The organism is Phytopseudomonas straminea (genome assembly GCF_900112645.1).
GTDB classification, from domain to species: domain Bacteria; phylum Pseudomonadota; class Gammaproteobacteria; order Pseudomonadales; family Pseudomonadaceae; genus Aquipseudomonas; species Aquipseudomonas straminea.
Genome location: NZ_FOMO01000008.1, coordinates 57,672 through 113,624, shown reverse-complemented (window position 1 = coordinate 113,624; position 55,953 = coordinate 57,672). Strand labels below are relative to the sequence as shown.

At 64.1% G+C, this 55,953-nt stretch carries 55 protein-coding genes and 1 pseudogene (2 of these 56 running past the window's edge); 41 read left to right on the top strand and 15 right to left on the bottom strand.

The features are described from left to right. The 3 genes from BM279_RS18360 to BM279_RS18350 form a co-directional block, all read left to right on the top strand. On the top strand, positions 1-181 hold the 3' portion of the coding sequence (locus BM279_RS18360; RefSeq protein WP_093506086.1) for a hypothetical protein. 137 nt of this gene lie to the left of the window's left edge; only the last 181 of its 318 coding nucleotides appear in the window; its start codon lies beyond the left edge, outside the window; its stop codon occupies positions 179-181. Between the two features lie 88 nt (positions 182-269). Then, on the top strand, positions 270-1,055 hold the full coding sequence (locus BM279_RS18355; RefSeq protein ID WP_093506084.1) for an oxygen-binding di-iron domain-containing protein: 786 nt from the start codon (positions 270-272) through the stop codon (positions 1,053-1,055). Between the two features lie 115 nt (positions 1,056-1,170). Continuing rightward, the gene (locus BM279_RS18350) at positions 1,171-2,328 is read left to right on the top strand and encodes a phospholipase D-like domain-containing protein (protein ID WP_093506082.1); all 1,158 of its coding nucleotides are present in this window, start codon (positions 1,171-1,173) and stop codon (positions 2,326-2,328) included. Here the strand turns inward: BM279_RS18350 and BM279_RS18345 are convergent. After that, positions 2,303-3,616, bottom strand: coding sequence for a sensor histidine kinase (locus BM279_RS18345; RefSeq protein ID WP_093506245.1), 1,314 nt, complete (start codon positions 3,614-3,616; stop codon positions 2,303-2,305). The genes BM279_RS18350 and BM279_RS18345 overlap by 26 nt on opposite strands. 213 nt (positions 3,617-3,829) lie before the next feature. Here BM279_RS18345 and BM279_RS18340 point away from each other — a divergent pair, with 213 nt between their 5' ends. Then, positions 3,830-4,267, top strand: coding sequence for a hemerythrin domain-containing protein (locus BM279_RS18340; protein ID WP_093506080.1), 438 nt, complete (start codon positions 3,830-3,832; stop codon positions 4,265-4,267). 10 nt (positions 4,268-4,277) lie between these two features. Here the strand turns inward: BM279_RS18340 and BM279_RS18335 are convergent, their stop codons facing one another. Beyond that, entirely contained in the window at positions 4,278-7,049 is a 2,772-nt protein-coding gene (locus BM279_RS18335; protein ID WP_093506078.1) for a hybrid sensor histidine kinase/response regulator, read from the bottom strand. A 238-nt stretch (positions 7,050-7,287) separates the two neighbouring features. On the opposite strand from BM279_RS18335, the gene BM279_RS18330 reads away from it, so the two are divergent. The 3 genes from BM279_RS18330 to BM279_RS18320 all read left to right on the top strand — a co-directional run bounded on the left by BM279_RS18330 (position 7,288) and on the right by BM279_RS18320 (position 9,933). Further along, on the top strand, positions 7,288-8,892 hold the full coding sequence (locus BM279_RS18330; protein WP_093506076.1) for a histidine kinase famiy protein: 1,605 nt from the start codon (positions 7,288-7,290) through the stop codon (positions 8,890-8,892). Between the two features lie 134 nt (positions 8,893-9,026). After that, positions 9,027-9,278: a hypothetical protein gene (locus BM279_RS18325; protein ID WP_143103615.1), complete on the top strand. Its 252-nt coding sequence runs from the start codon at positions 9,027-9,029 to the stop codon at positions 9,276-9,278. A gap of 115 nt (positions 9,279-9,393) precedes the next feature. Next, positions 9,394-9,933 (top strand): thioesterase family protein, encoded by a 540-nt coding sequence (locus tag BM279_RS18320; RefSeq protein ID WP_093506072.1) that lies wholly within the window; start codon positions 9,394-9,396, stop codon positions 9,931-9,933. 76 nt (positions 9,934-10,009) lie between these two features. On the opposite strand, the gene BM279_RS18315 is transcribed toward BM279_RS18320, so the two are convergent. From BM279_RS18315 to BM279_RS18305, 3 genes are all read right to left on the bottom strand, one after another. After that, positions 10,010-11,113: an NADH:flavin oxidoreductase gene (locus BM279_RS18315; protein WP_093506070.1), complete on the bottom strand. Its 1,104-nt coding sequence runs from the start codon at positions 11,111-11,113 to the stop codon at positions 10,010-10,012. Positions 11,114-11,218: 105 nt separating this feature from the next. Further along, on the bottom strand, positions 11,219-12,007 hold the full coding sequence (locus BM279_RS18310; RefSeq protein WP_093506068.1) for an SDR family NAD(P)-dependent oxidoreductase: 789 nt from the start codon (positions 12,005-12,007) through the stop codon (positions 11,219-11,221). A gap of 4 nt (positions 12,008-12,011) precedes the next feature. Continuing rightward, entirely contained in the window at positions 12,012-12,812 is an 801-nt protein-coding gene (locus tag BM279_RS18305) for an SDR family NAD(P)-dependent oxidoreductase (protein ID WP_093506066.1), read from the bottom strand. A 170-nt stretch (positions 12,813-12,982) separates the two neighbouring features. Between BM279_RS18305 and BM279_RS18300 the strand changes: the two genes are divergently transcribed. The 5 genes and pseudogenes from BM279_RS18300 to BM279_RS18280 all read left to right on the top strand — a co-directional run bounded on the left by BM279_RS18300 (position 12,983) and on the right by BM279_RS18280 (position 17,280). After that, complete coding sequence (locus BM279_RS18300) at positions 12,983-13,549, top strand: TetR/AcrR family transcriptional regulator (RefSeq protein WP_093506064.1); 567 nt, start codon at positions 12,983-12,985, stop codon at positions 13,547-13,549. Between the two features lie 49 nt (positions 13,550-13,598). Further along, positions 13,599-14,054, top strand: a complete 456-nt coding sequence (locus BM279_RS18295) for a MaoC family dehydratase (protein ID WP_093506062.1) — start codon at positions 13,599-13,601, stop codon at positions 14,052-14,054. A gap of 49 nt (positions 14,055-14,103) precedes the next feature. Further along, positions 14,104-15,134: pseudogene (locus BM279_RS18290) on the top strand (aldo/keto reductase). Positions 15,135-15,202: 68 nt separating this feature from the next. Continuing rightward, entirely contained in the window at positions 15,203-16,189 is a 987-nt protein-coding gene (locus tag BM279_RS18285; protein WP_093506058.1) for a hypothetical protein, read from the top strand. Next, positions 16,186-17,280 (top strand): hypothetical protein, encoded by a 1,095-nt coding sequence (locus tag BM279_RS18280; protein WP_093506056.1) that lies wholly within the window; start codon positions 16,186-16,188, stop codon positions 17,278-17,280. Before BM279_RS18285 ends, BM279_RS18280 begins: the two co-directional genes overlap by 4 nt. 386 nt (positions 17,281-17,666) lie before the next feature. Here the strand turns inward: BM279_RS18280 and BM279_RS18275 are convergent, their stop codons facing one another. Then, complete coding sequence (locus tag BM279_RS18275) at positions 17,667-17,885, bottom strand: hypothetical protein (protein ID WP_013790309.1); 219 nt, start codon at positions 17,883-17,885, stop codon at positions 17,667-17,669. Positions 17,886-18,200: 315 nt separating this feature from the next. On the opposite strand from BM279_RS18275, the gene BM279_RS18270 reads away from it, so the two are divergent. After that, complete coding sequence (locus BM279_RS18270; RefSeq protein WP_093506054.1) at positions 18,201-19,757, top strand: YdgA family protein; 1,557 nt, start codon at positions 18,201-18,203, stop codon at positions 19,755-19,757. A 63-nt stretch (positions 19,758-19,820) separates the two neighbouring features. On the opposite strand, the gene BM279_RS18265 is transcribed toward BM279_RS18270, so the two are convergent. Further along, positions 19,821-22,001: a TonB-dependent siderophore receptor gene (locus BM279_RS18265; protein WP_093506052.1), complete on the bottom strand. Its 2,181-nt coding sequence runs from the start codon at positions 21,999-22,001 to the stop codon at positions 19,821-19,823. 178 nt (positions 22,002-22,179) lie between these two features. Here BM279_RS18265 and BM279_RS18260 point away from each other — a divergent pair, with 178 nt between their 5' ends. After that, a complete protein-coding gene (locus BM279_RS18260) occupies positions 22,180-22,701 on the top strand; it encodes a GNAT family N-acetyltransferase (protein WP_093506050.1) in 522 nt (173 codons plus the stop codon). Here BM279_RS18260 and BM279_RS18255 read toward each other — a convergent pair. Further along, positions 22,661-23,908 carry an MFS transporter gene (locus tag BM279_RS18255; protein ID WP_093506048.1) on the bottom strand — a complete coding sequence of 416 codons (1,248 nt, stop codon included), beginning with the start codon at positions 23,906-23,908 and terminating at the stop codon, positions 22,661-22,663. The genes BM279_RS18260 and BM279_RS18255 overlap by 41 nt on opposite strands. A gap of 225 nt (positions 23,909-24,133) precedes the next feature. Between BM279_RS18255 and BM279_RS18250 the strand changes: the two genes are divergently transcribed. After that, a complete protein-coding gene (locus tag BM279_RS18250; protein ID WP_093506046.1) occupies positions 24,134-24,499 on the top strand; it encodes a hypothetical protein in 366 nt (121 codons plus the stop codon). Positions 24,500-24,640: 141 nt separating this feature from the next. After that, positions 24,641-26,188: a GGDEF domain-containing protein gene (locus tag BM279_RS18245; RefSeq protein ID WP_093506044.1), complete on the top strand. Its 1,548-nt coding sequence runs from the start codon at positions 24,641-24,643 to the stop codon at positions 26,186-26,188. A gap of 26 nt (positions 26,189-26,214) precedes the next feature. Here BM279_RS18245 and BM279_RS18240 read toward each other — a convergent pair whose 3' ends face one another. Then, a complete protein-coding gene (locus tag BM279_RS18240; protein WP_013790316.1) occupies positions 26,215-27,117 on the bottom strand; it encodes a LysR family transcriptional regulator in 903 nt (300 codons plus the stop codon). A gap of 91 nt (positions 27,118-27,208) precedes the next feature. Between BM279_RS18240 and BM279_RS18235 the strand changes: the two genes are divergently transcribed. The 6 genes from BM279_RS18235 to BM279_RS18210 all read left to right on the top strand — a co-directional run bounded on the left by BM279_RS18235 (position 27,209) and on the right by BM279_RS18210 (position 34,228). Continuing rightward, positions 27,209-27,985 (top strand): SDR family NAD(P)-dependent oxidoreductase, encoded by a 777-nt coding sequence (locus BM279_RS18235; RefSeq protein ID WP_093506042.1) that lies wholly within the window; start codon positions 27,209-27,211, stop codon positions 27,983-27,985. Between the two features lie 54 nt (positions 27,986-28,039). Continuing rightward, complete coding sequence (locus BM279_RS18230) at positions 28,040-28,795, top strand: SDR family NAD(P)-dependent oxidoreductase (protein WP_093506040.1); 756 nt, start codon at positions 28,040-28,042, stop codon at positions 28,793-28,795. A 40-nt stretch (positions 28,796-28,835) separates the two neighbouring features. Further along, positions 28,836-30,227: an aspartate aminotransferase family protein gene (locus BM279_RS18225; RefSeq protein WP_093506038.1), complete on the top strand. Its 1,392-nt coding sequence runs from the start codon at positions 28,836-28,838 to the stop codon at positions 30,225-30,227. 66 nt (positions 30,228-30,293) lie between these two features. Next, positions 30,294-31,661, top strand: coding sequence for a glutamine synthetase family protein (locus tag BM279_RS18220; protein ID WP_093506036.1), 1,368 nt, complete (start codon positions 30,294-30,296; stop codon positions 31,659-31,661). Between the two features lie 17 nt (positions 31,662-31,678). Then, positions 31,679-33,385: an amidase gene (locus BM279_RS18215; protein WP_093506034.1), complete on the top strand. Its 1,707-nt coding sequence runs from the start codon at positions 31,679-31,681 to the stop codon at positions 33,383-33,385. Positions 33,386-33,571: 186 nt separating this feature from the next. Beyond that, a complete protein-coding gene (locus BM279_RS18210) occupies positions 33,572-34,228 on the top strand; it encodes a hypothetical protein (RefSeq protein WP_093506032.1) in 657 nt (218 codons plus the stop codon). Between the two features lie 244 nt (positions 34,229-34,472). On the opposite strand, the gene BM279_RS18205 is transcribed toward BM279_RS18210, so the two are convergent. Continuing rightward, the gene (locus BM279_RS18205; RefSeq protein ID WP_027905836.1) at positions 34,473-35,438 is read right to left on the bottom strand and encodes a LysR family transcriptional regulator; all 966 of its coding nucleotides are present in this window, start codon (positions 35,436-35,438) and stop codon (positions 34,473-34,475) included. A gap of 165 nt (positions 35,439-35,603) precedes the next feature. On the opposite strand from BM279_RS18205, the gene BM279_RS18200 reads away from it, so the two are divergent. From BM279_RS18200 to BM279_RS18170, 7 genes are all read left to right on the top strand, one after another. Further along, positions 35,604-36,917: an MFS transporter gene (locus tag BM279_RS18200; protein ID WP_093506030.1), complete on the top strand. Its 1,314-nt coding sequence runs from the start codon at positions 35,604-35,606 to the stop codon at positions 36,915-36,917. After that, on the top strand, positions 36,914-37,669 hold the full coding sequence (locus BM279_RS18195) for a class II aldolase/adducin family protein (RefSeq protein WP_093506028.1): 756 nt from the start codon (positions 36,914-36,916) through the stop codon (positions 37,667-37,669). The genes BM279_RS18200 and BM279_RS18195 overlap by 4 nt, the downstream gene beginning before the upstream one ends. Continuing rightward, positions 37,653-38,606 carry a 2-hydroxyacid dehydrogenase gene (locus BM279_RS18190; RefSeq protein ID WP_093506026.1) on the top strand — a complete coding sequence of 318 codons (954 nt, stop codon included), beginning with the start codon at positions 37,653-37,655 and terminating at the stop codon, positions 38,604-38,606. The genes BM279_RS18195 and BM279_RS18190 overlap by 17 nt, the downstream gene beginning before the upstream one ends. Before the next feature lie 61 nt (positions 38,607-38,667). Continuing rightward, entirely contained in the window at positions 38,668-39,684 is a 1,017-nt protein-coding gene (locus BM279_RS18185; protein ID WP_027909273.1) for a histone deacetylase family protein, read from the top strand. A 241-nt stretch (positions 39,685-39,925) separates the two neighbouring features. Next, the gene (locus tag BM279_RS18180) at positions 39,926-40,354 is read left to right on the top strand and encodes a DUF2231 domain-containing protein (RefSeq protein WP_093506024.1); all 429 of its coding nucleotides are present in this window, start codon (positions 39,926-39,928) and stop codon (positions 40,352-40,354) included. Next, complete coding sequence (locus tag BM279_RS18175; RefSeq protein ID WP_093506022.1) at positions 40,351-41,643, top strand: PQQ-dependent sugar dehydrogenase; 1,293 nt, start codon at positions 40,351-40,353, stop codon at positions 41,641-41,643. The genes BM279_RS18180 and BM279_RS18175 overlap by 4 nt, the downstream gene beginning before the upstream one ends. 196 nt (positions 41,644-41,839) lie before the next feature. Further along, positions 41,840-42,322, top strand: a complete 483-nt coding sequence (locus BM279_RS18170) for an OsmC family protein (RefSeq protein ID WP_093506020.1) — start codon at positions 41,840-41,842, stop codon at positions 42,320-42,322. A 37-nt stretch (positions 42,323-42,359) separates the two neighbouring features. Here BM279_RS18170 and BM279_RS18165 read toward each other — a convergent pair whose 3' ends face one another. Then, on the bottom strand, positions 42,360-42,599 hold the full coding sequence (locus tag BM279_RS18165) for an Atu4866 domain-containing protein (RefSeq protein WP_093506018.1): 240 nt from the start codon (positions 42,597-42,599) through the stop codon (positions 42,360-42,362). A 125-nt stretch (positions 42,600-42,724) separates the two neighbouring features. Continuing rightward, positions 42,725-43,240 carry a nuclear transport factor 2 family protein gene (locus tag BM279_RS18160; protein WP_093506016.1) on the bottom strand — a complete coding sequence of 172 codons (516 nt, stop codon included), beginning with the start codon at positions 43,238-43,240 and terminating at the stop codon, positions 42,725-42,727. A 297-nt stretch (positions 43,241-43,537) separates the two neighbouring features. Between BM279_RS18160 and BM279_RS18155 the strand changes: the two genes are divergently transcribed. The 4 genes from BM279_RS18155 to BM279_RS18140 all read left to right on the top strand — a co-directional run bounded on the left by BM279_RS18155 (position 43,538) and on the right by BM279_RS18140 (position 46,656). Beyond that, positions 43,538-44,461, top strand: a complete 924-nt coding sequence (locus BM279_RS18155) for an AraC family transcriptional regulator (RefSeq protein WP_093506014.1) — start codon at positions 43,538-43,540, stop codon at positions 44,459-44,461. A 207-nt stretch (positions 44,462-44,668) separates the two neighbouring features. Next, entirely contained in the window at positions 44,669-45,673 is a 1,005-nt protein-coding gene (locus tag BM279_RS18150) for a TerC family protein (protein WP_093506012.1), read from the top strand. 46 nt (positions 45,674-45,719) lie between these two features. Next, positions 45,720-46,031, top strand: a complete 312-nt coding sequence (locus BM279_RS18145) for a hypothetical protein (RefSeq protein ID WP_070885691.1) — start codon at positions 45,720-45,722, stop codon at positions 46,029-46,031. A 142-nt stretch (positions 46,032-46,173) separates the two neighbouring features. Continuing rightward, positions 46,174-46,656, top strand: a complete 483-nt coding sequence (locus BM279_RS18140) for a GNAT family N-acetyltransferase (RefSeq protein WP_167363169.1) — start codon at positions 46,174-46,176, stop codon at positions 46,654-46,656. Here the strand turns inward: BM279_RS18140 and BM279_RS18135 are convergent. Next, the gene (locus tag BM279_RS18135; protein ID WP_093506008.1) at positions 46,634-47,494 is read right to left on the bottom strand and encodes an NUDIX hydrolase; all 861 of its coding nucleotides are present in this window, start codon (positions 47,492-47,494) and stop codon (positions 46,634-46,636) included. The genes BM279_RS18140 and BM279_RS18135 overlap by 23 nt on opposite strands. 122 nt (positions 47,495-47,616) lie before the next feature. Between BM279_RS18135 and BM279_RS18130 the strand changes: the two genes are divergently transcribed. Then, positions 47,617-48,639 carry a GlxA family transcriptional regulator gene (locus BM279_RS18130; protein WP_093506006.1) on the top strand — a complete coding sequence of 341 codons (1,023 nt, stop codon included), beginning with the start codon at positions 47,617-47,619 and terminating at the stop codon, positions 48,637-48,639. A gap of 9 nt (positions 48,640-48,648) precedes the next feature. Here the strand turns inward: BM279_RS18130 and BM279_RS18125 are convergent, their stop codons facing one another. After that, positions 48,649-49,554, bottom strand: a complete 906-nt coding sequence (locus BM279_RS18125; RefSeq protein ID WP_093506004.1) for a LysR family transcriptional regulator — start codon at positions 49,552-49,554, stop codon at positions 48,649-48,651. A 92-nt stretch (positions 49,555-49,646) separates the two neighbouring features. Here BM279_RS18125 and BM279_RS18120 point away from each other — a divergent pair, with 92 nt between their 5' ends. Genes BM279_RS18120 through aroQ form a run of 6 tightly spaced genes read left to right on the top strand, consistent with a single transcriptional unit; the run spans position 49,647 to position 53,946 of the window. Next, on the top strand, positions 49,647-50,597 hold the full coding sequence (locus BM279_RS18120; RefSeq protein ID WP_093506002.1) for a ketopantoate reductase family protein: 951 nt from the start codon (positions 49,647-49,649) through the stop codon (positions 50,595-50,597). Further along, positions 50,594-50,995, top strand: a complete 402-nt coding sequence (locus BM279_RS18115) for a VOC family protein (RefSeq protein ID WP_093506000.1) — start codon at positions 50,594-50,596, stop codon at positions 50,993-50,995. Before BM279_RS18120 ends, BM279_RS18115 begins: the two co-directional genes overlap by 4 nt. Continuing rightward, on the top strand, positions 50,992-51,450 hold the full coding sequence (locus tag BM279_RS18110; RefSeq protein ID WP_093505998.1) for a MaoC family dehydratase: 459 nt from the start codon (positions 50,992-50,994) through the stop codon (positions 51,448-51,450). The genes BM279_RS18115 and BM279_RS18110 overlap by 4 nt, the downstream gene beginning before the upstream one ends. Next, complete coding sequence (locus BM279_RS18105; protein ID WP_093505996.1) at positions 51,447-52,679, top strand: CaiB/BaiF CoA transferase family protein; 1,233 nt, start codon at positions 51,447-51,449, stop codon at positions 52,677-52,679. The genes BM279_RS18110 and BM279_RS18105 overlap by 4 nt, the downstream gene beginning before the upstream one ends. Then, positions 52,676-53,494: a shikimate dehydrogenase gene (aroE, locus tag BM279_RS18100; protein WP_093505994.1), complete on the top strand. Its 819-nt coding sequence runs from the start codon at positions 52,676-52,678 to the stop codon at positions 53,492-53,494. Before BM279_RS18105 ends, aroE begins: the two co-directional genes overlap by 4 nt. Before the next feature lie 11 nt (positions 53,495-53,505). Further along, positions 53,506-53,946 carry a type II 3-dehydroquinate dehydratase gene (aroQ, locus tag BM279_RS18095; protein WP_093505992.1) on the top strand — a complete coding sequence of 147 codons (441 nt, stop codon included), beginning with the start codon at positions 53,506-53,508 and terminating at the stop codon, positions 53,944-53,946. A 244-nt stretch (positions 53,947-54,190) separates the two neighbouring features. On the opposite strand, the gene BM279_RS18090 is transcribed toward aroQ, so the two are convergent. Continuing rightward, positions 54,191-55,114 (bottom strand): LysR family transcriptional regulator, encoded by a 924-nt coding sequence (locus tag BM279_RS18090; RefSeq protein ID WP_093505990.1) that lies wholly within the window; start codon positions 55,112-55,114, stop codon positions 54,191-54,193. Between the two features lie 104 nt (positions 55,115-55,218). Between BM279_RS18090 and BM279_RS18085 the strand changes: the two genes are divergently transcribed. Then, positions 55,219-55,953, top strand: the 5' portion of a protein-coding gene (locus BM279_RS18085) for an aspartate aminotransferase family protein (protein ID WP_093505988.1). The gene runs 456 nt beyond the window's last position; 735 of the gene's 1,191 nt are visible here — the first part of the coding sequence; it begins with the start codon at positions 55,219-55,221; the stop codon falls past the right edge of the window.

Below are 55,953 nucleotides of genomic sequence, written 5' to 3'. Positions count from 1 at the left end.
AGCGGACTGGGCGCGGGCGATGTTCCCGTGGCTGGGCGTGTTGCCGGCTTTGGGCGCGGTCTGGGCGGCGCGGCGGCTGGTGCAGATCTGGCAATGGCAGCGCGGCACCTTGAACGGCGGCTGCCCGAGCTGCACGGGCGTGATGACCGGTGGGCGCTGCCGCATGTGTGGGCAACGCTGAAATATCGGCGGCTTTTGCTGATCCAGGTCATCACGTACGCAGAGGCCACTGCCTAAGCTCAGCGCCTTTGCCTGACAGGTGTGTCGGTATGCGCCGCGACCCCATCGTGCTGTTCGATAACGGCATCCACCGCTGCATGATGTTCGACGACCTGGTCAGTGGCGAGGGCGTGCAGTCCAACCAGTTCCTGATCATCGATAACGACCAGTACCTGCTGCTCGACCCGGGCGGGGACCTGACCTACGTGCCGCTGAGCATGGAGCTGTCCAAGCACATTCCGGTGCAGGAGCTGACCTACATCTTCGCCTCGCACCAAGACCCGGACATCATCGCCTCCCTCGATAAATGGCTGCTGCATACCAAAGCCCAGGTCATCTGTTCCAAGTTGTGGGCGCGCTTTCTGCCGCACCTGACGGCCAACTACCTGGCGTTGAGCCGCGGCATCAACACCTATGACCGCATCACCGCGCTGCCGGACCGCGGTCAGTCTTTCGCACTCGGGCGTTGCACCCTCAAGGCGGTGCCCGCACATTTTCTGCATTCGGTGGGCAACTTCCAGCTCTATGACCCGCTGAGCAAGATCCTGTTTTCCGGCGACATGGGCGCCTCGATGCTCGATGACAGCGGCCCGGTTACCGACTTTGCCGCCCATGTGCCGAGCATGCTCGGCTTTCACCGTCGCTACATGGCCAGCAACAAGGCCTGCCGCCTGTGGGCCGCAATGGTGCGCGACATGGACGTGGAAATGATCGTGCCGCAGCATGGCCGGCCGTTCGTGGGCGGCGAGATGATCAGCGCCTTTCTGTACTGGATCGAGAACCTGGAGTGTGGGCTCGACCTGCTCGGCCCCGAGGACTATCAGCTGCCGCGCTGACAGCTTATAGGCGCCGCCCTTTGCAAGGCGCACGGCGCCGGCTATCTTGGCGCATCCTCCGTTGTTGCCGAGATGTCATGCGCCGTTTTTCCCCTCTTTTTTGTGTGTGCGACTGATGCCCGGTCAGGTCTATCCCTGGCGTCAGGGCAATCAGTTCACCTTGCTCAACGACGGCCCGGCATTCTTCCCGCGGATGATCGCCTGCATTGATGCCGCCTGTGAAACGGTGGAACTCGAACAGTACCTGGTGTGTAGCAGTGCCTGCACCGACGCGCTGCTACGGGCCCTGTGCGAGGCAGCCGCGCGAGGGGTGGCGGTGCGCTGCCTGTTCGACGCCTTCGGCTGTCAGGCACTGAATGCCGCCGACCGCCAGCGCATGCTCGATGCCGGCATCCAGCTGCGCTGGTACAACCCGCTGCGCTGGCGTCGCGGCGTGCGTAACCTGTACCGCGACCACCGCAAACTGCTGGTGGTCGATAGCCGCGTGGCCTTCGTCGGCGGTACCGGCTCAACGAATGATTTCTGGACGCCCGGCGAGCCCGAGAGCGCCTGGCACGAAGTGATGGTGGAGATCGACGGGCCGCTGGTGGCTGACTGGCTGCAGCTGTTCGACCGCCAATGGCAGGCAAACAACTCGCGCTTCGCCTGGCGCCCGTACCTCACCCCGCACCGTCAGCCGTTGCCGCACTTGCCAAAAGAGGGGCCAGGCTGGGGGCGGGTGGCCTATGCCGACGCCCGCCAGCACCGCGACATATTGCAATCGCTGGTTCGCGCGCTCAACGGCGCCCAGCACCGGGTGTGGCTGGCCACGCCGTATTTCCTGCCCACCTGGCGTGTGCGCCGGGCGCTGCGCAAGGCCGCTGGCCGCGGCGTCGACGTGCGCCTGCTGCTCAGCGGCCGGCACACCGACAACCCGCCGGTGCGCTTTGCCGGGCAGCGTTATTACCCGCGGTTGCTGCGTGCCGGCGTGCGCATCTTCGAATTCCGCCCGCGTTTTCTGCACCTTAAGATGGTGCTGGTCGATGACTGGACCAGCGTCGGCTCCTGCAACTTCGATCACTGGAACCTGCGCTTCAACCTCGACGCCAACGTCGAGACGCTGGACGCCGGCTTCACTGCAGCGGTGCAGCAGAGCTTCGAGACCGATTTCCCGCAGAGCCGCGAAGTGGACCTTGAGATGTGGCAGGCACGGCCGTTCTGGACCCGTGTGCGTCAGCGCGTCTGGGGCTGGGCGGACCGGTTGATCGTCAACCTGCTCGATCGACGCCGCTGATTCGCCCCAGAATCCGCAGGTACAGCTGCATGGTGGTGCCCGCGCCGGGAGTCGTCAGCACGCGCACGTCGCCGCCGGTGGTGTTGGCGAATTCGCGAGCCTGGGCCAGGCCCAGCCCGGTGCCTTTGCCAGCCTGCTTGGTGGTGAAGAAGGGGTCGAATACCTTGGCCGCCAGCTCGGCAGACATGCCAGGACCGTCGTCCTGCACGCTCAGCACCAGATAATTGCCGTCGCTCAGCTGTTTGTCGCCGAGTAGTTGTTCCTGGTGCGTGGTGATCAACACCCTGCCGCGGCCCTGCATGGCGTCGCGGGCATTGCTGAGCAGGTTGAGCATCACCGCCTGCAGCTGCACCTCGTCGCACATCACGCCGACATCGCGAGCACTCAGATCGAAGCTCAGCGTGACGGTGTCGCCCAGGGTGCCGGCCAGCAGCTCACGGGCGGCCTCAAGACGCTCGCTGATATCCACACAGGCCAGCTCCGGGCCGTCCTGGCGTACATTGGCGAGCAGCTGGCGGATCAGTTTGCCGCCTTGCTCCACCGCCTGCAGACCAGTCTGGGTCAAGCGCTCGACGTCCGCGGGCCGTCGTGCGCGTAGCTGTGCCATCTGCAGGCTGGTGCTGAGCACCTGCAGCAGGTTATTGACATCGTGGGCGATGCTGGCGGTGAGCATGCCGAGTGACGACACGCGGCGTGCATGGCGCAGCGACTCCTCGGCCTTGCGATGCCGCGCCTTGGCCTGTTCCAGCTTATCAAGCAGCTTGCTGGCGCGGCGTTCGCGTTGCTGCTCCAGCAGGCGCAGCTGCAGCAGAGCGGCAGTCTGCCGGGCCAATGCCTGCAGTGCCTGACGCTGGTGGGCAGGGAGGGTGCGTGGTTTGGTGTCGATCACGCACACAGTCCCTAGCGGATGGCCGGCATCGGTACGAATCGGCGCACCGGCATAGAATCGAATGTGCGGTTCGCCGAGCACCAGAGCGCTGTGCTGGAAGCGCGGATCCTCGGTGGCATCCTCGACCACCAGCACGTCATCGGGTTCAAGGATCGCATGGGCGCAGAACGCCAGGTCACGGTGCGTCTCGCGCACGTCCAGACCCACACAGGCCTTGAACCACTGGCGCTCGCGGTCGACCAGGGAAACCAATGCAATCGGGGTGTCGCACAGGGTGGTGGCCAGCAGCACCACGTCATCGAAATTCTGCTCGGGTACCGAGTCGAGGATGTCGAGATGCTCGAGCGACAGAACGCGATCTTCTTCGTCATGCGGTGCAGGGGCGGGGCGATGGGACATCGGCGGGTACCGCAGAAAGAGTGACGGCATGATGCGCTGTAGGTTGTACAAGAGGCAAGCAACTTGTCGGATGCGTCAGCTTGTAGACGTCGTGCATAAGCACCGTGCCAGGTTTGGAGTAGCGAAGTGTTGAACCCGCTTTTCGCCGCTTCGGTCACAACCTGCAGATGGCCTTTAAAGGCCGCGCACAGCCGTTAGCCGATGAGGTGATCCATGCAGATATTCGAAGCGTTGCGCGAGAGTCATGACCGGCAGCGGGCGATGGCCGAGGCGTTGCTCGCTACCACCGGTGATTCGCCCGAGCGGGCCGAGCGTTACAGCGAGCTGAAGGACGAGTTGCTGGCCCATGCCCGGGCCGAGGAGCGGTTCTTCTATTCACCGCTGATGAAGCACGATGCCGGGGTTGATCTGTCCCGCCATGGGGTGGCCGAGCACCACGAGATGGACGAGCTGCTGGAAACCCTGGAGGAAACCGACCCCTCCAGCCCGTCGTGGATCGCCACGGCGCGCAAGCTCAAGGACAAGATCTTCCATCATCTGGAAGACGAGGAGCACACCTTCTTCCAGCAGGCCGGCAAAATGCTCGCCGACCAGCAGAAGACCAGTCTGGCCAGTCAGTACGTCAAGGATTACCAGGACGCTCTGGACTGAGCGCCGCTCGCTATTCGGCGAGCAGTTCTCGCACCCGTGAGGCCAGAGCGTCGAGAGTGAAGGGTTTGGTCAGCACGGTGATGCCAGGCGCCAACTGACCATCGGTGAGTAGCGTATTTTCCGCGTAGCCGGTGATCAGCAACACTGGCATGCCCGGCCGTTGCTGCCTGCCGGCATCGGCCATCTGCCGGCCGTTCATGCCGCCAGGCAGGCCGACGTCGCTGATCAACAGGTCGATGGCGGCGTCCGAATGCAGAAGGCCGATGCCCGCTGCGCTGTCGCCGGCTTCGATCACCGTCAGCCCCAGTTCTTCGAGCACATCGGTGACCAGCAGGCGAATGGTCGGCTCGTCGTCGACCACCAACACCGTCTTGCCTTGGCGTTCTTGCGCAGGTTCGAGTGCGGGAATGCTACCCGGCTCGGTTTCGCTCTGCGGGTTACCGTTGTGTCGCGGCAGGTAAAGCGTTACTACCGTGCCTTCATCTTCAACCGACGTGATGCGCATTTGCCCGCCGGATTGCTTGGCGAAGCCGTAGGCCATGGAAAGTCCCAGGCCGGTGCCTTCGCCGATCGGTTTGGTGGTGAAAAACGGCTCCACCGCGCGGGCAACGATGTGGGCGGGCATGCCCACGCCATCGTCGTTGACCGCCAGGCTCAGGTAAGAGCCCGGCGTCAGGTTCAGTGCGGTGGCCTGGGTTGCGTCGATATGCAGGTTGCGGGTGCTGACCTTGATCACGCCGCCACCTGGCATGGCGTCGCGGGCGTTGATGCACAGGTTGAGCAGGGTATTTTCCAGCTGCGAGGCGTCGACCAGAGCCGTCCAAAGGTCGGCCTGCAGATCGCTCTCCAGGCGAATGGCCGGGCCGACGGTGCGCTGGATCATTTCCAGCATGCCGGCGATCAACTGGTTGGTGTCTGTGGGGCTGGGCAGCAGCGTCTGCCTGCGCGAGAAGGCCAGCAGGCGATGGGTCAGGGCGGCGGCGCGGCGAGTGGCGGTTTCCGCGGCGCTCATGTAACGGGCCAGCTCATGGAAACGGCCCTGTTCGATGCGCAAGTGCATCAGCTCCAGCGCACCGGAGATACCGGCCAGCAGGTTGTTGAAATCGTGGGCCAGACCGCCGGTCAGCTGGCCGATGGCCTCCATCTTCTGCGCCTGGCGCAGGGATTCCTCTGCCATATGCTGGGCTGTGACGTCGCGACCAACGAAATGGAAGATCCGCCCGGAGGGATCCGGGCCGGCCGTCCACATGAAGGTGCGCGTTTCGCCATCCTTGCTGCGCAAGCGGCTGGTGAAGTCGCTGACCTTTTCACCCTGGCGCAGACGTTCCATGAGATTGAGCACATCGGCCCAGTCGTCCTCGACCACCACGTCGAGAAAGGGCGCGCTGAGCAGTGTGTCTGCCTCCCAGCCGAGCAGTTGCGTCCAGGCCGGGTTGATGGTCTTGAGGTAGCCGTCCAGCCCCGCCGATCCCATCAGATCGTTGGTGGTTTCCCACAGACGGTCGCGTTCGGCGGTGCGCTTGCGCAGTTCGGCGCGGTTGAGTTTCTCTCGTGTGATGTCGCGGGCCGAGCAGTAGGTCTTGCGGCCGTCGGGCACCGCCACCCAGGACAGCCAGCGCCAGTCGCCGTTGCGGCAGCGGAAGCGGTGCTCCAGTCCCAGCGCCGGCTCTCCGGCGCTCTTGAAGTTCATCCACACCTGTTTTGTGGCAGCCTGGTCCTTGGGGTGGACGAATTCGAGGAAGTGAACGCTGGCCAGTTCCTCCTCGCTCCAGCCCAGGGTGGCCTGCCAGGCCGGGTTGGTGGTCTCGAAGTAGCCATCGTGGTTGAGCACGCCGAGCAGATCCGGGGTGATCTGCCAGGTACGGCCACGCTCGAAGGTCTGGGCAATGACCTTCTGTTCGAGCTCGGCATTGAGCGCCATGACCCGGGCGATGGCACGGTCACGTTCCCCTTCGATGGCGCGGCGCTCTTCGACGTTGATCAGCACGCCGGGAAAACTCAGGCCCGTACCATCGGCTGCCAACTCGACACGGCCGTTGGCTTCCAGCCAGTAATAACGGCCATCGGCGCGGCGCACGCGGTACTGGTGGGCGTAGGGGCCGCCGCGGGCAATCGCTTCGTTGATGGCAGCGAGCAGGCTGTCGATGTCGTCCGGGTGAACCGTCTCAACTACCTGCTGCAGGCTCAGGCCGCGGCGGCCAAGTGCCGGATCCAGACCGAAGCTGCGGGCGAAGGCTTCGTCGACCGTGAACTGGTTGCTAGGTAGGTCCCAGAACCAGGTACCGATGATCGCACCGGCAGCCAGCGCCAATTGCACCCGCTCGGCGTTGGCGACGGCCGGCTGCTCGATGGTGACCACCCGAGTGGTCTCGATGGCGACATTCAGGAAACCGGCGACCTGGCCTGAATCGTCGCGCAGCGGGCTGTAGGAGAAGGTCCAGTAGGTGTCTTCGGGCTGGCCGCTGCGGTGCAGCAGAAGATGCATGTTTTCATCATGCACCGGCTCACCGCGTAGCACCTGCTGCACCAGCGGGCCTAGGGTCGGCCACACATCGGCCCACGCAATTTCAATGGGCTGGCCGAGGGCATCAGGGTGATGCTTGCCGAGAATGGCCGCGTAGGGCTCGTTGTACAGCAAGGTGCGCCGAGGACCCCAGACAGCGCACATGGCGAAGCTGCTGGTGGCCATGATCGCGCAGGTGGTGCGCAGCGCGGCGGGCCAGCTGTGCTGGGGGCCGAGCGGCGTGGCGGCCCAGTCGAAATCGTCAAGGATGGATGGCACGGGACACCTTGCTGCGGTGCGGGTCGGCGCCCAGTGTGCCTGAGCGGGAGCGGCAAACCCAGCAGCATTTGCCACGATTGTTCATGGAATTTGCGAGCTTTCTACCGTAATCCTTCGGCATCCTTGCTTCAGGCTTGTACAGCTCGCATTGCTTGTAGAACTTCTCAAGGCGCTGTTGCTCGAATCACCTACAGGGGCTTGTTCAATCGGCCCCGCCAGCAACGCTATAGGTAAGCCGATGCCAACAGGTGGCAAGCACGATTTCCGGGTCGACAACGCCTCGTCGGGCGACATTTCCGGCTCGGGGAAGAACATCTTCTTCGCAGCGGTGGAAACCACCCGCATGCCGATGATCGTGACCGATCCCAACCGTCCCGATAACCCGATCATCTTCGCCAATAACGCCTTTCTGGAAATGACCGGCTATGAGGTCGAGGAAATCGTCGGCCAGAACTGCCGCTTTCTGCAGGGCGCGGAAACCGACCGCTCGGTGGTCGCCCAGGTGCGGGAGGCCATTACCAAACGCCAGGAGATCTCGGTTGAGCTGATCAACTACCGCAAGGATGGCTCGACCTTCTGGAACGCGCTGTTTATCTCCCCGGTATACAACGATGCCGGCGAGCTGATCTATTTCTTCGCCTCGCAGTTGGACATCAGCCGCCGCCGCGACGCCGAGGAAGGGTTGCGCCAGGCGCAGAAGATGGAGGCCCTGGGCCAGCTGACCGGTGGCATCGCCCACGACTTCAACAACCTGCTGCAGGTGATGATCGGCTACCTGGAAGTGCTCGAACGAACTGCCAGCAAGCCTCAATACGACGTCGATCGCATCCTGCGCTGCGTGAACAACGCGCGCAACGCCGCGGACCGCGCAGCCACGCTGACCCAGCAGCTGCTGGCGTTCTCGCGCAAGCAGAAGCTCGAAGGCCGGGTACTGAACCTCAACGGGATGATCAGCGGCTTTAAAGAGTTGGGCGAACGCACGCTGGGCAATGCGAATCTGCGTCTGACCCTGGACAAGAGCCTATGGAATTGCCGCATCGACCCCACTCAGGCCGAGGTCGCGTTTCTCAACATCCTGATCAACGCCCGCGACGCGCTTGAAGGTCGCGACCAGCCCGTGGTGCATATCGAAACCAAGAACGTCAGGGTCGAAGAACTGGGCAGCATGTCCTATGACGGGTTGATGCCGGGCCGATATGTCAGCGTGGCGATCACCGATAACGGCATGGGCATGTCCGAAGGCGTGAGCAGCCGGGTGATGGATCCATTCTTTACCACCAAGGATGAAGGCAAGGGTTCCGGGCTTGGCTTGTCGATGGTCTACGGTTTCGTCAAGCAATCTGGCGGCGCCGTGCGCATCTATTCGGAGGAGGGCGTGGGTACTACGTTGCGCCTGTACTTCCCGGCCGACGACAGCCAGGTGATCCACAGCCCGGCGAAGGAGCGCACTAATGAGCGAAACGGAACCGAGCGCGTTTTGGTGGTCGAGGACCGCCCGGATGTGGCGGACCTCGCGCGCATGGTGCTCGAGGATTATGGCTATGTCACCGACATCGCCCTGAATGCTCGCGAAGCGCTGCTGCGTCTGGATGTGGCCGAGTACGACCTGCTATTCACCGACCTGATCATGCCCGGCGGCATGAATGGCGTGATGCTGGCGCGTGAAGCACGCCGCCGCAAACCGGGCCTCAAGGTGCTGCTGACCACAGGCTACGCGGAGAACTCGCTGGAGCGCACCGATGCCGGTGGCAGCGAGTTTGATGTGATCTCCAAGCCCTACGTGCCCAACGAGTTGGCGCGCAAGGTGCGTCAGGTCATCGACGGGCCTACCGGTGTGAGCTGAGACGAGTGGCCGTGCGCGTCTAATTGGCGCTTCGCGGCCATTCTTGATGCCCCGGACGAGTGGTCGCAAGACTATACGAACTGTTCTGCATGTATCCGCCTCACAGAGGTATGGACAATTACATCAGCAGATTCATGACGGAAACCGGCTGCCAGCTCGAACTCGAGCATTGTCCCACCGGCATCTGCTTCAAGGCGATATCCAACGACGGACAATGCCTGGGGCAACGGCACCTGAGTACGTCACAACTGGGCAACGGTGCCCTCGTGCAAGCGGTGATGCTGGACTTCATCGCCCAGCTCAAGCGGCTGCTCGAGCGGGACGGGCAGACCGTATTCACGCCAACCGATCCATTCGTCGAGAACGCTGATAACGCATCTAAGTAGCTGAACCGCTGCCAGCGAGGCACAAACCCCGTGCGAAACGGCCGCTTCGCAGCTACCTCGCCCGCTCACCCGCCGTATACAGTGAAAGCCTTTCGCTGCTACCGGCCGTACCTGTATGAATCTCTGGTTTCGCCTCTTCCTGATGCTCTTGCGCCGCCCCTGGCGCAAACCAGTTTCGGCGTTCGACACCACCGTGGTGCGCATGCGCGTGTGGCCGCTGGATCTGGACTTCAATCGTCATGTCACCAACGGCCGCTACTTCACCCTCGCCGATGTCGGGCGCATGGATTACGTATTGCGCAGTGGTGCATTCCGGGTGGCGCTGCGCCATCGTGCGTTGCCCATCGTCGGTGACGTGTGGGGCAAGTTTCGCCGTGAGCTGAAGCTGTTCGAAGCCTTCGAAGTTCACTCCCGCATGCTGGGTTGGGATGACAAGTGGAGCTTCATGGAGCATCGCTTCATCAAGGGCGGGCGTGTGGTTGGCGTGGTGATCATGCGTGGGCTGCTTCGTGGGCCTAAAGGCAACGTGTTGCCGGGCGAATTCGCCGCCGAACTGCGCTTGCCCGAGCAATCGCCGCCATTGCCGCAGTGGCTGAGCGACTGGTCCGCCAGTTGCGACCAGTTGAGCGCACAGCTGCGTGATGAGGAGCAGTAGAGGCGGGCGATAGCCCGCCAGAATAAAAAAACGCGAGCTCTGTGCTCGCGTTTTCTTGAGCAATGCAGCCTGGTCGTCAGGCCAGCTTGGCCAGATCGGCCGCGTCGAAGCCCGGCAGCGGCTCGCCCTTGCGGACCTTGTTGGCCCACCCGGCATCGGAGATCAGCACGCGGCCGACGGCGATCAGGTCGAACTCCTCACGCTCCATGCGCAAGTGCAGGTTATCCAGCACCGCGGCGCCGGAACCCTTGCCGCCGAACGCGCCGAAGAAGTCGCCATCCAGGCCGACCGAGCCGACGCTGATGGTTGCCGCGCCAGTGAGTTTCTTCGCCCAGCCAGCGAAGTTGAGCCCTTCGGTACCGTCGATTTCCGGGAATTCCGGTTCCCAGAAACGTCGCTGCGAGCAATGCAGGATGTCCGCGCCGGCATCCACCAGCGGCGCCAGCCATTCGCTCATCTGTTCGGGCGAGGTGGCCAGACGCGCGGCATAGTCCTGTTGCTTCCACTGGCTGACGCGCAGGATCAGCGGGAAGTCCGCACCTACGGCCGCGCGCACGGCGCGTACCGCTTCGGCCGCGAAGCGCGAGCGCTCGGCGATGGTCGCACCGCCGAATGCATCGGTGCGGGTGTTGGTGCCGGGCCAGAAGAACTGATCGATCAGGTAGCCGTGAGCGCCATGCAGTTCCACGGTATCGAAGCCCAGGCGCTTGGCATCGGCAGCGGCCTTGGCGAAGGCGGCCACGGTGTCGGCGATATCTTCCAGACTCATCGCCGTGCCGCGCGGATCATCTGGCGCTACCAGCCCGGATGGGCTCTCGACCGGTGCTTCAGGCTCCCAGCCGCCCTGGCCACGGGTCGAACCGGTGTGCCAGATCTGCGGCCCGATACGCCCGCCTGCGGCATGCACGGCCTTTGCCACTTCAGCCCAGCCGGCCAGCGCCGCATCGCCGTGGAAGAAGGGGATGCCCGGCATGTTGCGCGAGGCCGGGCGGTCGATCACCGTGCCCTCGGTAAGAATCAGGCCGACACCGCCAGCCGCGCGGCGGCGGTAGTACTCGGCATGTTGCGGGCCGGGGATGCCTTCCGGAGCCATGGCGCGGGTCATCGGCGCCATGACGATGCGGTTGGCAAGCTCCAGGCCCTTTAGCGTGAAGGGGCTGAACAGAACGTCGTCGGACATAAAAACTCCATCAGAGGGTCGCTGGCCGCTGGATTGTCAGCGGCTCTGCAAATTGGGAAATACCGGGGCGGCATCTGGCTATCGAACAGGCAATCAGTCTCTCGATCAGGCGGTCATTATTCGGGCCAGGACGGCCTGATGAAGCCAGCGCGGGGTTACCCACATGAACACGACGTTCAGCTTGTTGGCAACACTAGGCACGATGCTGATACGGCCGTTATTCATGGCGCGAATACCGGCGCGCACCACTGGCGGAGTTTTCATCATCAGCCCCTTGAGGGTGGGCGTGATGCGCTGGCGTGCGGCACTGGCGAAGCCGGTGTCGGTCAGGCCCGGGCATAGTGCGGTGACGGTCACGCCGTCGTGTTTGAATTCCCGGTGCAGTGCTTCGCTGAAGCGCAGCACGTAGGCCTTGGCCGCCGAGTAGACCGCAAAACTCTCGACGCCCTGGTAGGCGAGAATGCTGGAAACCTGCAGGATTTTGCCGCGCTTGCGGCGGCGCATGTCCTGGCCGAAGAGGTGGGTCATGACGGTGAGGCTGGCAATGTCCAACTGGATCATCGACAGGGCCGCCTCAGGTTGGCTGCCCAGAAATGGCCCCTGCAAACCATGGCCTGCGTTGTTGATCAGCACATCGACCTCGATGCCCCGTTCTTCAGTCAACCGTTGATGCAAGCGGTTCACGGCTGCGATGTCGGCGAGGTCTACCTGCTCGACCAGCACGTCGATGCGATGTTGCTGGCGCAGGGAGTCTGCCAGTTCTTCGAGCCGTTCCAATCGCCGGGCCACGAGTATCAGGTTATGGCCAGCTGCCGCGTATTGCCTGGCGAACTCCTCGCCGAGGCCACTCGAGGCGCCGCTGATAAGCACCCAGGTGCCTTGATTCGATGGCATGGTCTTAGCCTCGCTGCGCGTCGGCCGGGCGATAGCGCTCAGCCGCCTGGGATTGCTTGATGCCGCTGAGCAGGGCCTGGCGGGCGCTGTTGAGTTTGTCCCAGGCAGCGTCGTCATGCAGGGGAGGAATGGTCACCGCCTCGCGTTTGTCGAAGCCCACCAGTGCGGCATCCACCAACTCGTTGACGTCCATCAGTTCCGCGATGGCGTTGATGTCCATGCCGGCACGTTCCCAGATTTCGGTGCGGGTGGCCGCCGGCAGCACCGCCTGTACATAGACGCCCTTGGGGTTCAGCTCCAGGCTCAGCCCCTGGGACAGGAACAGCACGAAGGCCTTGCTGGCGCCGTAGACAGTCATGCCCAGTTCCGGCGCCAGGCCGACCACCGAGCCGATATTGACGATGCTGCCACCACCGGCCTGCGCCAGGCGCGGCGCAATGGCGTTGGCCAGGCGGGCCAGGGCAGTGGTGTTGAGGGTGATCAGCCGCTCGATTGCGTCTCCTGCCTGCTCCACGAAGCTGCCCGATTGCGCGATGCCTGCGTTGTTGATCAGCACGCCGATGCGCGCATCCTCACGCAGCCGTTTTTCGACGAGCCGGGTGTCATCGGCCTGGCTCAGGTCGGCGCGCAGAATATCCACGGCTACGCCATGTTCGGCGCGCAGCCGGCTGGCCAGCGATTCCAGGCGCGCCTGATCGCGAGCGACCAGCACCAGGTCATGACCACGCTGTGCGAAGCGTTGCGCGTAAACGGCGCCGATACCGGACGAAGCGCCGGTGATAAGTACGGTAGAGAGTTGGCTCATGGTGACCTGCTCGATAGCGGAGTGGGGCGTCGATGCCAGTTAACGACGATGGCGTCGGCACGCTTTAAGATGATGCTCATAATCTTTTATGTCAATGTTTTTTGATTATGGTCGACATCTATGTATAGTAGCTCTCAGCTAATCGACAGGACTTCAGGAGGCATCACCTCATGCGAGTGAGCAAAGCCCAGGCCCAGGCGAACCGTGCGCTGATCGTGGATACGGCATCGCACCTGTTCCGTGAGCGCGGCTATGACGGCGTCGGCGTGGCCGATCTGATGGCTGCGGCCGGCTTCACCCATGGCGGCTTCTACAAGCACTTTGGCTCCAAGGCCGATTTGATGGCCGAGTCCGCGGCTTGCGGTATTTCGAAAACGCTCGAGCGCACCCAGGCGGTAGACGCCGCGCAATTCTTCGATCTTTACGTGTCGCGCCAGCACCGTGATTCTCGCGATGCCGGTTGCACGCTCGCCGCGCTTGGCGGCGATGCGGCGCGCCAGCCGGAGAATCTCAAAGCGATCTTTGCCGACGGTATCGACAGCTTGTTGGCAACGCTGGGGCGTAACGAAGCTTCAGCGGATGGTGATGTGAGCCAAGAGCAGCGTGCCAGGTTGATCGGCCAGCTCGCCCAGGCTGTCGGCGCCATCTTGCTGTCGCGGGCCTGCCCGGATGACTCGCCACTGGCCGACGAAATTCTCAGCGTTTGCCACACGCAGATCTTGGCGGCGACGAAGTGAATTCATCACCTGGCCGTCGCGACGGCGACGACCAGAAACGGAGGCAGAAATGACCCTTTATTACCTCGACGACCTGGCTCCTGGGCAACACTTCAAGGGCAACGCCCGAGCGCGCGTTGAAGAAAATGCCATCAAGGCCTTTGCCCGTGAGTTCGACCCGCAGCCCTTTCATCTCGATAACGAAGCAGCGCGCGATTCGCTGTTCGGCTCGCTGGCGGCCAGTGGCTGGCATACCGCGGCACTGACCATGCGCCTGCTGGTGGACTGCGAGCCGAAGCTGGCCGGCGGCATCATCGGCGCCGGTTTCGACGAACTGCGCTGGCCACTGCCGGTGCGGCCCGGTGACGAGCTGCGGGTCGAGCTCGAGGTGCTGGAGGTACGGCCGTCCAGGAGCAAACCTACCCAGGGCCTGGTCAAGCTGCGCACCACCACCCTGAATCAGCACGATCAGCCCGTACAGGTTTCCGTAGGTAATTTGGTTGTACCGCGGCGCCCCGCGCAGTAAACGCAATAGACCTAGGCCGCCTGGCGGCATGATGACAGTGGAGCAGACCATGAAATACGTAGCGTTCGGCAATACCGGCTTGCAGGTTTCCAAGGTGGCACTAGGCACGGGCAATTTCGGCACGGGCTGGGGCCATGGCGCCGACCCGGATACCAGCAGGAGCATTTTCAATGCCTACGCCGAAGCCGGCGGCAATTTCATCGATACGGCGGACGTCTATCAGTTCGGCCAGTCCGAAGCGCTGCTCGGCACGCTGCTGCAAGGGCGCCGCGAGGATTTCCTGCTCGCCAGCAAGTACACCAGCGGCGCAGTGCCGAACGCCAACCGCCTGGTGACCGGTAATAGCCGCAAGGCCATGGTCGCCTCCGTCGAGGCCAGCCTGAAACGCCTGAAGACCGACCGCATCGACCTTTACTGGGTGCACCATCCCGATGGCCTGACGCCGGCCGAGGAGCTGATCCGCGGGTTCGACGATCTGGCTCGTGCCGGCAAGATCCTCTACGCAGGGCTGTCCAACTTCCCGGCCTGGCGCCTCGCCCATATCGCCACGCTGGCGGAGCTGACGCGGGCGCTGCCCATCGCCGCCGCGCAGTTCGAACATAGCCTGGTGCACCGCGACCCCGAGGCCGACCTGTTCCAGGCCTGTCGGGCGCTGGGCCTGGGCATGCTGACCTGGTCGCCCCTGGGGGGCGGCATGCTCACTGGCAAATATCGCCAGGGCGAGAAGGGCCGGGCCGAGGGACTTGGCGGCCGGGTGTTCCAGGCCGAGAACTCGCCACAGCGCACGCAGATTCTCGATACGGTGCTGGCCATCGCCGAGGAGCTGGGCGCCACGCCAGGCCAGGTCGCCATCGCCTGGGCTGGCAGCCATGGCTCGGTGCCGATCATCGGCCCGCGCTCCCTGGCGCAGGCTACCGATAACCTCGGTTCGCTGGCCGTCGACCTTTCGTCCGAGCAGGTCGAGCGGCTCGACTCGGTCAGTGCACTGGGCGAAGCGACGCCCCTCAGAAAGCCGCTGGCTGGCGGGCAGGTGATCGCCTGATAGCGACGCAGCGCCAAAATCCTCTCCACGCAGTATGATGGCGTATGGCTATGTTGCGCCGGGTGCCTGCCGCCCGGCGTGACACGGCGTATTGTCGGGAGAGGGCATGGATCCGCTGAGCAAGACGCAACTCAAGGAGCTGGTGCGACGGGTGATCGTTGCTCAGGGCAACGCGTTCATCAAGGAACTGCTGCGTGGCACCAACGCCAGGATCGGCGCGACCAAGGAAGACTTCGCTGCCAACCTGGACGCCGCCATCGATGCCGACGAGCTAACCCAGGAAAAGCTCGAAGCCTGGTTGGCGGAAGTCGAGGGCTGGGGCGACCAGCACCTTTACCTGATCGCGCCGCCCGCGGTCGATGGGGCGCGGCTGGCCGCCGGTATCGCCGCGAGCCCTCATGCCGAAGCGCTCGGCGCCAGCGCCAGCCTGGATTTCCCGGAAGCGCTCACGCTCACTCATATCGCGTTGTCCGACGCTGGCCTGTCGTTGCTCTGGCATCAGGGCAAGGCTGGCTGGAATCGCTTCAAACCCAAGGATTTCACACTCGAGGAAGGGCTGGAGCGTTATCGCTTCGACGCCTATCGGCAGCGGCTTGATCGCAGCGTGGTGCGCTTCGAGTGGCGCTTCGCCGACCCCTACTGCCTGGTACTGATTCACCGCAACCCCGAGATCGATCACAAGGCGGTTTTCGGGGATATCCGCCGCACGCTGGTCGCCATCGGTTGCCCGGACGCCCCGGCAAAACCCATCCCCCTTGACCAGGCCGTCAAGGTGGCGGCGAGCAAGGGCAAGGGCGTGCATTCGACCCGCTTCGAACTCGATGGCGGCTATGTGGAGATGGCCTCGACCCTGGCCAATGGCGGAATCGAAGCCGTCGAGCCGGTGCGCGTGGTGCTGCAGGCGGTGGACACCGGCCAGTTCGACCGGGCTCAGGGCATGCTGCATTTCGCCGCCGAAGAACATGGCACCAGCCGTCGCATCGCCGTGCAGGTGTATGGCCGCGACGCGCGGCTGCGTATCTGGGCGCAGTGCAAGCGTGAAGATGTGCTGCGCATCGTCGAACTGCTCTGGGCTTACAACGGCGCATCATGAATACGACACAGTCGGACCGCTGGCAGGTGGAGGTCGAGCGGCGCCTGAGTCAGGGCGTTGAGCTGGAATTCACCCAGGCGCAGTTCGCCCGGACGGTCGAGGCGGCGCCTGACGATGTTGGGCTGAAGATCTTTCTCGACGGCCTGGTCGGTGCCACGAGCGCCGAGCGGCATGAGGTTTACCGCTGCCCAATGGCGCCGTGCGCGCGTCTGCTGCCGGCCGGTATGGCCAACACTGTGTGCCCATTCTGTCAGGCCGATTTCGAGCAGGAAGGTGTGACGGCCGAGGTCGAACCTGTCTATCGGCTGGTGGGCGAGGGCAGTCGCGACATTCGCTGGCTGATCGTCATTCACGGCATGAACAGCCGCGCCAAATGGCAGGAAGCCTTCAGCTGGGAAATCGCCAACCGCCTCAGCTATTCGGCGCCGGTACTGATTTACAAGTACGGCTGGGCGACCATCGACGTGTTCGCCCGCTGGCTGCACGATCGCCTCGCCAGGCGCCTGGGCGAGCGCATGCGCATCGCCATCGCAGAGGCGCAAAAGAGCCGGCTGCCCGACCGGCCGGACATCATCGCCCACAGCTTCGGCACGCTGCTGCTGTCACGGGTGCTGGAGAACCCCGAATTCGCCGACCTGAAGTTTGGTCGCATCATCACTGCAGCGAGCATCGTGCGCCCGGATTTCGACTGGGATCGGCTAATTGCCCAGGGGCGGGTGGAGGCTGTGCTCAATCATGTCGGTGGCCAGGATCGCGCCGTGCCTTTCGCGCAATACGCGATTCCCGGCGCCGGGCCGGGCGGGAAGGTTGGATATCTGGCTGCCTCGACGCTTAACGTGCGGGCCGAGGAGTATGGCCATTCGGGCTTCTTTCTGCCCGAAAATCTGGGCGCGGCGATCTCGCGTCACGGTCTATGGCAGGCGTTTCTGACCCGTCCGTTGGCGCGCTTTCGGCCGGTTGGCGCTTTCGTTGCCGAAGCAGACTGGCGGCCGGCACCGCTAGTGGTGCGGATGTGTACGCGGACATTGGCGTATGGGGTGTTCTGGGTGCTGGCGCCGTTTTCGTGGGTGCGGCGTAAAATCGATCCTTGAGACGGATACTTTTTAGGACCGGTTCGCGACCCGTAGGAGCGGCTTTAGCCGCGAGCTCTTTGTTTGTCTTGAAAAACTCGCGGCTAAAGCCGCTCCCACAAGATCGCGAGCAGCAGCAAAATGGCGTAAGCGGACGCAAGGCCCCTGACTGTGGAAGCGGGTCATGCCCGCGAAAAATCACGGTATGGACTGAGCGTTCCCGCCCGCTGCCACAATGAGTCCGCCAGCATTACCGTGTTGCTTGCGCGCTCAGTGATGTAGGGAGGACAACGCTTTTTTTGTCCACCAATGCGATTGCAAAACGGTGGATGGGTGAAGCTCCATCCATCCTACGAATGGCTACACTTGCCTCGTAACTGCCGCTTCATGTACATAGAGATCGTGACTCAAATCCTCGGCGCGCTCTTGATCGTCGACAGGGCGCGTTCGATGGCTTCATGGGGCGTCGACGGCATGGCCTGCTCGACGTAGTTGTACTTGCTGTTGTCCAGAACCAGCATCTGGGCCTTCTTCGCCAGCTTGTCGATGTCGTAGCCCAGGTCGATGCAGGCACCCATCAAGGCCATGATGGTCTGCTCCAGCACCCTTTCATTCTGTGTCGCCATTTACCCACCTCGGTCATGGCCAGTCAGCGGCCGCATCGAGCGCGGACAATTCCGTGCTCCACTGCTGAGCTATGACTGCACGCCCTGCAGAAGGATTCAGCACAAGTTGCGCGGCTCCACACACTTGCCGATGAGTGACCTGCCGCTGCGCTTACCACGTTATGAGCGATAGGCCGCGCGATAAAACAGCGAGCGCTCGCACAGAGCGGCAGTTGCCGGAGTGCTAAGATTGCCGCCGCCTTTCGCAGCACCGCGCACCACGCGCCAGGCCAGGAAGGCCGCATAAACTCATCATGGACAGGCATCGAACAGACGATGAAAAAATCAGCAGCACTAGCAATCGCGTTGGTAACGGTCGGCGCAATCAGTACCGGCGGGGCCTGGTACACCGGTACCCAGTTACCGGGTGTTCTCGACAATCTGATCGCCGAGGCCAACCGGCAGAGCGCCAATGCGCTGCTCGGCACCAGCGTTTCCAGCAAACTCGAACTGCTGTCGCTGGATACGCGGCTGTTCAGCAGTACGGCGCACTACCGCTTCTCGCTGGACGCACCAGACAAGGACGGTGAGCCGCGGCATATCGAAATCCTGTTGGTGGACAACATCGAGCACGGCCCGCTGCCGCTTTCGCGGCTGGCGCGCCTGAACCTGTGGCCGGTCATGGCTGCCAGCAACTATCAGCTGGAGCCTAACGAGCTGACCCAGAAGTGGTTCGACGCTGCCAAGGGCGCCGCGCCGCTGACCGGTACAGGCGTGCTGGGTTATGACGGCGCGACCCAGGGCACTCTGGTGCTGACGCCGCTGGACTTCGCACCTTCGCCAACCGCCACGGTCAAGTTCTCGGGCATGAACCTGGATATCGAAGCCAGCAAAAATGCTCGGGACGTGCAGGTCAGTGGTGGCATGGACAGCCTGGTCGTCAGCACCACGGATGACACGCCCATGCAGGCTGACCTGCGCGGCCTGACCATCAGCAGCGAACAGCGCCTGGGCAGCGGTGATTTCTACGTGGGCGAGAGCAGCATCAAGCTGGCCACTTCGCAGATCAAGTTCGGCGACAAGCCGGCGTTGTTGATCAAGGACATCGCCCAGACCGGCAGCCTGCAAGAGGCGGGTAGCGCGCTCAATGGGCAGATCGGTTACTACATCGGCAAGGTCAGCTATGACGGCAAGGACATCGGCGGCCTGCGCATGCTGTGGTCCATCAAGAACTTCGACAGCGTGGCGATGCAGTCGCTGATCAAGCTCTATCAGGACAAGCTGACGCCTGCTCAGCAGGCCGCGGCCCTCGGTGAAGAAGCGCCGAAACCCGAGCTTTCGGCCGACGAAGAAGCGCGCATGAAGGCCGATCTCGACAAGCTGCTGGCCGGCAAACCACAGCTGGCGCTGGATAACCTGACGCTCACTACCGAACATGGCCAGGCCTCGCTGCATGTGGCGGTGGACTTGGACAAGCCTGAGTCCTTCGACCTGCCACCTGACGAACTGGCCCGCCAGGTGATCGACAAGCTGGACGCCAAACTGTCGGTCGCCAAGGCGGTGATCGGTGATGGTGTACGCGTGCAGGCGCTGGTCGAAGGCGTCACCGATGCCAAGGCCGTCGAAGAGCAGGCAGCGATGATGACCGAGATGGGCAGCGGCATGGCCCTCGGTACCGGCCTGGTGACCCTGGAAGGTGATGCCCTGCAATCCAGCCTGCATTACGCCGACAACAAGGTGACCTTCAACGGTCAGGACATGAGCGTCGACGAGTTCGCTACCCTGGTGATGGCCAAGACCGGCGGCATGGGCGGCGGTCTGGGTGACGATCCTGCGGCTTACGATTCGCAAGACGGATCGCAGTACGATGAAGGCGCTGAACAGCCCGAGTAACGCGCGCTGCTGATGCAAAAAAGCCAGTCATATCGACTGGCTTTTTTATGCGCTGGTGTTGGCTCAGAAGCTGTACTTGGCAGTCAGCATCAGGTTGCGTGGGGCGCCATAGGTGTCGCCGCCGTACTGCGTGGACGTGGAAATCGACGAGTAGTACTTCTTGTCGAAGATGTTGTTGGCGTTGAGCTGTAGATCCAGATTCTCGTTCACCGCGTAGCCTGCCATCAGGTTGGTGAGGGCGTAGGCTTTTTGCTTGAGACGGTAGCTGCTGCCGTTGTCCAACGGGATATCGTTGTACATCCGGCTCTGCCAGGAAAGGTTGCCGCCGACGCGCAACTTCTCCAGCGGGCCCTGAAAGCGATAGACGGTTGAGAGTTTGAACAGGTGCTCCGGCATATCGGTATCGAAGCGCTGATTCTCATTCTGCGGATTCTTGGCGTCCTTGATGGTGTGCACACGGGCGTAGGTATAGCCCGCGCCCAGTTGCCAGTTCTCGGTCAGCGCCCCCTGAACCTCAAGGTCGATACCCTGGCTGCGTACCTCACCGGAGGCGTCGTAGCATTTTGCCTGCGGGCAGCCCAGCGGCGTGGTTTCAACCGCACGGTTTTCCTGGTCGATGCGGAACAAGGCTGCGCTGGCATTGAGTGCGCCATCGAAGTACTCGCCCTTGATCCCCACTTCGTAGTTCTTGCCAACGATAGGGGTTACCGGGGTCCCGCTGCTGTCCTTCTCGTCTTGCGGGGTGAAAATGTCGCTGTAGCTGACATAGACCGAGTGGTGGTCATCCAGGTCGTAGATCAGCCCGGCGTAGCGGGTGACGTTGCGGGTAACCTTGTAATCGGCCGTCGAGCTTTCCTTGTCGTCGTAGTCGTACCAATCCAGGCGACCGCCGAGGATCAGTTTCAGCGGGTCTGCCAGGCTCAGGCGGGTGGTGACGTAAACGCCATCTTGGGTGGTGACGGTGCGCTTGCTGCCGGTACGCGTGAAGTCCGGTTTGCCGCCGTCTACCGGCCAGGTTGTTACATAAGGGCTGTAGCTGTGGGTGTTCATGTCCGCGATGCGTTTGCTGGCACCTACTACCAGTTCATGAGTGCGCCCGAGAGCCTCGAACGGACCACTGACGAAACTATCCAGACCGATCTTGTGCTCGTCGTATTTGGCTTGCCAGACGGTGCGCTGCAGACTTCTGTCTGCGGCGAATCGTGATTGGTATGAGCCCGAAAAGATCGCGTTCAGGTCGGAGTAATCGGCATTGACCTGTAACTTCCAGTCATTGGCCAGCTGGTGGCGCAGTTCGGCGAACAGCGTATTGGTTTCCTGCTCCTTGTTTTCCCAGCTGGTGCCCGGGTTGTAAGAGCGCGGCAGGTCCTGGTGGCGACCATCGAGGCCGACCAGCGAGGCACCCCAGAAGTTGTTGGTCTTGTCCTTCTGGTGGGAGAAGCCGACGCTCAGGGTGGTGAAGTCGCTCAGGTCCGCCTCGGTGATGGCGTAGAACAGGCCGTGATCTTCTTCGGCGCCGTCGACGTAGCTGTTGGCATCGCGATAGGACGTCACCACCCGACCGCGCAGGGTGCCACTGTCGTTGAGCGGGCTGGAGGCGTCGACTTCGCCTCGGTAGTCGTCCCAGCTGCCGGCCGCGCCGGTGAGAGTGACGCGCTGATCGGCCAGCGGGCGCTTGCGCACCATATTGACCGCCGCCGACGGGTTGCCCGCGCCAGTGACCAGGCCGGTGGCACCGCGCACGATCTCCACCCGGTCGAACATCGCCAGATTCGGCTGCACGCCCACCCCTACACCGTTGTAGCCGCTGGGGATGCCGTCATACATCAGGTTGTCGATCTCGAAGCCGCGGGCGTAATAGGTTTGCCGGCCTGGGCCGCTGGCGTAGCTGAGAAACACCCCGGGCGTGGCGGCGATGGCGTCATTGATGCTGGTCATGCCCATGTCGTCCATGCGCTGACGGGTGATCACGGTAGTCGCCTGGGGCGTTTCGCGCATGGTCATGGGTAGCTTGGTGGCGGTGGACATGGCGCCGGTGGTGTAGGAGCGCGAGCCTTCGGTGGTGCTGCCCAGCTGGGTGTTGGTGATCTCGGTGGCGCCGAGTTCCAGCACACCGCTGGCGGCGCCGTCCTGCGCCTCGCTGCTTTCTTGGGCCATGGCCGGCGTGATGGTAGCCATGCAGATGGCAAGAGCCAGGTGATTGCGGGACGACGCGAAGCAGCGGGGCGGGGTGAGGCGCGACATGGAGGTTCCCTGAATATGTATTTGTAGACGTTATGATTTTGAGAATCGTTATTATTATATTGCCGAAAAGTTCCCCGATGACAACGCATCCTGATCAAATACCTCGGTTGATCAACGGTTTAATGTGTGGAGAGGGGCAAGCATTGGCCGCTCGGCCTACGGCTACCAAGGGGGCGAGATGACACGTGAGCTCGAAAATAGTCTTGCGGTGGTGGTGTTTCGGCCGGCGCGGGTCACCGACCTGCCGGCCATCTACCGGGGCGAACTGGGCTATATCCGCCAGTGGGAACCGCAGCATGAGCACGACTGGCGAATGGTTGCCGAGCGGCATATCGAACAGTGGGTCGAGAACTTCGAGCGGCTGACCATCGCCTGTATCGATGGCGAGCTGGTGGGTTATTCGCTATGGCGAGAGGAGCAGGGCAGTGCCGAGCTGTGCACCCTGCACGTCAGCGAGGCGCACAGGCGCAAGGGGATTGGCCGCAGGTTGATGGAGGGTTATATCGAGCAAGCGCGACAGGCGGGCTTGGAGAGACTGAGCCTGGATGTGCGGGGCGACAATCCGGCCCGGCTGCTCTATGAGCACGCCGGGTTCGTCGCGGTTGGCGTCAATGCTCGCGGCTACCTGCAGTACGAACTGTTTAGCCGCGGGCGGCAGCTTATCGACTGGCTGGCGTCGCCACGGGCGCCTGGGGCTTGAGCGGCTGGGTGCGCGGCAGCAGCGCGGTGGCCAGGCCCAGCAACGGCAGGAAGGACACCAGGTGGTAGACCCAGACGATGCCGTGCACGTCGGCCAGCTCGCCTAGGGCTGCAGCACCGATGCCACCAATGCCGAACATCAGTCCGAACATCAGCCCGGAGACCATGCCCACGCGCCCCGGCACCGCTTCCTGGGCGTAGACCACCAGGGCGGCGAAGGCCGAAGACATCACCAGGCCGATCATGATCGCCAGCACCGCCGTCGCCGTGGCGCCAACGTAAGGCAGGGCCAGGGCGAAGGGCGCCACGCCCATGAAGGAAATCCAGATCACCGCCTTGCGGCCGATGCGGTCACCCACCGGGCCGCCGGCGAAGGTGCCGAACGCCACCGCGGCGAGAAAGATGAACAGGTAGATCTGGCTCTGCTGAACGCTCATGGCGAAGCGCTCGATCAGGTAGAAGGTGAAGAAGTTGGTGAACGCCGCGATGTACACGAACTTGGCGAACATCAGCACGCAGATCACTGCGATGGCCTGGATCACCTGGGCGCGGCCCAGGCCAGCGGTCTGCTTGCCGGCCAGGCTCTTCAGCTTGGCCTGGCCATGGTGCACGCTCCAGATGGTCAGGCGGCAGAGGACGAAGATCGCCAGCGCGGCGGCCAGCATGAACCAGGCGATGGCGTGCTGGCCGTAGGGGATGACGATGGCCGCCGCCAGCAGCGGGCCGAGCGCCGAGCCCGAGTTGCCGCCGACCTGGAAGGTAGACTGCGCGGTGCCGAAGCGCCCGCCTGAAGCCATCCGCGCGATACGCGAGGCTTCCGGGTGGAAGGTCGCCGAGCCCACGCCGACCACCGCTGCCGACAGCAACAGCATCTCGTAACTGCTGGCGAAGGCGAGCAGGGCGATGCCGATAAAGGTCATCAGCATGCCCGATGGCAGCAGGTAGGGTTTGGGATGCTTGTCGGTGTACATGCCGATCCACGGCTGCAGTAGCGAGGCGGTGATCTGGTAGACCAGGCCGATCCAGCCGATCTGCGCGAAGCTCAAGGAGAACTGCGCCTTGAGCATCGGAAACACGGCGGGCATCACCGACTGGATCAGGTCGTTGAGCAGGTGCGAGAAGGCGGCGGCGCCGACCACCGGCAGCAGAAAGTTCTGGGCCTGCGGGGCGGAGGTGGCGGGGGTGAGATCGGGTGTTGTGGATTTCATGGGCAAGGCTTCATATGACGGTCGGGCCTGCTGGCGTTTCGAACCAAGTCACCCGGATGGCGGAACAGGGCGCCAAGCTTAAGGCCGCAAGCGCCGCCTGTCTTGCCCGATTCGGCAATGGCTTAAACTTCCTTGCTGCCAGGCGGGTCGACTTTCAACACACCGCGACCGATGGCAAGACTCGATGCATAACCATCAACAGCTACTGCAGGCGGCCTCTAGCCGATGAGCCGACGCAAGACTGCCGCTCTGACCACGCCCGACGGTCGTTACCTGATCGTCCGTGGTCGGCTGTGGCGCTGTTCCAATCCGGAGCTGAACGAGGCGCAGCGCCAGGCACTGGTGGGCGAGCTGATGGAGGCCCGTCGTCTGGTCAAGGCCGCCAAGGCAGTGGACGACGCCGAATCGCTTCGGCAGGCACGCGGCCAGGTGCAGGCCAGCAAGGTCGCGCTGGGCGAGCGCGGGCCGGTGTGGTGGCGCGATGGCGCGCCGGACTACAACCGCTATCTGGTCGCCAATAGTCCCTACGCCGAGTGGTTCGCCAGCCTCGACTGCGCAAGGGACGAATCGCCTTGTTCGACACAACCGTGACCGAGATCTATATCGCCTGCACAGGGGGCTGGGCACTTCGCCTATCTGTGCGTACGCTGTGCGCGCCCGATTGCTCAGTGCTTGTTCGGCCAAGGGGCAGGGGCCAGGCGATGGCAGGGCGGCGAACAGGGAGTATCAGACGTGCATGATTCCGGTCGACGGCAATTCGACCTGCCTTCCGGTGCGGGTAATCCACGCAGCCTGCTGATCGCCGCGGTGGTTTTCGTCTGCGCCATTTTGCTGCTGTCCACCGCATTGCACGTGAGCTGGGACAAGGCCCAGGCCCTGGCCAAGAACACCGAAGCCATGCAGACCCTGGCGGTGGCGCTGAACAGCCAGGCAGAATCGACCATCCGCGTGGCCGATACCGTGCTCACTGCGCTGGTCTCCATGCACCGCTCCGGCGGCCATGGTGAGGCCAACATTCGTAAACTGAATCAGGTGGCCAGAACCCAGATACGTGAGCTGGGCGAGCTGGATGGCCTGTACATGTCCGACGCTCGTGGCCAGTACTTCCTGGCTACCAATGGCGACACCCAGGCGCTCAACAACGCCGATCGCGTGTATTTCCAACACCACCGAAAGAGTGGCGGCAGCGAGCTGTACATCGGCCAGCCGGTGCTGGGCAAAACCACCGGACAGTGGGTCATCACGTTGTCGAAAGGCATCTATGACGATGACGGCACCTTTCAGGGCGTCGCCCTGGCCACCCTCAGCGTCGAACGATTCCGCACTCTGTACCGTTCGCTGCCGCTTGGCGAGCAGGGCATCGTGGTGCTGGCCAAACGTGATGGCACCATCCTCGCCCGCTCCGAAAGCGATGCACAGACCTACCTGACCAACATTTCCCAGAGCCCGATGCTGCAGGCCATCAACAGTGGCACGCCAAGGGGAGCGGTAACGTTGAACGCCATCGTCGACGGCGTGCGGCGGGTCTACGGCTTCGATTCCAGCCTCAAGTACCCGATGCTGGTGGCGGTCGCCGCCCCCGAGGAGCAGGCGCTGGTGGCCTGGCGGCAGCGTGCCTGGACGATGTGGAGCTTTGCCGTTGGGGCGGTGTTCGGCGTCGGCATAATGGGCTTGCTGGTGCTGCGTGCGCTGGGCCGGCAGTCTGCCATGGCCCTTGAGCTGCGCGCTGCTCATAAGTCCCTGGCGACCGCCAATACCACTCTGAAAACCCTGGCCACTGAGGATGGGCTGACCGGTCTGGCCAACCGCCGACATCTCGACGCCTATCTGGCCAGCGCCTTTTTACGCGCTCGACACGAGGGCACTTCGCTGGCTTTCGCATTGGTCGATGTGGATTTCTTCAAGGGCTACAACGATGCCTACGGGCACCAGCGCGGCGACCAGGCGCTGATCGAGGTCGCCAAGGCGATGCGCGCCCGGGTGCGCCGTGAGGGCGATCTGGTAGCGCGTTACGGCGGCGAAGAAATGGCCATCGTGCTGCCGGGCGTGTCCGCCGAACAGGCCCTGGCCATGGCCGAACAGGTGCGGGAGGCGGTGCAGCATCTGGGTATCGAACATCGTCAGTCCGCCTATGACCAGATCACCGTGAGCGTCGGTGTGGTAGCCGGCGTGCCTGGCGTCGATTTCAGCGACGCCGAAGCCATGGTGGCCGCTGCCGACCAGGCGCTCTACGCCGCCAAGGGTGGCGGGCGCAACCGCGTGGTACTGGCTGCGCTTTAAGCTGCCGATCCGTTGCCCGTCACACCCTATGAGCGCGCCGGGCCGGCCTCCACTTGCTCGCGCAGCAACTGTAGATAACGGCGTGCGCCGAGGCCCAGCGGGCGGCTCTTGTACCAGATCACATCGACCCACAGGCGGATCTGGCTGGCCATGTTGTCGAACTTCACCGCCGCCAGCACACCCGAGTCGATCATCGGCTGTACCAGTGGGTGAGGCAGGTACGCCCAGCCCATGCCGGCCTGTACCAGATCGAGGGTGGCCATGTAGCTGTCGGTCAGCCACACCCGGTGCGACAGCACGATCTGCGGCTCCGAGGCCTGGGGGTCACCGCTGGCCACCACGATCTGACGGGTGTCAGCCATCTGCCCGGCATCCAGCCGCTTGCCCTCACTGTCGAACGGATAGCCCGGCGCTGCCACCGCGGTGAGCAGTTGGCTGCCGGCCTCGGCGAAAGCCTCGCGTTCATCGATACCGGGGCGCTCGAACATCAACGCCACCTGCGCGCTGCCCTCGTGAATCATGCGCACTGCGTCGGTCTGTGCGGCCGAGCGGATTTCGATTTCCAGGGTCGGGAATTCCCGCGCCAGGGTAGTCAGCGGCCGGCTCCAGGCGCCGGTCTGCAGCTCCGGCGCCATGGCGATCACCAGGCGCCGCTCCAGGCCCTTGTGCAGTTGCAAGGCGTGAGCATCAAGCAGGTTCAGCTGGCTGACCACCTGCCGCGCCTGTGGCTCCAGAGCGCGGGCGGCGGGCGTAGGCAGTGCCTTGCGGGTCGAACGGTCGAACAGCTCCAGGTCCAGCTCGGCCTCCAGTTGCGAGACAGCCATGTTCACGGCCGAGGGCACACGGCCCAGCACCCGGGCGGCGGCGGAGAACGAGCCTTCGTCGATGACGGCGAGAAAGACCCGCAGTGATTCGCTGGTGAAGACCATGATTGTCAGATTTCCTGATAACAGTTGTCTTTTTGTATCAGATTTATGCGCTTAGCATCCAGCCCATCAGAACTCGATTCATGAGGTGGGTATGTTCAGGGCAATGGCAGGTCAGGTCGCGTTGGTCAGCGGTGCCGGCAGCGAGAGTGGCATCGGTATGGCCATCGCGCGTCGCCTCGGTGCTGCGGGCGTCAAGCTGATCGTCACCGCCAGCAGCGCGCGCATTGCCGAGCGAGTGGCCGAGCTGCGCGCTGCGGGCTTTGAAGCCGAAGGCCGCGCGGTCGACCTGACCGACGAGGCCCAGGTGCAGGACTTCGCCCGTTGGGCCGAAGCCTGCTGGGGGCAGATCGACATCCTCGTCAACAACGCCGGCATGGCCATGCAGGGTAGCCCCGAGCCTTTCGTCGAGGTCTCCAAGATGAGCCTGGATATCTGGAACCTGTCGATCTCGCGCAACCTGACCACCGCCTTCCTGCTTACCCGCGCTGTGCTGCCGGGCATGCAGCAGCGCGGTTATGGCCGCGTGGTGCACGTCAGTTCGGTGACCGGTACCCGCGTCGGCAACCCAGGTGAGGCCGGTTACAGCGCGGCCAAGGCCGGCATGGTCGGCCTCAACCTGTCGCTGGCGCTGGAGGTGGCTGGGCAGGGGATCACCGTCAACTCAGTTGCGCCAGGCTGGATCGCCACCGGCGCCACCCAGCCGGAAGAACAGCGCGCCGCCGCCTACGTGCCGGTGGGGCGCGCCGGGCATCCCGAAGAAGTCGCGGCCGCGGTGGCCTTTCTGGCGTCGCCGGAAGCCAGCTACATCACTGGCGAGACGCTGACCATCGATGGCGGTAACGCGCTGATCGAGAACAAGGCGCCCTGAACACAACCTGTCAACCGATTACCAAACGGCTTGCAGAGCCGAGGAGTGAACCTGATGCAACCTGTCGTTCTGATTACCGGTGTGCTCGGCGGAATCGGCCAGGCCGTGTGCGAGCGTTTCGCCGCCAGCGGCTGGCGCGTGTTCGGTACCGACCTGGACGCAACCGGCCTGGCTGGCCTGCAGGCCGCTGGCAAGGTGGTCGGCGCCCACGCCGCGGACATCCGCAAGCCCGGCGCCTGCCGCGAGGTGGTCGCCGCGCTACTGGCCAGCACCGGCCGCCTGGACGCCCTGGTCAACTGCGCCGGTGTGTGGCGTGAAGGTCCGGTGGAGACATTCAGCGAAGAAGACTTCGACATCGTGCTGGACGTGAACCTCAAGGCCACCTTCTTCATGTGCTCGGCCAGTATCCCGGCGCTGCGCGAGAGCAAGGGCGCCATCGTCAACATCTCCAGCGACGCCGGCCGCCAGGGCAACCGCAACGCCGCTGCGTACTGCGCGAGCAAGGGCGCGGTGACCGTCATGACCAAGGCGCTGGCGCTGGACCTGGCCCCCGATGGCGTGCGCTGCAACAGCGTTTCGCCGGGCGATGTGGAAACCCCGATGCTCAAGTTCCAGGCCGAGCGCTACGGCAATGGCGACATGAGCGCCTACTACCAGGAGCTGCTCGCCAAGTATCCGCAAGGCGAAGCCGCCCGTTTCATCCAGCCCGGCGAAGTGGCCGATCTGGTGTTCTTCCTCTGCCAGAGCAGCACCCGCTCGATCACCGGCGCGGACCTGGCAATCGACTGTGGTGTGTCGGCCGGCAACTGAGTGTTGCGCCGACCCAATTGACAATAATAGGAGCCTTCCCATGTACCAGAGTGGCATCAACGATAAAGCCGTAGAAACCTTCGCAGCCCGTGAGCGCGAGGTTTTCCTGCAACGCAACCCGAAATCCGCCGAGCTTGCCAAGCGTGCCCGCAACTCCCTGTTCGGCGGCGTGCCGATGCACTGGATGAACGACTGGTCGATGCCCAGTTCGTTGTTCGTCAGCCGCGCCAAGGGCGCGCGTTTCTATGATGTCGACGGCCACGAGTACATCGACTTCTGCCTGGGCGACACCGGCAGCATGTTCGGCCACTCGCCGGATCCCATCGCCAAGGCACTCGCCGAGCAGGGCGCCAATGGCCTGACCACCATGCTCCCGGGCGAAGACGCGATCATCGCCGGGGAACTGCTCGCCGAGCGTTTTGGCCTGCCGTTCTGGCAGGTGGCGACTACCGCGACCGACGCCAACCGCTTCGTGGTCCGTTGGGCCCGCGCCATTACCAATCGTAAGGTGCTGCTGGTGTTCGACGGCTGCTACCACGGTACTGTCGACGATGTGATGGTGCGCTGCAAGGAGGGCCGTACCGTGCACCGCGGCGGCCTGATCGGTCAGGCCCGCAACTTGGCCAAAACCAGCCGCGCCGTACCGTTCAACGATGTAGCGGCGCTGGAAGCGGCCCTCGCCCAGGGCGACGTGGCAGCGATTCTCTGTGAGCCGGCGATGACCAACATCGGCATGGTGTTGCCCGAGCCAGGCTTCATGGAAAAGGTCCGTGAGCTAAGCAAGAAATACGGCAGCCTGCTGATCATCGACGAAACTCACACCATCTCCACCGGCCCTGGCGGTTGTACCAAGGCCTGGAATCTGAAGCCGGACTTCATCACCCTCGGCAAGCCGATTGCTGGCGGCGTGCCGTGCTCGGTGTACGGTTGCAGCCACGAAATGGCCCAGGCCATGCGCCTGGCCCAGCAGCACGCCAGCGAAACCAGCAGCGGCCACGGCCACAGCGGCATGGGCACCACGCTGTCGGCCAACGCCCTGGCGATGCGCTGCATGCGGGTGAACCTGGAGCAGGTGATGACGCCTGCTGCCTACGAGCACATGCTGTCGCTGTCGGCACGTCTGGCCGAGGGCCTGCGCGGCCTGGTCAGCAAGCACGGCCTGAACTGGTCGGTGACCGAGCTGGGCGCGCGCTGTGAATTCCAGTTCTGTGCCACTTCGCCGAAAACCGGTGCCGAGGCCGAAGCGGCGTTCCACGACAACCTGCAGATGGCCATGCACCTGTACCTGATCAACCGCGGCATCCTTATCACGCCGTTCCACAACATGACCCTGTGCAGCCCGGAAACCACCGCTGCCGACGTCGACAAGCTGATCGCCACCCTCGATGAGGGGCTGAACGAGCTGCTGGCGATTCCCGGTGCCCGCGCCTAACCCTGCTGGCCGGCGCGATCGTGATGATTGCGCCGGTGTTTCCGTCATCCTTTTCGAGTACTGATCATGCAATTCGCCGACATTCAGGAAGCCCGCGATTTTCTCGCTGCCCACCCGGAGGTGCGCAGCATCGAACTGATGCTGATCGACGCCAACGGCATTCCGCGCGGCAAGCTGCTGCACCGTGAAGAGCTGCTGGCGATCTACCAGAACGGTCGCCCGCTGCCCAGCTCCATCCTGGCCCTGACCATGCAGGGTGAGGACGTCGAAGCCACCGGCCTGGTCTGGGAAGTGGCCGACGCCGATTGCTGGACCTACCCGCTGCCCGGCAGCCTGACCCTACAACCCTGGCGCAGCACACCAACCGGGCAACTGCAGGTGAGCATGCACCCGACTCAGGGCCTGCCTGCCGCGCCAGCCGATCCGCGCCACGCGCTGGTGCGGGTTATCGACCGACTCAAGGCTGACGGTTTCTACCCGGTAATGGCTGTGGAGCTGGAGTTCTACTTGCTCGACAAGCAGCGCGACGCCAGCGGCCGCCCGCAACCGGCGGTACAGATGAATGGCGTGCGCCCCGAAGCACCCCAGGTTTACGGTGTGTACGAGCTGGAGCAGGTGCAGCCGTTTCTCGATGATCTCTATGCGGCCTGCGAAGCCCAGGGCCTGCCAGTACGTACGGCGATTTCCGAATACGCACCGGGCCAGCTGGAGCTAACCCTGGAGCATCGCTTCGATGCGCTGCAGGCCGTCGATGAGGGCCTGCGCTACAAGCGCCTGGTCAAGGGCGTGGCCAACAAGCACGGCCTGCAGGCCTGCTTCATGGCCAAGCCGTTCGGCGACCTGGCCGGCAGCGGCATGCACATGCACGTCAGCCTGGCCGACGAACAGGGCAACAACCTGTACGCCAGTGAGGACCCGCAGGGCACACCGCTGCTGCGCCACTCCATCGGCGGCATGATGGCCACGCTGCTCGACTCCCTGGCGATCTTCTGCCCCAACGCCAACTCGTTCCGTCGCTTCCAGGCCAACAGCTACGCGCCGCTGGCCAAGAGCTGGGGCGTTAACAACCGCACCGTGTCGTTCCGCGTACCGGGCGGCCCGGCGGTCAGCCGCCATATCGAGCACCGCATCTGCGGCGCCGACGCCAACCCGTACCTGGCGGCCGCGGCGATTCTCGCCGGCATCCATCACGGCATCCGTGAGCAGATCGATCCGGGCGCCGCCATCGTCGGCAATGGCTACGAGCAGGCCACCGAGTTCCTGCCCACCGACTGGCTTACCGCATTGCGCGCGCTGGAAGCGTCGACCTGGGCCCGCGAAGCCCTGGGCGAGGAATTCCTCAAGGTGTTCCTGGCGATCAAGAAAACCGAGTACCGTCAGTTCATGGCTGAGGTCGGCGAGCAGGACTGGCGCTGGTATCTGAACCACGCCTGAGTGGAAAAGGTGACGATATGATCGAAGTAACCGAAGTCTCCATCGCCGAGCTGCGTGCGGCGCTCGAGGCTGGCCGCACCACAGCGGTCGAGCTGGTGAAGGCCTACCTGGCGCGGATCGACGCTTACGATGGCGCGCACACTGCCGCGGCGCTCAACGCCGTGGTGGTGCGTAATCCCGATGCCCTAAAGGAAGCCGAAGCCTCCGATGCCCGCCGCGCCCGCGGCGAGCTGCTGAGCCCGTTGGATGGCATCCCCTACACCGCTAAAGACAGTTATCTGGTCAAGGGCCTGACTGCCGCTTCCGGCAGCCCGGCCTTCAAGGATCTGGTCGCCCAACGCGACGCCTTCACCATCGAGCGGCTGCGTGCTGCCGGCGCCATCTGCCTGGGCAAGACCAATATGCCGCCGATGGCCAATGGCGGCATGCAGCGCGGCGTGTATGGCCGTGCGGAAAGCCCGTACAACGCCAACTACCTCACCGCACCGTTCGCCTCCGGCTCGTCCAATGGTGCCGGCACGGCCACGGCGGCGAGCTTTTCCGCCTTTGGCCTTGCCGAGGAAACCTGGTCGAGCGGACGCGGCCCGGCGTCGAACAACGGCCTGTGCGCCTACACACCCTCGCGCGGGGTGATCTCGGTGCGCGGCAACTGGCCGCTGACCCCGACCATGGACGTTGTGGTGCCTTACGCGCGCAGCATGAGCGACCTGCTCGAAGTGCTCGACGTGGTAGTCGCTGATGACCCTGATACCCGTGGTGACCTGTGGCGTCTTCAGCCCTGGGTGCCGCTGCCCAAACCGTCCGAGGTGCGCCCGGCGTCCTACCTTGCTCTGGCAGCCAAGCCTGAAGCGCTGAAAGGCAAACGCCTGGGCGTGCCGCGCATGTACATCAACAAGGATGAGCTGGCCGGCACCAGCGAAAAGCCGGGCATCGGCGGACCGACCGGCCAGCGTATCGACACCCGTGCCTCGGTGATCGCGCTGTGGGAACAGGCTCGTGCCGCGCTGGAAAGCGCCGGTGCCACGGTGATCGAGGTGGACTTCCCGCTGGTCTCCAACTGCGAGGGCGACCGCCCCGGTGCGCCGACCGTATACAACCGTGGCCTGGTGCCGCACCAGTTCCTGCTCGACGAACTGGGTGAGCTGACGGCGTGGGCATTCGACGATTTTCTGCGCGCCAATGGCGACCCGAAACTCAATCGTCTGGCCGACGTCGACGGCCCGCAGATCTTCCCTCACGAGCCGGGCACGTTGCCCAACCGTGAAGATGACCTGGCCGTCGGCATGGACGAGTACGTGCGCATGGCCCAGCGCGGCATCACGCCGTGGAACGAGGTGGCCAGCGCGCCGGAAGGCATGCGCGCCTTGGAAAAGACCCGCAAGCTGGATCTCGAGGACTGGATGGACAGCCTGCAGCTCGACGCGGTGATCTTCCCGGCGGTGGCCGATGTCGGCCCGGCGGATGCGGACGTCAATCCGGTATCCGCCGATATCGCCTGGAGCAACGGTATCTGGGTCGCCAACGGCAACCTCGCCATCCGCCACCAGGGCGTGCCCACCGTCACCGTGCCCATGGGCGTGATGGCCGATATCGGCATGCCGGTCGGTCTGACCTTCGCCGGCCGCGCCTACGACGACAACGCGCTGCTGCAACTGGCTTCCGCCTACGAGGCGACCGGCAACAAACGGCAGATCCCGCCGCGCACGCCGCCGCTCGGAGTCTGACCCTCACCAGACGTTGCCGCGTTCGGCAACGTCTGGTCCGTGGAATACCTCCCTGGGCCCTGAGTTTCGGGCTGTTGCATTTCCCGCGTTTTCATCGCCTGCGACGCATTGGCGCAGGTGAATCCAACGCCTCATATCGAGTAGCCTTGCGCCTGTATTTTTGCAGCAGTCGCTGGGAGTCGAGCTTTGAGTCACAAGAGCAAAACCTTTCTCTGGGGCGGTGTAGGGCTGAGCCTGCTGGTGCTGGTCATCGCGTTCCGGCTGTTCTTCGTCTGGGCCACCACGTTGCCGCTGGACGCCCCGGTGCGCCTCGATCAGGGCGAAACCGTCGAGCTGCCGGTAGAGACCCGGACCCTGGAATTCGACACCCTGGCCGTGGTGTTCTCCACCGCCGAGCTGCCGCTGTTCACGGTGCGCAAGCTGTCTGGCGGGCCGATCTGGGAGAACGAGCAGTGGGTCGAGTACCCCCCGGCACCGCTGACCCTGGCCTGGAAGCTGCTCACCCCGGCTGGTGAGCTGTTGTCCGAAGGGCAGGGTTCGCTGGGCGACGAGCTGACCAGCTACGGCAGCGACCAGATCACCCGCGCCGTGGCGCGCATTCCCATGCAGCCCGGTGACTACCGCCTGCAGGTGCAGGTGCTGAACCCGGATGCTCGCTTTGGCGAAGTGGATACCCGCCTGGTCTTCGTGGCGGCCGGCAAGGGCCAGACCTGGCAGAGCGGCGTGGCTTGGTGGGGCTCGATCGTCGCCGGCGTGCTGCTGATTCCCTTCGTGATCATCTGCGGCCTGCTGGCCCTGCACAACTTCATTCGCTGGCGCTATGGCGAGCCGTCGGCGGACTGAGTTGCTGGCGGGCGGCCCTGGCGGCTCGCCTTAGAACCTCTTCACGATCCTTGTGTGCCTGAAGCGGCAGGTACCAGGCAGAAGCGGACATCACTGATCCATTGTGGGAACGGGCGGGGACGCCCAGTCCATGCCCGCGAAAAAATCACGGGCATGGCCCGTTCCCACAGGATAGTTGGACGGCCCCTTGCGCCACTTTGTTGCCAAAATCGCCGAACCTGAACTGAAAAATCATGACAGGCTCTCAGAACCTGTTGCGCACGTCGGTGGCCAGCAGCGCCTGTTCGAAGCGCTCCAGGAACACCGCCTCGGCGTGGGTACGCTTCTGGTCGCGGTTCCATAGCAGGTAGACGTTCACGTCGATCACTCCCTCCGCCGGCGGCAGGCGCCACACTTCGCCGGCTTGCACGTCCTTGGCGACGATATGTTCGGGCAGGCAGCCGATGCCGTAGCCGGCGGCGACCAGGCGACGGATCTCGTCGAGGCTCGACGATGAGGCGACGATGCGCCCGGTGAAGCCCTGCTGGTCGCGAAAGATGGTCAGCGGCGACAGGTTGCCGCCAATCTGGTCGCTGGTGAAACTCACGAAGTTCTCGCTTTTCAGATCCGCCAGCTTCAGGTCGTTGCGCCCGAACAGGGCATGGCGCTTGCCGCAGAAGAACGCATAACGCTGCTTGAGCATCACCCGTTGCTCCAGCCGCGGCTGTGGCGTGCGGCACAGGCTCAGCCCGAACGAGGCGGTTTTCTGCAGCAGGGCGCTGACCACGTCGGAGCTGCGCAGCACGTCGAATTCGAACTCCACCCGCGGGTAGTCGACGTGAAAGTTGGCCAGGAAGTCGTCGTAGAAGCTCGACTCGATGCGGCTGATCATCAGGATGCGGATCTTGCCGGCGACGGTTTCTTCCGGCGCGTCGAGTGCCGGGCCCAGGCGCGACACCGTGCCGTAAAGCTCGGCGGCGATCTGCATGACTTCCTCGCCTGCCTTGGACAGCGTGATGCGCGGCCCGCTGCGGATCACCAGGGCGCTTTCCAGTTGCTCCTCGAGGCGCTTGAGCGCCTGGCTCACCGCCGGCTGGCTCAGGTGCAGGCGCGCAGCGGCGCGGCTGATGCTGCCTTCCTGGCCGATCACCAGAAAGGTGCGCAGCAGGTTCCAGTCCAGCCGGTCGTTGAGAAAACGGCGTGCTTCGGCATGGCGATAGCCGGCATTCATAGGCGGTTAAGTATCCGTTTTACTTATACTTGAGTATTGAAATTAGAAGCTTTGCTTAGCATATGGTCGGGAGCATGATCTGACAATGCACCGCCAGAGTGCGACCGATCCCCACCGGGGATGTGCTTTTTCTCCTGCCTATAAAAACGAATCCGGGAGCCTGCGATGACCACCCCAACCTCCACGCCGCGTCGTGCCGCGGCGGCCGCCTTCATCGGCACCACCATCGAATTCTACGATTTCTACATCTACGCCTTCGCCGCGGCGCTGGTGCTCGGGCAGCTGTTCTTTCCCAGCGACAACGCGATGCTGAGCACCATGGCGGCGTTCGCCACCTTCGCCGTCGGCTTCATCGCCCGACCATTCGCCGGCGTGGTGTTCGGCCACCTGGGTGATCGCCTGGGGCGCAAGAAGATGCTGTTGTTCACCATGGTGCTGATGGGCGTGGCCACCACCTGCATCGGCCTGCTGCCGACCTATGCCCAGGCCGGCATCTGGGGGCCGATCGGCCTGGTGGCGCTGCGTTTCCTGCAGGGCATCTCGGTCGGCGGCGAGTGGGGCGGGGCGGTGCTGATGGCCAGCGAACACGCGCCCAAGGGCCGCAAGGTGTTCTTCGCATCATTCGCCCAGCTGGGTAGCCCAGCGGGCCTGCTGCTGGCGCTGATCGCCTTTCGCGCCATCAGCGAGATGGATCAGGAGGCGCTGATGACCTGGGGCTGGCGCGTGCCGTTCCTGCTCAGCGGCGTGCTGATGCTGGTGGGCCTGGCGATTCGCTTCGGCGTGCCCGAGTCGCCGGAGTTCGCCAGGGTCAAGGAGCAGAAGCAGACCTCCAAGAGCCCGGTGAAGGACGTGCTGCGCCACAACTGGCGGCAGATCCTGTTCGCCGCGGCGGCGGTGACCATCGGTTCGGGCGGCTTCTTCTTCACCAACACCTTCATGATCACCTACGTGACCCAGTACCAGGGCATCTCCAAGTCGACCATTCTCGATTGCCTGTTCCTGGTCACCATCCTGCAGTTCCTCTCCCAGCCGTGTTCGGCACTGCTGGCCGAACGCTTCGGTGAAGGGCGCTTCCTGAAGGGGGTGGCGGCGCTGTGCATGCTGGTGCCATACCCGATGTTCCTGCTCGTGCAGACCGGCAACCTGGTCTACATGACCGCCGGTATCGCCCTGGCCGTGTTGCTGCTGGCGGCGCTGTATTCGGCGATCGCCGGCTACATGGCCGAGGCCTTTGCCGCCCAGGTGCGCTACTCGGGCATTTCCGTCGCCTATCAACTGGGCAGCGGCCTGACTGGCGGCCTCACGCCGCTGATCGGCACCTACCTGGCCGGGCAGTTCGCCGGGCAATGGATGCCGCTGGCGCTGTTCTTCAGCGTGCTGGCCCTGATGTCGCTGGTCGGCGTGATCGGCCTGTCGCGCTTGCGCGCCGAGGAGCGCCGCAACCCCAGCCTGTCCAACCCGGAGGTCGTGACCCCATGAGCAAGCCCGAGATCATCAGCGATGCCGAATGGCAGGCGCGCTGCGAGCTGGCCGCCCTGTACCGGCTGGTCGCCTACTATCGCATGACCGATCTGATCGACACCCATATCACCCTGCGGGTGCCGGGGCCGGCGCATCACTTCCTGATCAACCGCTACGGCGTGGCGTTCGAGAAGATGCGCGCCAGCGACCTGGTGCTGATCGACCTGCAGGGCAATGTGGTGGATCGCCTGGGTGGCCAGCGGCGGGTCAACGCTGCCGGCTTCGTCATCCATTCGGCGATTCACGAAGCCCGCCCGGACATGCGCTGCATCGTGCACACCCACACCGCTGCCGGCATGGCCGTGGCCGCCCAGCGTGACGGCTTGCTGCCACTGACCCAGCATGCGCTGAAGTTCTACGGCAACCTGGCGTATCACACCTATGAAGGCATCGCCCTGTCGCTGGAAGAACGCGTGCGCCTGGTGGCGGACCTGGGCAGCCACAAGGCGATGATCCTGCGTAACCATGGTCTGCTGGCCGGCGGCCAGAGCGTGGCCCACGCCTTTCACGAGATCTATTTCCTGGAGCGTGCCTGCCAGGCGCAGATCCAGGCGATGGCGGCGGGCGTGGCATTGAACGTTCCCAGCGAAGCGGTGTGCGAGCACACAGCCGCGCAGTTCGCCCGCGACGGTATCGACGGCATCATCGACCTGGCCTGGCAGGCCGCCCTCAGCCTGATCGAGGAGCAGCGTGATGACTGGTGCCGCTGAAACCCTGCCCAGCGTGGTGCTGCTGTGCCGTGAGCGGCCGCTCGAAGACTGGCTCGCCGAGCTGTTCGCCCGCCATGCCCCCGAACTCAGGGTGCTGCGCCCCGATGAACCGGGCGCCGAACGGGCCCAGGTCGCGGCCTGCTGGTACCCTGCCGAGGGCAGCCTGGGGCGTTTGCCGGCGCTGCGGCTGATCCACTCGATCGGCTCGGGCGTCGACCATCTGGAGCATGACCGCTCCAGGCCTGCCGGGCTTCCCGTGTGTCGGGTGGTCGACCCCGACCACTCGCAGGGCATGGCCGAATACGTGCACTGGGGCGTGCTGCATTTTCATCGCGGGTTCGATCAGGTGATCGAGGGGCGCGCGAGCCAGCAATGGCAGCGGCCGGTGCAGCGTGCGGCGCGGGATTACCGGGTCGGCGTTATGGGCCTGGGCGCCATCGGCACGCCAGTGGCCGCGCGGCTGGCCCAGGCCGGCTATGGGGTACGCGGCTGGGCGCGGACGTCGCGGGAGCTGGAGGGCATCGCCACCTTTGCCGGCGCCGACGCGTTGGCCGGCTTTCTCGATGGCCTGGACCTGCTGGTCAACCTGCTGCCGCTGACCGCCACCACACGCGGCCTGCTCGACCATGAACTGTTCGGGCATCTGGCCCAGGGCGCGGCGCTGATCAACTGCGGTCGCGGCGAGCATCTGGTGGAGGCCGATCTGCTCGATGCGTTGGCCAGCGGCCAGTTGCGCGGCGCCTTGCTGGACGTGTTCGCCAGCGAGCCGCTGCACCGCGACTCGCCGCTCTGGCAGGCGCCCGGCGTGTGGGTCACGCCGCACATGGCGTCGGCGGCGTCCGACGCCTGCATCGCCCGGCAGATCGCCGACAACCTGCAGCGCCTGCACGCCGGCCTGCCACTGAACCATCAGGTCGATCCCGCGCTGGGTTACTGAATCGCCGACGGGCGCCGCCAGTGATGCGCGCTCCTCTCTGTCACGACTACGGACAATCGCCATGAAAACCTTTTTCCACCCTCAGCAACGCCTGCATCATCCCCGCAGTTACCTGTCCCGTGGGCAGATGCGCGAGCCCCAGGAAATTCCGGCACGTATCGACCCGTTGCTGGCCATGGCCCGCCAGCTCGGCTTCGCGGTCGTCGAGCCGGCGGATCACGGCCTCGCGCCGCTGCGTGCGGTGCACAGCGACGCCTATCTGGACTACCTGCAAAGCGCCTACGCCCAGTGGCACGAGGTCGACGAGGACTGGGGCGACGAGGTGATGTCGAACATCTTCATCCGCGAGAACAATCCGTTGCGCGGCATTCTCGGCAAGACCGCGCGCTACCTTGCCGACGGCAGTTGCCCGATCGGCGAGCACACCTGGACGGCCGCCTACTGGTCGGCCCAGGCCGCCGTCGCTGCCGCCCTGGCGGTACGTGATGGCGAGCCACAGGCCTACGCGCTGTGCCGCCCGCCGGGTCACCACGCGCGGGCCGAGGCGGCCGGCGGCTTCTGCTTTCTCAACAATGCGGCCATCGCTGCCCAGGTGCTGCGCGCCAGTTTCGAGCGGGTCACCATCCTCGACACCGACATGCACCACGGCCAGGGCATCCAGGAAATCTTCTACGAGCGCGACGACGTGCAGTACGTTTCCATCCATGGCGACCCGACCAACTTCTACCCGGTGGTGGCCGGCTTCGACGACGAGCAGGGCGCAGGGGCCGGCAAGGGTTACAACCTGAACCTGCCGATGGCACATGGCGCCTCTGAGGCGGACTTCTTCACCTGCCTGGGCCAGGCCGAACAGGCGATCAGCGCGTTCGCGCCGCAGGTGCTGGTGCTGTCGCTAGGCTTCGATATCTACGAGAACGACCCGCAGTCCAAGGTCGCGGTCAGCCACGCCGGTTTCGAGCAACTGGGCCGGCGCATCCGCGCCCTTGGCCTGCCGTGCGTGGTAGTGCAGGAAGGCGGGTACGACATCGCCACCCTCGACGAGAACGCCTCGCGGTTCTTCAAGGGGCTGCTGGGCTGAGCAAGCTGCAACGCACCTAGACCCCGATGATGCAGCAGTACTGTCAGGAGGTAGCGGCACGCTCAGGGCTTAAAGGGGGCGGTCGTTGCTGGATCTTTCAAGATATTTCCGCCCTGAAATGGAGGTGAACTAACGTTCCGGCAGCGCAATCTTCCCCTATGCGCTGTCAGCGCGAGCCAGATGGGCCGGTGCAGGTGCGCCGGCTTCCAGCCCCGGGATCGCTGAACGATAAGGAGCCACCGTGACCGTTACCACCCACCCCGACTACCGCTACAGGCCAGGGCCGCTGCACGCGATGCTGCTGGCCGGCACCGTTCCGCTGTTTCTCGGCGCGCTGCTGAGCGATATCGCCTACTACAACAGCTTCCAGATCCAGTGGGCCAACTTCGCGGCCTGGCTGATCGCCGGCGGCTTGCTGTTCGCCGGCCTGGCGCTGCTGTTCGCCCTGGGCAACCTGATCGGTGCGCAGCGCAAGGCCGGTCGCCCGGTGCTGTATTTCCTGCTGCTGCTGGTCACCTGGGTAATCGGGCTGATCAACGCCTTCGAGCACGCCAAGGACGCCTGGGCGGTGATGCCCACCGGGCTGGTGCTGTCGGTAGTCGTCGCCGTGCTGGCGGTGATCACCGCCTGGCTGGGCCTGAGCAACCTGCGTTCGGGAGGTGAGCGATGAAAACGGCAAGTGCACTGACCACCCTCAGCATGGCGCTGCTGCTCGGCGCCTGCGGCGGCGAAGCGGACACCACCCTCGAGCGCGGCCCCAACCCGAAATTGCCCGAGCCACAACGCGGCCTGCTGCCGAGCATGAAGATCGCCGAGCCGGCGGAGTGGGGCGACCGCAAGCCCGACGTGCCGGAAGGCTTCAGCATCACGGCGATCGCCACCGACCTGAAGATTCCGCGCCAGACCCTGGTGCTGCCCAACGGCGACATCCTGGTGGCCGAGGGCCGTGGCGGCAATGCGGCCAAGCTCAAGCCCAAGGACGTGATCGCCAGCTACATCAAGGCCCAGGGCAATACCAAGGTCAAAGGCGGTAACCGCCTGACCCTGCTGCGTGATGCCGACGGTGACGGCACCTACGAAACCCAGACGGTATTCGCCGAGAACCTCAATGCGCCCTACGGCCTGGCCTTCCATGAGGGCAACCTGTACGTGGCCAACCAGGACGCGGTGGTGCGCTTCGACTACCAGGACGGCCAGACCCAGGCCAGCGGCGAGCCGGCCAAGGTCACCGACCTGCCGAAAGAGATCAACCATCACTGGACCAAGGCGATGACCATCAGCCCCGATGGTCGCTATCTGTATGTCGGCATCGGCTCGAACAGCAACATCGGCGAGCGCGGCATGGAAGTCGAGGCCGACCGTGCGCTGGTCTGGCAGATCGATGCCGAAAGCGGCATGCACAAACCCTACGCGACCGGCCTGCGCAACCCGACCGCGCTGACCATCCAGCCGGAAACCGGGCAGTTGTGGGCGGTAGTCAACGAGCGTGACGAGCTGGGTCCGGACCTGGTGCCGGATTACCTGACCTCGGTGCAGGAGGGCAAGTTCTACGGCTGGCCTTACGCCTACTGGGGCCCGAATGCCGACACCCGCGTGCAGCCGCACAAGCCGGAAATGGTCGAAATCACCATCAAGCCGGACTACGCCCTCGGCTCCCACGTAGCGGCGCTGGGCGTCGACTTCTCCATCCCGGAGATGGGCGAGCAGTTCGCCAACGGCGTGTTCGTCGGTGAGCACGGCAGCTGGAACCGCGATAACCCGGTGGGCTACAAGGTGATCTTCGTGCCGTTCGCCGATGGCCGTCCGGCTGGCGAGCCCATCGACTTCGCCACCGGCTTCCGCGGCGAGGATGGCAAGACCCGTGGCCGCCCGGTGGGCGTAACGGTCGACCCGAAAGGCGCGCTGATCATCGCTGACGATCTGTCCAACACCATCTGGCGCGTGACGCGCAATCAGTGAGCCTGATGTCTCGGGGCGGCTAGCCGCCTCGAGATTCACTCAATCACAGCAGACGATCGAGCTGTACCGCGCTGATGCAATGTCGGTGCTAAGTCGTCCTGCCGCGTTCTCCAATCACCTCGAAATCGCCACTGCCAATGCGTTTACGCGCTACGCTCGTCTGCCTGGATCAGTCATCCATTTTCAGGAGCAGCAGATGGCGGACAAACAGCATCACTACGACGTACGCGTGACCTGGACCGGCAACGAGGGCAGCGGCACTTCTTCCTATCGCGGTTACAGCCGTGCCCACAGCATCGAGGCCGCTGGCAAGCCCACCATCGCCGGCTCGTCCGACCCGAGCTTTCGAGGTGACCCGGCGCGCTGGAACCCCGAGGAGCTGCTGGTCGCGTCGCTTTCCGCCTGCCACAAGCTCTGGTATCTGGGCCTGTGCGCCGGTGCCGGCATCGTTGTGATCGCCTACGAGGACAACGCCCAGGGCGCCATGCTCGAACAGGCCGACGGTGCCGGGCAGTTCACCTCAGTGGTGCTGCGGCCGAAAGTGACGCTGGCCGCCGGCAGCGATCTGGAAAAGGCTCGTGCACTGCATCATCAGGCCCATGAAATGTGCTTTATCGCCCGCTCGATGAATTTCCCGGTCAGCCACGAGCCCGAGCTGTTGATCGAGACTCCGGCCTGAAAAAAGGCCGCCCCGATACCGAGGCGGCCCGCATCCGCTAGCGGCGGCGAAAGATCATGCCGCCGTGGTGCAGCGTGTCGCGGTCGACGAACTCGCCATCGGCGGTGAAGCCGGTGTCGTCCCAGTAGTCGATATGGGTGCCGGTGATTTCATAACGACCTTGATAGGCACTTTCCCGGCTGCCGCGTGCTTCGTCGTAGCGCCCGTTGGGCAGCAGTTCGTGGCGGATCTGGCCGTCGTCGGTGACCCACATGCCGACGTAGGGATGGTTGGCCATGGCGTTCTCCTGGTTGGGCGACGTTGTCGCCGTGGTGGATGAGGTAGCAAGCACCGCAGCGGGTGCCGCCAGAAGCGCGCCCATGAGCAGGGCGCGCAGGCAGGTAGCTCGGCAATTCATGGCCGTCACGCCGGATCTGGGATGCGCTGCAGCACATCGTCGTAGGCCGGCAGGTCGAGGTACGCCGATACCTCGTAGGCCTTGCCGTCGCGCATGCGAAAGATCCACGCGTAGCTGTTGCGATAGGGCTGGCCATCGCGGGCCACGCCGGTGCCGTCCCACTGGATGATCACGTGGTCGCCATCGGCCCACACCTGCTTGCTCACCGGCCGCACTGGCTCGGACAGGCGTGCGGCGAACGGCTGGACCGCCTGGCCTACGAAGGCGTCCACGCCGTGATGGGTGCCGGCGCTGGGTCCCGAGCCTTTGATGGTCCACACCACGTCGGGCGCCAGGATGTCGCGGAAGAAGGTATTGCCGCCGGCTGCCCAGCGATCGAACGCTTCGCTGACGGCCTGCTTGTTGCGGGCTTCGACTTCGCTGTTCACGTCCGCCTGGGCCAGGCCAGGCAGCAGAACGCCGAGCAGCAGGGCACCGCCAAGTGCCGCGGCACGGGTGTGACGCAAGGTTGCAATACGCATGGTTGATTGCCTCTCTTCCAGTTGGTCTGTCTGATCGGCGCGCCTGACCTATGCTGGCCGGCGTCGCCAATTTTGTGGAACCTGCGAACGGATCCGCCTGCCTGATCGTCTGAGTTCGTGCTGCTGTGCAGTGTTGTCCACTCAGTACGAATCAAGAGCCATACCCGCTGGCTGCCGATCTGTCGTAGAGGAGTCTGCCGGTGCGGCGCGTTATGCTCGTAGCCGGATCGTCCCGGATACTTACCTGATCATCCGCTTGAAAAACCTTGTAATACCCTGGTTATCAAAGGAGCTGCCATGGATTCGCTGCACAAGCTGGTAGAGATCATCGGTCGCCATACGCCGGGTGACGGCATTCGATCGACGGCGATTCCCGGCGTCAGCCTGGTGCGCTCCTGCACGCCGACCGCGCCGATGCCGGTGGTCTACGAACCGACCCTTTGCCTGATCGTCCAGGGGCGCAAGCGAGTGACGGCCGGCGCCACGACCTATGTCTACGATGCGGCCAATTACCTGATCGCCTCCGTGGACGTGCCGGTGATGGGCTCGGTGATCGAAGCGAGTGAGCAGGAGCCCTATCTGTGTCTGGTGGTCGACCTGGACATGCCGGTGCTGAGCGACCTGGTGCTGCGCTACCCGGCGGACGACAAGGACGGTGCACCCGCTGCCGGCATCCAGCTCGGCGAAACCACGCCGGAACTGCTCGACGCCGCCGCCCGACTTGCCGGCCTGCTCGATGCGCCCGGCGACATCGCCGAGCTGGCACCGCTGACCGTGCGCGAGATCCTCTACCGCCTGCTGATCGGCAGGGGCGGCGCCATGGTGCGGCAGATGGTCAAGGCCGACAGCCGCCTGAATCAGATCGCCAAGGCCATCGTCTGGCTGCGCAATCATTACGCCGAGGCCTGCCGGATCGACGACATGGCCGATATCGCCGGCATGAGCCGCTCGACCTTCCATGCCCACTTCAAAGCCGTCACGGCGATGAGCCCGCTGGAATTTCGCACCCACTTGCGCCTCCAGGAAGCGCGCCGCCTGATGGTCGCCGAAGCGCTCGATGCGGCAGGCGCTGGTTACCGTGTCGGTTACGAAAGCCCCTCGCAGTTCAGCCGCGATTACGTGCGCCTGTTCGGCCTGCCACCGGCCAGGGATGCCAGCCGGTTGCGTGGCAGCGCCTGGGTACCGGTTCGAGAGTCGGGCGCTCTTGCAGCCCAGGCCTGATGCGAATTTTAAAGCGCATTACGGGAACTTTTTCATGAATTTCAAAGTGATTCGCCGATTTTTGGCTCGTTATAATTTGCAACGAGTCGGCTCTTGAGAAGCGCGCAGCGCCTGCTAGATTGGCGCTGCGACGCCGGGCCCCTCTGACAGCTGACCAGCTGCCATGTCGGAGTTGCAGTTTGTACAACTCTGACTTAGGAGGGGCTCATGAGCACCCTAGTACCGTTCCTCACCGCCGAGTTTCTCGGCACCGCCACTTGGTTGTGGCTCGTCTTCATCACCATCGTTGTCAGTCTGCTGGTCTTCGACCTCGGGGTGCTTCACCGCGAGCATCGCGAAATCGGCGTCAAGGAAAGCCTGCTGCTGTCCGGCGGCTACATCACTGCAGGCCTGCTGTTCGGCCTGTGGGTCTGGCACATGAAAGGCGCCGCCTCCGGTATGGATTTCTATACCGGGTTTCTGATCGAGAAGTCGCTGTCCATGGACAACGTGTTCCTGATGGCGATGATCTTCAGCTTCCTGGCCATCCCGCGTAAGTACCAGCACGAGGTGCTGTTCTGGGGCATCCTCGGCGTCATCGTGCTGCGTGCCCTGATGATCGGCCTGGGTGCTGCCCTGATCGCGCAGTTCAGCTGGATCCTCTACGTGTTCGGCGCTTTCCTGCTGCTCACCGGCGTGAAGATGCTGTTCAGCAAGGTCGACGACCATCCGGACCTGTCCGAAAACGTGCTGGTGAAATTCCTGCGCAAGCACATGCGCGTCACCGACCGCCTGCATGAAGGCCGCTTCTTCGTGCGCCAGCCTGATGACAAGGGCCGCATGGTGCGCTGGGCCACGCCGCTGTTCCTGGCTCTGGTGTTGATCGAGTGTGCCGACCTGGTGTTCGCCATCGACAGCGTGCCAGCGATCTTCGCCATCACCCAGGACCCGTTCATCGTCTACACCTCGAACATCTTCGCGATCCTGGGCCTGCGCGCTTTGTACTTCGCCCTGGCGGCGATGATCCACCGCTTCGCCTACCTCAAGTACGCCCTGGCTCTGGTGCTGGTGTTCATCGGCGCGAAGATCTTCCTGGTCGGCATCATCGGCAAGACGCCGCCGGTAATTTCCCTGAGCGTGACCCTGGGCCTGCTGATCGGTGGCGTGCTGCTGTCGCTGTGGAAAACCCGCAACGACCCGCCAGCTCTCGATGCTGAAAAGACCCCTCACTGACGTCAGACGCCCCGGCGGCCTCGGGGCTTTTCACTGGAGATACGCCATGAACCCATCACCCCTCTCTGCACTGGCACTGGTCGCCGTGATCGGCCTGACCCTGGCCGGCTGCGAAATGGCCGAAGAGTCGGCGCAGAAACTCACCGAAAAGGCCGAGCAGGCCGTGCAGGAAATTGCCCGCGAAGCGGTCAGCGATACCGTCAACGCCTTCAACGAGCAGATCGACGAGGTGCAGAAATCCACCAACGAAATGCTCGGTAAACCGGAGAAGGAGGGCGCCAAGGAGGAGGGCGAACAGCAGGAGAAGCCTGAGCAGGAAAAGCCGCGTAGCTTCCCCAATGACAGCGTGGAAACCTGATCGGCGATTGTTGTAATGGGGAAGGGACGCCCCGCAATCTGTAGTCCACTTCAGACTGCGCTAAGCTCAGCGCATGTCATCCAACTCCCTCATCGTTCGCCCAGCAACCTCCGCCGATGCGTCAGCCATCGCCAGCGTTCAGGTGCTCAGTTGGCAGCAGGCCTACTCCGGCCTGATCCCGGATCAATACCTTGGTGCTCTGCAAAGCTCGCTCTCACGGCGAGAGCCTTTCTGGTGTGATGCCATCGCCGCGGGGCGAACGTATTTGAGCCTCGCCTGTGTGAATGAACAAGTGATCGGTTTCATTGCCATCGGCGCCTGTCGTGACGAGGGCGCAAGCGCTGGGGAGATGGGGGAAGTCACTGCTTTCTACCTGTTGCCACGATACTGGCGAACCGGTGCCGGTCGTGCCCTGTGGACGGCAGGTCTGCGCAGCCTCGTCGAGCACCGCTATCGCCAGGCCATCCTCTGGGTACTGAGCGAAAATACCCGGGCCCGGCGCTTCTACGATCAGGCCGGTTGGTCGCCCGAGCCTGACAGCGAGCGAAGTTTGCTGATCGGCGGGGCGAGCCTGCGGGAAATTCGCTATCGCTCGCCGATGCTCAGCTCAATGCCTGGCCGATGATCTCGTCCAATTCTCTGTAAACCCTCATCCCTTTATCTTGCGCCAACGCCACCAGCCTGTCTGCCTGACCGGACGGCCCCGCCAAACGCAGCACTGCATCACAGCGGCTGAGCAACAGTTGTCCGTAGCGCTCGGTATCCACCGGTGAATTGCCCTGCGTCGGCCAGGTTGCCGTGACTGGCAGGTGCCCGGCCTGCAGCAACCTGGCCGCGCAGCACTGCACTTCGTCATCGGCGCCAGCGATCAGGATCATCTGCGGCGCGGCGGGCATCAGCGTTTTCAGGTACTGCAGCAGGATGATGGTCTTGCCGTCCATGATGCGGCCGTCGTCGACCATCGCCAGGGCCTCGGCGAAGGGCAGTTCCAGCACCTCGATGTCTTCGCCTTCCTCGGCCAGCCCGCCACCGTCGGTGACGCGGTCCTCGGGCTGGTATTCGCCAACGAAGAAGTGCACGCGCTCGGTCACCGAGCCCGGGCTCATGAAGGCCTCGAAGATCTTGCGTACCGATCTCACGCGGTAGCCGGTTTCTTCCTCCGCTTCCAGGCGGATGCGTTCCTCGGGGCTGGCATTGTCCAGCAGGCCGGCGGCCGCTTCGATCAGGTAGCCGTCGTGCTCGTTGACGAACGCCGGGATGCGAAATTGCCGGGTGAGGATCACTGTGCGCCGGGCCCGGTTGTACAGGCCGATGGTGGCACCATTGCCGCGGTCGTACACCTCGCGGGTTTGCGGCTGCCAGCTGCCGTCGCGGCGCTGCAGCTCGAAGTCGATCTTCTTCAATACGTACCAATTATCCGAAAGCAGATGCTGCTTGAGGATGCGAACGTTGGGGCTGCTCACCGGCAGTGTCCTCGCGGGCCATCAGAGCGCTGCAGTGTTTCACAATCAAATGACCACCCCAAGTGCCGCGCCAGCTGCCACAATCGGTCAGACGTGATCGGGGCTTGCAGGCAGGGCGCACAATGGCGGAAAGACGCAGTTTCAGCGAGACGCTGCAGGGGCAGAACCTGCGCTTCGTGGCCGCGAAGAAGGATGCCTCGCGGCAGACTCGCGTGGGCTTTCTGCTGCAGGAGCACTTTTCCCTGCCGGCCTTCACCCAGGCGCTGGACGTGCTGGTCACCGCCAACCTGATCGACCGCGGGCTGTTCGTCACGCGCACCTTCAGTCTCGACGGCCAGGCGGTGACCAGTGATCTGGGCATCGTCATCTGCCCGGACGCCGAGCTGACCGGCCAGGAGCTCGCAGAGCTGGATCTGCTGGTGATCTGCGCCGGCCTGCGCACGCCGCTGCGGCCGATTCCCTCGCTCAGGCAACTGTTGCGCACTGCTGCCGACAAGCAGGTGGCGCTGGCCGGTTTGTGGAGCGGCGCCTGGTTCATCGGCCAGGCCGGGTTGCTCGATGGCTACCGCTGCGCGATCCACCCCGAGCACCGTGCCGCCCTGGCGGAGATCGCCCGGCACAGCCAGGTGACCGCGGAGAGTTTCGTGGTCGACCGCGACCGGCTGACCGCGGCCAGCCCGACCGGGGCGTTCCACATGATTCTGGAGTGGATCGGCACGTTGCATGGCAACGATCTGGTCGAGGGTATCGTCGGCATCCTGGCGTTCGAGGAATCGCGTTACAAGCGGGTCAAACCGACCCTGCACGCGAAGATGAGCGAGCCGCTGCGCACGGTCATCAACCTGATGAGCGCCAATATCGAGGAGCCGCTGAGCACCGATCAGTTGGCTACCTACTCGGGGCGCTCGCGGCGGCAGATCGAACGGCTGTTCCAGCAACAGCTCGGCACCACGCCAGCGCGTTATTACCTGGAGCTGCGCATCACCGAAGGGCGCCGCCTGCTGCAGCATTCGGACCTGCCGGTGCTGGACGTCAGCGTGGCCTGCGGCTTCGTCTCGCCGAGCCATTTCAGCAAGTGCTACACGGCCTATTTCGGCAACTCACCGTCCAGGGAAATCCGCCACGGCAACGTGAAGTCGCGTTAGGGCGCTGCTTTAGTTGCCCTGAAACAACAGCGAAAGGGTCGTGCGTAACCAGCGGTTGCCCGGGTCCTGGTGGTAGCGGGCGTGCCAGTGCTGCTTGACCAGAAAGGTGTCGATCGGGAACGGGCAGGCGAGCACCCTCAGGCTGTGAGCACCGGCGAGCGTTTCGCCGATATGGCGCGGCAGGGTGGCGATCAGATCGGTGCTGCCGATCACGGCGCCCAACCCGAGGAAACCCGGTAACTCCAGGACGATCTGCCGCTCGATGGCATTGCGCGCCAGGGCCGCTTCCAACAGTTTCTGGCCGGTGCCGGCGCTGACGAACACATGGCTTTCACCCACGTATTCATCGAGCTGCATTACATCGCCAATGCGCGGGTGATTGGGGCTGACCAGGCACACCCAGTCCTGGGGGAACAGCACCTGCTGGTAGATACCTCCGCCCAGCCAGGGCACGAAGCCGACTGCCAGGTCGGCCTCGCCGGTTTCCAGGGCGCGTTCGGTGTTGCCGTCGATACGTGCGACTTCCAGGCGGATGCCCGGCGCGTCCCGGCGCAGCAGTTCGAGAATCTTCGGCAGCAGGGTGATATGGCTGGCGTCGCTCATGCACAGGCGAAAGCGCCGCTTGGCGCTGGCCGGGTCGAAGCCGATTTCCCAGGCGGTCAGCCGGCGTAGCGACTCCAGTACCTCGCGGCACGGGGTGATCAGCGCTTCGGCCTGGGGCGTGGGCGCCATGCCGGTGGGCGTGCGCACGAACAACGGGTCGCCCAGTTGCTCGCGCAGCTTGCCCAGCCACAGGCTGATGGTCGGTTGGCTCTGGCCCAGCTGCTCGGCGGTGCGGGTCACGCTGCGGGTGTCGTACAACACGTCGAACAGGTGCAGCAGCTTGGGTTCGGGCAGGGCGTCTGTCTGGATCATTATTTAATTTTCTGATAGCGCTATTGATTCCATTGTATAGCTCAACAATGGGGGCGTGTTTAAGGTGAGGAAAAAAGCAGGAGCGCCTCATCTTGAAAATCTGCATCCTCGGGTCCGGTGCGCTGGGCAGCACCTTTGGCGCCGCGCTCAGCGAGGCCGGCCATGAAACCTGGCTGCTCAACCGCGCTGGCGCACATATCGACGCCATCCGGCATAACGGCCTGGCGGTGATCGAAGACGACGTCGAGCGCAGCGTGCGCATCAATGCCACTTCGCGTGCAGAAGAGGTCGGTGCTGTCGACCTGCTCATCGTGCTGGTCAAGTCGTTCGCCACCGCCCGCGCCATCGCCGATGCCGGCGCGCTGGTCGGCCCGCAGACCGTGGTGATGTCGCTGCAAAATGGTCTGGGCCACGAGGATCTACTCGCCGAAGCGGTCGGCCGCGACAAGGTGATCGCCGGCAAGACCTACGTGGGCGGCGTGCTGCTGGCGCCCGGGCGTATCCGCTGCGGTGTGGACGGCAAGCAGACCTACATCGGCGAGCTCGATGGCCAGGTCAGCGCGCGCGTGAGCCATATCGCCGAGGTGTTCCGTGGCGCCGGCCTGGATACCACGGTCAGCGAAAATATCCTCGGCACCATGTGGGACAAGCTGCTGGTTAACGTCTCCACCGGCGCGCTGACCGGCATCACCATGCTCACCTACGGTCAGCTCTACAGCGAGCCGCTGCTGCGCGAAACTGCCCTTGCCGCGGTGGCCGAAGCCATCGCCGTGGCACAGGCGGCGGGTGTCACCCTCAGCCTCACCGAGCCGGAGCAGGCCTGGAACCTGGCCAGCGCCGGGCTGCCGGCCTCGTTCAAGACCTCCATGCTGCAGAGTCTGGAAAAGGGCTCGATCACCGAAATCGATTTCATCAACGGCGCCGTGGTGCGGCTCGGCCAGCGCCATGGCATCGCCACGCCCGTCAACGCCACGTTGGTGGCCTGCATCAAGGGCATCGAACGGGCAATGGCCGATCAACAACAAGAGGAAACCAAGCGATGAGTATTCCCAAAGCCTATCTGGAGCACGTGGCCTTCTGGGTCAGTGATATCCACTGGTACATCAAGTTCTTCCACGACGTGTTCGGCATGACCATGCGTGAGGTGCACGGCACGCTCGAAGCGCCGACCCAGTACTGGACCCTCGGCGGCATGCAGTTCATCAGCCAGCCCGGCTTCGCCGGCCCGGAAGGGCGCATGGGCCACCTTGGCATGATGTGCGAGGACATGGAAGCGGCGCTGGCCGCTGCCCTGAGGTTCGAAGGCGTGACCGCGATGCCGCAAGGGCGTAACTGGCTGCGCTTGCCCGATGGCCTGGCCGTGGAATTCATCCAGGCTTCGCCGGCCAGTGCGGTGGTCGAAGCCCTGGCGGTGAATGCCCGCGTGGAGGTGTCGGCATGAGCATTGTCGAGAAGTACTGGGACGATGCCCTGGAGGGCGACGAAGCCATCACCCCCAGCTACACCGTGACCAAGGAACGCATCCTGGCCTACGCCGACCTGACCGGCGATCACACGCCGGTGCACGTCGATGAGCAATACGCCAAGGCCAGCCATTTCGGCGGCCTGGTCGCCCACGGGCTGATGGGGCTATCCATCGCCGATGGCCTGAAGACCCAGTGCGACTACCGCTTCCTGCCCGGCATGTCGCTGGGCTGGACCTGGGATTTCCTGCTGCCCATCCGCGTCGGCGACGTGCTGCACGTGAAGATGCGCGTCGGCTCCATGCGCGCCAGCAAGAGCAAACCGGGCTGGGGCATCGTGGTGCTGCCCTCGGAGTTGATCAACCAGAAAGGCGAGGTGGTGCAGCGCGGTGAACACCGCCTGATGGTGCCGCGCCGGGAGGCCACCGTATGAGCCAGCCGCTGCCGCTCAAAGGCATCCGCGTCATCGATTACAGCCATTTTCTCGCCGGCCCTTATGTGGGCCGTTGCCTGGCGGCCCTGGGCGCCGAGGTGATCAAGGTCGAGCGGCCGGGCAGCGGCGACGCTGGCCGGCAGCATTCCTTCATCCTCGACGACCAGCAGAGCGGCTACTTCCTGCAGCTCAACATGGGCAAGCAGGGCGTCAGCGTGAACATGAAGGACCCGCGCGGCAAAGCCTTCATGCAGAAGCTCTGCGACAGCGCCGACGTGTTCATCGAGAACTATCGCCCTGGCGCGCTGGACAAGCTCGGCCTGGGTTACAAGGAGCTCGCCGAGCGCAACCCGAAGCTGGTGTATTGCTCGATTTCCGCCTACGGCCACACCGGCCCGGATGCGCATCGGGCGGGTTTCGGGCTGATCGCCGAGGCCAAGAGCGGCATCATGCAGATGGTCGGCACGCCCGGTGAAGCGCCGCCGCTGCTGCGCATTTCCCTGGGCGACATGTACACCGGCATCCACGCGGTGGCGGCCATCAATGCCGCCCTGCTGGGCCGGGTGAACAGCGGCAAGGGCCAGCACATCGACATGGCGCTGTACGACACCCTGGTGTCGATGCACGAGTATGCGGTGCAGTGCTACACCCTGTCCGGCGGGGAAATCCTGCCGCAGCAGACCGGCCATGACATGCCGACCTCGACGCTCTACGGCGTATTCCGCGCCGCCGATGGCGACCTGGTGATCGCTGCCCAGGTCGACGATTCCTGGAAGCGCTTCGCCGCCCTGGTCGAGGCCGACGCTGGCGTTGCCGGGTTCAGCGGCGACACGCGCTTCCACACGCTCAACGGGCGCAACGAACACCGAGAGGAAATCCTCGCCGTCGTGCGTCGCTGGGTCGGTGCCAACCCGGTGGCCCGCCTGCTGTCGCTGCTCGACGAGGTGGACGTGCCGAGCGCCAAGGTGCAGCGCATCGACGAAGTGGTCAACGACCCGCAGATCCAGGCGCGCGGCATGATCATGGAGCAGCAGCACCCGCGTTACGGCACCCTGAAATTGCCGAACCTGCCGTTCCGTTTTTCCGATTGCGATACCACGGTCACCCGCGTCGCGCCGGACCTGGGTGAACACAACGCACAGGTCGCCGCTCAGCTGGGCTTCAGCCTCGAGGAAATCACTCAGCTGCAGGCCGACGGTGTGTTGTACAGCCATGGAGACAAAGCATGACAGACCAATACGCTGTGATCGGTAACCCCATCGGTCACACCAAGTCGCCGCTGATTCACGGGCTGTTCGCCGAGAGTTGCGGGCAGCAGATCGCGTACACCGCCATCGAAGGTTCGACCAGCGACTTCGCCGGTGACGTGGCGCGTTTCAAGGCCAAGGGCGGGCTCGGCATGAACATCACCGCGCCGTTCAAGCTGCAGGCCTTCGAGCTGGCCACCCAGCCCAGCGAGCGGGCGCGCCTGGCGCGTGCCGCCAACGCCTTCAAGTTCGAGGGCGATGCGGTGCTGGCCGAGAACTTCGATGGCGTTGGCCTGCTGCGCGATATCGAGCACAACCTCGGCCAGCCGCTGGCTGGGCGCCGGGTGCTGCTGCTCGGTGCGGGTGGTGCAGTGCGCGGCGCCTTGCTGCCGTTTCTGGGCGCCGGCCCGGCGCGCCTGGTGCTGGCCAACCGCGACATGGCCAAGGCGCGGGTGTTGGAAAGCGAAGTGAATGATCCGCGCCTGCTGCTCAGCACCTATGAAGAGCTGGCCGGGCAGTCGTTCGACCTGGTCATCAACGCCACTTCGGCCAGCCTCATCGGCGAGTTGCCGCCGGTGCCGGAATCGGTGTTCGCCAACGCGGCGCTGGCCTATGAGCTGGCCTACGGCAAGGGGCTGACGCCGTTTTTGCAGGTGGCCAAAAAGGCCGGCGTAAGCACCCTGGCGGACGGTGTCGGCATGCTCGTCGAGCAGGCGGCCGAAGCCTTCGAGTGGTGGCGCGGCGTGCGCCCTAAAACCGGGCCGGTAATCCAGCGCCTCACCGTGCCGCTGGTGTGAGGGGGCAGACGATGAAAGTACTTATGCTGCACGGCATCAACCACAACATGTTCGGCAAGCGTGACCCGGTGCAGTACGGCACCATCACCCTGGCCGAAATCGATGCGCGCCTGGGCGAGCTGGCCGTAACCCTCGCCGTGGAAATCGAGAGCTTCCAGAGCAACTACGAAGGCGCCATGTGCGAACGCATCCACCAGGCCTTCCTGGAAGGTACGGACGCCGTGCTGATCAACGCCGGGGCCTGGACTCACTATAGCTATGGCATCCGCGACGCGCTGGCGATCCTTACCGTGCCGGTGGTGGAAATCCACATGTCCAACATCCACGCCCGCGAAGCCTTCCGCCACCACTCGGTGTTCGCCGACGTGGTGCGCGGGCAGATCAGCGGCTTTGGCGTGGACAGCTACCTTTTGGGCTTGCGCACCGCAGTGACGGCAGTACGCGGCGAATGAACTGGCCGCTCAGAACCTGTTCACGATCTTTTTAGGCGACATTAAATAGGCTGCTACAAGGCAGAAGCGGACATCGGGCGACCTCGTAGGAGGGGCTTTAGCCCCGAGCTTTTATCAAGGCAAACAAGAGCTCGGAGCTGAAGCCCCTCTTACAAAAGCCGCACATTTACCGACCGCTCCTGCCACTTAGCTGCCAAAGTCGTGAACGACTATGAACAGGTTCTCAGGGACGAGCGGCCCAGTTTCATTGCGCTGACGGGATCTGCTGGCCCCAGCGCGCCAACGCAAAGTCGACGAAGCTGCGCAGCTTGGGCAACTGATAGCGATCGGGCGAGTAGATCAGGTGCATCGGTCTGCTGGGCAACTGGTAGTCGGGTAGCAGCGCGACCAGTCGGCCGTCACGCAGATCCTGTTCGGCATAGGCATCGGGCAGCATGACGATGCCGCCGCCTACTGTGGCGCTTCTGTACAGCGCTGCGGAGCTGTTCATCACCATGCTGCCGCTTATCTCCGCGGTGACTTCACCTTCCGGCCCCATCAAGCGCCAGTGTTTGTCGACGCCACTCCAGTCATCGCCGGCGGGGTAGGCAAAGGTCAGGCAATTGTGCGCTTGCAGGTCTTGCGGCTGCCGGGGGACGCCACGGCGCGCCAGGTAATCCGGCGAGGCGCAGAGGGTCATGGTGTAGTCCTGCAAGGGCCTTGCGATCAGCCGGGCGTTGTCCTGCATGTTGCCCATGCGAATCGCCGCGTCGAAGCCGCTGTCGAGCAGGTCCACCCGCAGGTTGCTGAGCACCAGATCCAGCTTGACCTTGGGGTGCTGCAGCGAGAATTCGCACAGCGCGGGCGCCAACACTTCCGAACCGAAGGTCAGCGGCGCGGTGATGCGCAAGGTGCCTGAAGGCTCGTCCTGAGCCTGTTCGGCCAGGCGTTCGGAGGCGGCCACCAGCCCGAGCACTTCCAGGCAGCGCTGGTAATAGGCCGTACCGAACTCCGTCAGGCGCTGGCGCCTGGTGGTGCGCTTGAGCAGGCTCACACCCAGGCGTTGCTCCAGCGCCCGCAGGTGGTTGCCGACCATGGTGGTGGAGATCTCACATTCCTGGGCGGCGGCGGTCATGCTGCCGGTTTCCACGACCTTCACGTACACCGACATTGCCTGGAACAAGTCCATTATCAAGCCCTGGTTAAAGATGATTGAAGGATTACGGCGTTTATCCAGTCTAGGTGGCTAACGATACTGCAAAAAACACCTGATGACTTCCGGAGCCTCACGTCATGACCACCGACTGCCTGATGTCCACCTACAAGCCCCTGGCTCTGAGTTTTGTCCGTGGCCTGGGCGCGCGACTCTGGGATCAGGCCGGTCGCGAGTATCTGGATGCCGTGGCTGGCGTGGCGGTGACCAATGTCGGCCATTGCCATCCCTTGCTGGTCGCTGCCATCAGTGAACAGGCCGGCCTGTTGCTGCATACCTCCAATCTGTACAGCATCGATTGGCAGCAACGCCTGGCGCAGAAGCTCACTCGCCTGTGCGGCCTGGACCGCGCGTTTTTCAACAACTCCGGGGCGGAAGCCAACGAGACTGCCCTCAAGCTGGCGCGTCTGCATGGATGGCGCAAAGGTATCGAGCAGCCGCTGGTGGTGGTCATGGAAAACGCCTTTCACGGGCGCACCCTGGGGACCCTGGCTGCCAGCGATGGCCCAGCCGTGCGGTTGGCGTATGGCGCCTTGCCGGGAGATTTCGTCAAGGCGCCATTCGGCGACCTGCCTGCCTTCGAGCGCATCTGTGCACAGCATGGCCAGCGCATCGCTGCCGTGCTGGTCGAGCCGGTGCAGGGCGAGGGCGGTGTACAGGTGGCACCAAAGGGCTATCTGCAAGCGCTGCGCGAGCACTGCACGCGGCGCAACTGGTTGCTGATGCTCGATGAAATCCAGACCGGCATGGGGCGTACCGGGCAATGGTTCGCCTTTCAGCATGAAGGCATCGTGCCCGACGTCATGACCCTGGCA

Coding starts and splice junctions, on each gene's coding strand:
- BM279_RS18145 (WP_070885691.1), top strand. CDS start 45,720: ATGAACCCATCACCCCTCTCTGCACTGGCACTGGTCGCCGTGATCGGC.
- BM279_RS18165 (WP_093506018.1), bottom strand. CDS start 42,599: ATGGCCAACCATCCCTACGTCGGCATGTGGGTCACCGACGACGGCCAG.
- BM279_RS18155 (WP_093506014.1), top strand. CDS start 43,538: ATGGATTCGCTGCACAAGCTGGTAGAGATCATCGGTCGCCATACGCCG.
- BM279_RS18250 (WP_093506046.1), top strand. CDS start 24,134: ATGAGCCGACGCAAGACTGCCGCTCTGACCACGCCCGACGGTCGTTAC.
- BM279_RS18280 (WP_093506056.1), top strand. CDS start 16,186: ATGAATACGACACAGTCGGACCGCTGGCAGGTGGAGGTCGAGCGGCGC.
- BM279_RS18300 (WP_093506064.1), top strand. CDS start 12,983: ATGCGAGTGAGCAAAGCCCAGGCCCAGGCGAACCGTGCGCTGATCGTG.
- BM279_RS18320 (WP_093506072.1), top strand. CDS start 9,394: ATGAATCTCTGGTTTCGCCTCTTCCTGATGCTCTTGCGCCGCCCCTGG.
- BM279_RS18265 (WP_093506052.1), bottom strand. CDS start 22,001: ATGTCGCGCCTCACCCCGCCCCGCTGCTTCGCGTCGTCCCGCAATCAC.
- BM279_RS18315 (WP_093506070.1), bottom strand. CDS start 11,113: ATGTCCGACGACGTTCTGTTCAGCCCCTTCACGCTAAAGGGCCTGGAG.
- BM279_RS18235 (WP_093506042.1), top strand. CDS start 27,209: ATGTTCAGGGCAATGGCAGGTCAGGTCGCGTTGGTCAGCGGTGCCGGC.
- aroQ (WP_093505992.1), top strand. CDS start 53,506: ATGAAAGTACTTATGCTGCACGGCATCAACCACAACATGTTCGGCAAG.
- BM279_RS18105 (WP_093505996.1), top strand. CDS start 51,447: ATGAGCCAGCCGCTGCCGCTCAAAGGCATCCGCGTCATCGATTACAGC.
- BM279_RS18115 (WP_093506000.1), top strand. CDS start 50,594: ATGAGTATTCCCAAAGCCTATCTGGAGCACGTGGCCTTCTGGGTCAGT.
- BM279_RS18275 (WP_013790309.1), bottom strand. CDS start 17,885: ATGGCGACACAGAATGAAAGGGTGCTGGAGCAGACCATCATGGCCTTG.
- BM279_RS18205 (WP_027905836.1), bottom strand. CDS start 35,438: ATGAATGCCGGCTATCGCCATGCCGAAGCACGCCGTTTTCTCAACGAC.
- BM279_RS18270 (WP_093506054.1), top strand. CDS start 18,201: ATGAAAAAATCAGCAGCACTAGCAATCGCGTTGGTAACGGTCGGCGCA.
- BM279_RS18195 (WP_093506028.1), top strand. CDS start 36,914: ATGAGCAAGCCCGAGATCATCAGCGATGCCGAATGGCAGGCGCGCTGC.
- BM279_RS18200 (WP_093506030.1), top strand. CDS start 35,604: ATGACCACCCCAACCTCCACGCCGCGTCGTGCCGCGGCGGCCGCCTTC.
- BM279_RS18090 (WP_093505990.1), bottom strand. CDS start 55,114: ATGGACTTGTTCCAGGCAATGTCGGTGTACGTGAAGGTCGTGGAAACC.
- BM279_RS18310 (WP_093506068.1), bottom strand. CDS start 12,007: ATGCCATCGAATCAAGGCACCTGGGTGCTTATCAGCGGCGCCTCGAGT.
- BM279_RS18255 (WP_093506048.1), bottom strand. CDS start 23,908: ATGAAATCCACAACACCCGATCTCACCCCCGCCACCTCCGCCCCGCAG.
- BM279_RS18175 (WP_093506022.1), top strand. CDS start 40,351: ATGAAAACGGCAAGTGCACTGACCACCCTCAGCATGGCGCTGCTGCTC.
- BM279_RS18345 (WP_093506245.1), bottom strand. CDS start 3,616: ATGTCCCATCGCCCCGCCCCTGCACCGCATGACGAAGAAGATCGCGTT.
- BM279_RS18220 (WP_093506036.1), top strand. CDS start 30,294: ATGCAATTCGCCGACATTCAGGAAGCCCGCGATTTTCTCGCTGCCCAC.
- BM279_RS18125 (WP_093506004.1), bottom strand. CDS start 49,554: ATGATCCAGACAGACGCCCTGCCCGAACCCAAGCTGCTGCACCTGTTC.
- BM279_RS18185 (WP_027909273.1), top strand. CDS start 38,668: ATGAAAACCTTTTTCCACCCTCAGCAACGCCTGCATCATCCCCGCAGT.
- BM279_RS18330 (WP_093506076.1), top strand. CDS start 7,288: ATGCCAACAGGTGGCAAGCACGATTTCCGGGTCGACAACGCCTCGTCG.
- BM279_RS18285 (WP_093506058.1), top strand. CDS start 15,203: ATGGATCCGCTGAGCAAGACGCAACTCAAGGAGCTGGTGCGACGGGTG.
- BM279_RS18260 (WP_093506050.1), top strand. CDS start 22,180: ATGACACGTGAGCTCGAAAATAGTCTTGCGGTGGTGGTGTTTCGGCCG.
- BM279_RS18350 (WP_093506082.1), top strand. CDS start 1,171: ATGCCCGGTCAGGTCTATCCCTGGCGTCAGGGCAATCAGTTCACCTTG.
- BM279_RS18170 (WP_093506020.1), top strand. CDS start 41,840: ATGGCGGACAAACAGCATCACTACGACGTACGCGTGACCTGGACCGGC.
- BM279_RS18130 (WP_093506006.1), top strand. CDS start 47,617: ATGGCGGAAAGACGCAGTTTCAGCGAGACGCTGCAGGGGCAGAACCTG.
- BM279_RS18150 (WP_093506012.1), top strand. CDS start 44,669: ATGAGCACCCTAGTACCGTTCCTCACCGCCGAGTTTCTCGGCACCGCC.
- BM279_RS18225 (WP_093506038.1), top strand. CDS start 28,836: ATGTACCAGAGTGGCATCAACGATAAAGCCGTAGAAACCTTCGCAGCC.
- BM279_RS18190 (WP_093506026.1), top strand. CDS start 37,653: ATGACTGGTGCCGCTGAAACCCTGCCCAGCGTGGTGCTGCTGTGCCGT.
- BM279_RS18305 (WP_093506066.1), bottom strand. CDS start 12,812: ATGAGCCAACTCTCTACCGTACTTATCACCGGCGCTTCGTCCGGTATC.
- BM279_RS18240 (WP_013790316.1), bottom strand. CDS start 27,117: ATGGTCTTCACCAGCGAATCACTGCGGGTCTTTCTCGCCGTCATCGAC.
- BM279_RS18110 (WP_093505998.1), top strand. CDS start 50,992: ATGAGCATTGTCGAGAAGTACTGGGACGATGCCCTGGAGGGCGACGAA.
- aroE (WP_093505994.1), top strand. CDS start 52,676: ATGACAGACCAATACGCTGTGATCGGTAACCCCATCGGTCACACCAAG.
- BM279_RS18160 (WP_093506016.1), bottom strand. CDS start 43,240: ATGCGTATTGCAACCTTGCGTCACACCCGTGCCGCGGCACTTGGCGGT.
- BM279_RS18325 (WP_143103615.1), top strand. CDS start 9,027: ATGACGGAAACCGGCTGCCAGCTCGAACTCGAGCATTGTCCCACCGGC.
- BM279_RS18295 (WP_093506062.1), top strand. CDS start 13,599: ATGACCCTTTATTACCTCGACGACCTGGCTCCTGGGCAACACTTCAAG.
- BM279_RS18340 (WP_093506080.1), top strand. CDS start 3,830: ATGCAGATATTCGAAGCGTTGCGCGAGAGTCATGACCGGCAGCGGGCG.
- BM279_RS18355 (WP_093506084.1), top strand. CDS start 270: ATGCGCCGCGACCCCATCGTGCTGTTCGATAACGGCATCCACCGCTGC.
- BM279_RS18215 (WP_093506034.1), top strand. CDS start 31,679: ATGATCGAAGTAACCGAAGTCTCCATCGCCGAGCTGCGTGCGGCGCTC.
- BM279_RS18230 (WP_093506040.1), top strand. CDS start 28,040: ATGCAACCTGTCGTTCTGATTACCGGTGTGCTCGGCGGAATCGGCCAG.